Genomic DNA, 57,671 nt, shown 5'->3' with positions numbered 1-57,671 from the left:
CATGTGCGAGGCTGGCGCAGGTTGGCGATATCGTGATCATTATGTCTTATGGTTCCCTTCCAATGGACGAAGCAAGGAAGTATCAGCCAATTCTCGTTTTTCCAGATGATAACAATCATCTGATCAGGTAGACGTTGTACATTAACCTCTATATTGCTCCGGATTTTATATATGTTTGTGTAGATTGCACTCATTAAACAGGAGAGCCGCTAATGGATAAATTAGATGTTGTGAATAGCAAGGTAAGAAGTCTTGATCAGCTTCTGCCCATGGTGAACATCTGGAAGTTTCAGGGTAACAAGATTGTTTTTACAAATGGTTGTTTCGATCTGCTGCATCTGGGCCATATAGATTATCTTGCGAAAGCAGCCAGCATGGGAAATAAACTCATTATTGGCGTAAATACGGATCAGTCCGTATCCGAGTTGAAAGGGGCGGCACGGCCTATTACCGATCAGCATTCCAGAACTTTAATCCTTGCCTCACTTTTCTTTGTAGATGCAGTAGTATTGTTCGGAGAAGCTACTCCTCTGAATCTGATAACGGCCATTAAGCCAGACATCCTGGTAAAGGGTGCTGACTATACCATCGACACGATTGTAGGCGCTGATGTGGTAATGCAAAACGGCGGAGAAGTAAAAACTATTACATATATAGACGGTTATTCTACTACAGCGATCGAACGAAAAATACGCGAAGCAAAGTAATATTTATTTTTGCTGATGGCTGCTAGATTACACTATTCATGAAATTCACTGTGGATTAGACATTAAGAACATGCCTCATCAAATAAAACGTAAAGCAAATCATTTAAAAATCTACTCTTTTCTAATTGCTCTTTTGTGGTCGGCAACGCTTTTTTTCAGTTGCGGTAAATCATCAGAAGGTTTGGAAAATGGCACCTGGAGAGCTACCCTGAAGACTGAATCGGGAACCGAGATTCCTTTTAATTTTATTGTGAGCGATACCAGCGGCCGAAAGGTAATTTATATAACAAATGCCGGCGAGCGGTTCAGGGTAGACGATATCAGTGTAAGCAATGATTCTGTTACGATTAAGCTACCCTTGTTCGACTCAGAAATAAAAGCTGAGTTTAGCTCTTCGGGCCTGAACGGGAAGTGGATCAGGCATCTGCCTGGTAAAGAGGTAGCAATGGAGTTTGCTGCAGAACATGGTGTTACAAGCAGGTTCCTTGTTTCAGGTGACGGATCAGGGCAGAATGTTACCGGAAGATGGTCGTCCACATTTGTAAGTTCCGACGGAAAGGATACCACTATTGCTGTCGGTGAGTTTACTCAGGATTCTACAAAAGTTACAGGCACTTTTTTAACCACTACAGGCGACTACCGCTATCTGGAAGGGGCACTTTCGGGCGATAAGCTTTTCCTGTCTACGTTTGACGGATCACATGCATTCCTGTTCACCGGAAGGGTTAAAGGTAATACGATTATAGACGGGAAGTTCTATGCGGGTCTTTCATCAGTAGATAACTGGACTGCAAAAAAAGACCCTAACGCGATGCTTCCCGATGCTTACTCGCTGACGAGGCTTAAGCCGGGCTATTCAACAATAGATTTTAATTTCCCCGACCTGAATGGCAATAACGTTTCTCTCTCCAGTTCCCGGTTTAAAAACAAGGTAGTTATAGTTCAGTTCCTGGGTTCATGGTGCCCTAATTGCATGGATGAATCCGGATACCTCGCCCCCTTTTATAAAAAGAATAAAAGCAAAGGAGTGGAAGTAGTTGGACTGGCTTATGAAAGAACTACAGATACCGAACGCTCAAAAAAGAGTCTTCAGCAGCTGAGAGACCGGCTTGATATAACCTATCCGATTCTTCTCACCGGGTATACCAACAAAGAAGCTTTGAAAAGTATGCCGGCCCTGAATGAGTTTAAAGCCTTCCCCACCACGATTGTTATCGACAAGAGGGGGAAAGTCAGAAGTATTCACACCGGCTTCAGTGGCCCGGGTACCGGTAAACACTACACTGATTTTGTTATGGAATTCGAAAAACAGATAAACGATTTGCTTCGGGAGTCCTGATATATACCGGTAAAAGACAAGCTTTTTAATGAAAATACAGAATTATTGGTGCTGCATAGCACTGTGCATATTTTTTTCAATATCGTGTTCAACCACACAGAAGGTGGTGATGGATCCCGTTACTGTAAGTGCCAATGCTCCGGGCGCGAATATATATAGAGGCAGCTACCCCAGATTAACCGATATTATCCACACGAAGCTCGACCTTAAGTTCGACTGGGACAGTGCCTATGTTAAAGGTAAGGCTTTTATACAGGCGAAGCCATGGTTTTACTCCTCCGATTCGGTAATATTAAATGCCAAAGGATTTAAAGTAGAGCAGGTAGCATTGCTTCTCAAGGACGAAAGTCTCAAGCCCCTGAAGTATACTTATGATCGCAAGAAGCTCAGGATATCTCTTGATAAAGTGTATACCCGGGATGAAAAGTACACGCTGTATATCCAGTATGTAGCCATGCCCGATAAACTAAAGGTGGGCGAAGACATTAACTCATCGGGCGACCGCGGGTTTTACTTTATTAACCCCCGGGGGAAGGAAACCGATAAACCGAGGCAGTTCTGGACGCAGGGAGAAACAGAGTCGAACTCAGCCTGGTTTCCTACAATCGATGGGCCGCAAGAGAAGATGACCCAGGAAATCAGTCTCACTGTTCCCGACAGCATGGTCACTCTTTCAAACGGTATACTGGATTTCTCCTCAGACAATGGAGACGGTACACGCACCGACACATGGCGCCAGGAGCAACCGCATTCTACATACCTGACCATGGTTGCCGCAGGCAAATTCGACATTGTGAAGGACAGCTGGAAGGGTAAAGAAGTAAGCTATTACATGGAGCCAGCTTTCGCCAAAAACGCGAGGCTCATCTTTGGTAAAACTCCCGGGATGATAGAGTTCTTCTCAAATAAAACGGGCGTACCTTACCCATGGGAAAAATATTCCCAAATCGTTGTGCGCGACTTTCAGGGCGGCGCGATGGAAAATACTACAGCAACCGTTCTGTTTGAAAGGATGAATATGACGAAAGAACAGTATCTGGACGAGAGTTATGAAGATATCATCTCACACGAGCTGTTTCACCACTGGTTCGGCGACCTGGTAACTGCCGAATCATGGGCGAACCTTCCGCTTAATGAATCGTTTGCCACATACGGTGAGTATCTCTGGAATGAACATAAGTATGGGAGGGACCATGCCGACCAGTATGGCTGGAAGGATTTGCAAACTTACCTTACTTCTACACAGGGGAAAGATGCCGATGTGATCCGTTTTAATTACGCCGATCGCGATCAGATGTTTGATGCAGTGAGCTATCAGAAGGGTGGGCGCATTCTTCACATGTTACGTAAAACAGTGGGCGATGAAGCCTTTTTTAAATCCCTTCACCTCTATTTGACAAGGAACGCCTATAAGACTGCCGAAATAGATGATTTGAGGATGGCCTTTGAGGAAGTGACAGGCGAGGATCTTAACTGGTTTTTCAACCAATGGTTCCTGGCGTCCGGGCATCCAGTGTTGAAGATCGATACCCGGTACGATGCAGCAGCAAAGAAGGTAATCGTAAGCGTAGTTCAGCAGCAGGACCTTAGTAAAGTTCCATTATATCGCTTGCCTATGGCCATAGATATTTATGTATCCGGTAATACTGAGCGTAAGGAAGTTGTGGCAGACAAACAATCTCAGAATTTTAGCTTTGACGTACCAGCCGAACCAGAGCTGGTGAATGTAGATGCCGAAAAATATCTGCTTGCCACTAAGAAGGAAGCAAAGACTTTATCGCAGAATATTTTCCAGTATACCCATGCTCCCCTTTTTATGGACAGGTTGGAAGCTTTGCAGGCGCTTGAAAAAATGCCTGCCGAAAAAGCAGCCAGAGAAACTATGATAAAAGCACTGGACGATAAAAACTGGGAACTGCGGTTACGGGCTGTTAACTTTATCCCGAAATTAAACGACGAAGAAAAGGCCGGACTTTACGATAAAGTAAAAAGTATGGCAGTGAATGACGGGCGTTCATATGTTCGGGCGGGAGCTGTAGCTATATTAAAGAAAGTTTTTCAGAGCAGAGACAACAGGGCAGTGTTAGAAAAAGTACAAAGCGATAAAGCTCCAAGCGTGCAGAATGCATTGGCGGAAAAATAAAGTACTTATCTGTATAGACAGCGATCGAAATAATTGTTACTTCAACGCGCCAAACACCATTTTTATTAAAGACAGGACAGCAGCAAATATCAGGGCTGAAAGAAATCCCGATGTATTAAACCCTTTCATAAAGCTGTCGACCAGAAGCACCATCAACACAGAAATAATGAAAGACATTAGGCCTAAAGAAAGGATATTTATTGGCAGGGTGAAAAGCCGTAACAGGGTTCCGATAGTCGCATTGACCAAAGCGATAAGAAGGCCTGCAATAATAGCATTCAGAAAACCGTCAACATAAACACCTGGTACAAGAAAAGCAGCAACCGACACGGCTATGCCCGTTAAAAGTATTTCTATAATAATTCGCATAACACAAAGTTAAAAATATTATTCCTCCCTTCGCTGTTATTCAAGGATTATCGATCCAAGGTACTGACTGGTAGAAACGTCATTATTTGAAAAAGATTTAAACGCAATATAAACATAAGCAGTCTTGCCGATAAACTCCCTGGGGATTTTATATAAGTACGTACCCTTATCCCTGGTTGCCTGTCCAACTGTAAACGTAACATTTTCTGATTCAGGAGCCAACGCGAATACCAAAATGTCATTACAATGGCTTTTGCCCCGGTCGGCAACAATTTTATCCCAATTGATTTGAAGAATACCCGGCTCAGGTAACGACACCTTTGGATTGGTTACCCCGGCTAAACGTCCGCAGCTGATAAGGGCCGCAGGGTAATCAATTTCAAAATCAGGATACTCCCCTTTAACGGCATTTCTCATGGTGTAAGATTGGGCTGCCATTCTTCCTGTCATTTTGGGCGAATAGGTGTCAAAAGTTACTTTAATGAGGTCATTGATGCTTTCGAGCCAGTCATGAACGAACGCAAATTTAGCCCTGTTGGCAATCTGTGCCTGAGACGGTTCACTTTTTGTTTTGTTGGGAAGGCGTCTCATATAATCAATATCCCTCCAGGTGCAGAAAACGGAGGTGTCGAGCTTTCCATGTAATCTGAAAGAGCCCTTTCTGTCTAAACGAGCCATTGGCGAATTAAGTTTTAGTATAATAAAGTTAAGGACCGTTTCTGAAATAGACAGCTCATTTTTCGTATTTAGAAAGGTTCTTAATCGCGCTTTATTCGCTTACCGAGCGAACGATGTGCGAATAAAGTGCGCGAAAGGTGCGATAGAGGTGCGCGCTATTTTAAACGCGGGCCTTGTCTGTCCTATACTGGAATAAGTTTACAATAAGAAATGTTGTTACTACTCTGTGTTTACAGCAAAAGTTATTATAACTGTGTTGGGTTTACAATGTTAAGTTTTCTTTCTGTTATTTGTTTACATAACTTTAATTTAAGGTGATTTGATTTGTTTTTTCTTGATTATGGGTATGTTCCGGAGTCTGGTAGCTGCAACTTGCATGTAACCTCAGGTTGTTATAATTAAAGATGGCCTTATCCACTGCTGCGTTTGCCTGGCTATGAGATTTGAAGGTTTTATAAAGATCAAATTCTGTTTTAAGTATTCCGTTAATACGCTCTGCGATGGCATTGTCATAGGGGCTGCCGGTTTGTGTCATGCTGATCTGGATATCCCTTTGCCTGAGTTTGGACACATAATCATCACAACAATACTGCGTGCCCCTGTCCGAGTGATGTATTAATGTGTTTTCAGGATATATCCTTGCAGCTAGTGCCTGATCGAGTGCTTTTATACATCCTTCAGCTTTGAGGTTTACTGACAGAAAGTACCCTGTTATTTTTCTTGAGTACGCATCTGTTACTAAAGACAGGTAGTTGAATCCGGACATGGTGGTAATGTAAGTAATGTCACTCACCCATATTTCTTCAGCGTGCTGTGGATGCCTTCGTTGCACCAGATCAGGATGAATTCTATACCTGTGATAGGAATTGGTAGTACACACATGCCTTTTGCTGGATTTGACAAGCATCCCATTCTCTCTAACCAGGTCAAATACAGCATCTCTGCCCATTGCTATCCCTAAGTCCTGCAAAAAACCATTATTGAGCTCTTTGTAAAGTTTGATACAGCCGGTTTTAGGCAGTTCCTTTCTAATCTCTTTAATTTTCTGCAATACAATATGCTCCTGAAAAATCTGAAGTTCTGATCTTTTTAAATAGTTATACCAGGCCTGCCTGGTATAACCAAATGCCGCGCAAAGATTGGCTAAGCTATAATGTTTGCGTGTTCCCCGCAGTTCGGCCATCACCTGGTAACAGCTTTTTTTTTAAGATCTGTCCGGTATTCTTCGTTGGCCATAGCAATGACTTTTTCAAGGGCTGCGATCTTCATCTCTGCAAGGGATAGCTTCTTTTCAAGCGCAGCCAGTTCCTTTGAAGTAAACGAAGCTTCCTGTGCTTCTACCGGTTGGTCTTGCATAAGCTCTTTCTGGTTATCGTTATACCAATTTACAAAACGATAAACACTTCTTTCTGGTAATCCGTATTTTTTTTCAACCTGTGCCTGGCTATAGTCGCCATCTAAATATTCTAACGCCACCTGAATCCTGAAACTATCAGAATGATTCGATTCTTTTCCCAATTTTCCCTTCCGGGGTAATTCATTTTTAATACTCATTTTCTTGTTCTTTGAAAACTTTCTTATGTAAACTTTTTTTAGGAATGGACAGTCGGCTCTTTTCCGGATATTCCGATATACGCTGGCTCTGTCACCCTTATCTCAGTAGTGATTTTTATTTTTTTTTCACCCACGTTTGGATATATAATTTTCTTGTTTACATTTGTAGTGTACTATTTGACTAATACACTTATATATGGTAGAAATAGCGGACCTTACATTTTTCTACAGCAAAAAGAAAATGCTGTTTGAAAAACTGAATCTGAGCCTGAAGCCTGGTCATATTTATGGCCTTCTTGGTAAGAACGGTGCAGGGAAATCGACTTTATTAAAAAACATTACGGGGCTCGCCTTCCCTAAAGAAGGAAGTTGTAGGATTAAGGGGGTTGATTCATCAAAAAGGATGCCTTCTGTGTTGGAAGATCTCTATTTTGTTCCGGAAGAGATTTATGTTCCTGCTGTCAGTATTAAGCAATATGTAAAAGACACTGCACTTTTCTATCCTAAATTTGATTCCTGGCTTTTTGAGAAGTACCTCGAAGAGTTTGAAGTTCCTTTAAATGGTATTCTTACCAAGCTGTCTTTCGGTCAACAGAAAAAAGCATTGATTTCATTTGGTTTAGCCTGTTGTACCAGTCTTCTGATCATGGATGAACCTACCAATGGCCTGGATATTCCTTCGAAAGCCCAGTTCAGGAAGATAGTTGCTTCAGCTCTCGGTGAAGAGCAATGCATCATTATTTCGACCCACCAGGTGCGTGACCTCGATAATTTAATAGATGCTATCCTGGTTTTGCATAATGGAAGGATCATACTGAATAAAAACCTCGATGAAATTTCTGAAAGGGTTAGTTTCCGTGTTTTACGTGAGGAAGAAGCTGTAGAAGCGCTTTACTATGAGAACACTGTAAAAGGGCTGGAAGGAATTGTCCAAAATAAAAACGGGTGGAGCAGCAGGGTTGATATGGAACTTCTGTTTAATTCTGTCACAGCCGGGAATCATGATGTTTTAACCTTAATAAATAAGTCGGATGAACAGTTTATTTAACCTGCAGCGATTCGCGATGCTTTTTAAAAAGCATACCTTAGAAAATTTCCGGTATTATATAATGTATCTGGTCGTTCTTTTTGGGATTATGTCGCTTTTCTTTCTTTTTACTTCCATGAGCTTTAATGGTCGCCATATAAGTATTCCCGTGGAAACCCAGTTTTCTATGTTCACGGGCCTGTTTCTGTTAGGTGGAACAATATTTACGAGCACAGTTTTTTCTGATCTTGCAGGAAAGAAGCGGGCAATTTTTAGCCTGACTTTGCCGGTTACCTACACCGAACGGTTTTTAATTGGCTGGGTTTACAGTGCCATTGTATATCCGGTGATGTTTGCGGCCTGTTTTTATTTTGTTGACTGGTTGTTTTTGTTTGTGATCAATCAATGGCCGGGAGCGAACTTCGTGAATGTGTTTTCTGCTGAAAAGAAATTTTATCTTGTGTTTGTTATTTATGCTGCCCTTCAGGCAATCTCATTATGGGGGTCGGTTTTCTTTGACAAGTACCAGTTTATCAAGACCGCATTTGTATTCTTTGTCTTTGTTTTTGTGCTGAACCTGTTCAATAAAGGCCTGCTTAGTTTACTGATCAGAACAAAAGGATCAACAGGCCTCCCATTTAGCGATCTTAGTTTAGAGAATTTTAATTATGGCAGAGTTGCGCTGGACGCTCATGTACACAATATTTATCTGGTGAGTGTTGTTGCAAGCATTACAATATTGTTTTGGCTGGCAGCTCTTCTAAGAGTTAAAGAGAAGGAAGTGTAAAGAGGATAACTATGGAATTTAAAGAGAATGAGGCAATATATCTTCAGATTGCCAGGTACATCAATGAGAACATTCTGACGGGGAACTGGCGGACAGATGAAAAGATCCTTTCCGTCAGGGACCTGGCAATAAAACTACAGGTAAATCCGAATACAGTCATGCGTTCGTATGAGTATTTACAGAATAAAGAAATTATTTATAACAAACGGGGCATAGGCTTTTTTGTCGGCGGAAGTGCGGTAAAGAAGATTAAGGCTGAAAAAAGAGATCATTTTTTAAATGAGGAACTGCCGTTGTTTTTTAAGACAATGAATCTTTTGAATATAGGTATGGACGAAATAGCAAAACGCTTTGACGAATACCTGTCAGAAAATCCACCAATCTCAAATCAGTGAAAATGAAAACCAGTAATAAAATTATTCTGCTGGCAGTTGTCATCCTGCTCGGCTTGCTTGTTAGCTATGATTTGGCATTACAAGCGTCATTTAAGAAAGCGAATTATAAAGATCCTTTCTTTAATTACAGCAAACTGAAATACAGTAATTTTGATAAAGTAATCGTTAAGGCAGCGAATCAACTGAAAGTTGAGATCAGACAGTCAGATACCTTTGCCGTTCGTGTGAGCAATTTTATAAAAGATAATGTTGAAATAGGGCGCGTGGGAGATCAATTGCTGGTGTCGCTCACAGATAGGACGGATAGTTACGTTGCTTACGAGAAAGGCGTTGTTATTTTTATGCCCCGTTTAAGAGAAGTCATAGCTACCGACCTTAAGCGGATGAAAGAGGATGGTAAAGGAAAAGTTCAACTTCAGGCAGATTGGCGTGAGGGTAATTATACTCTTGTTTCGGGTTTTGATTTAAATAGTTTAAAAATTAACCAGGTTGATAACAGTATGGTCATTCTGCAAAATAACAGGATAGGGAAATTACGGGCAGTGGAAGCTAACGGCACACATCAATCGGAGTTGAGAATTGAGGGTTCGAACCGGATTGATAGTGCCCATATCTCCGTAAAAGGTACAAATATCCTGAACTTATTCTGGGTGGATATACCTCATCTTAAATATGATCTTTCCGAAGGCGCAACGATCAGCCTGACAGGTGGTGCCCTAAAGTTGATGAAAAAGTAAGGATTCTAGTAAGAAGTAATCAAGCCGGCATTGTGTTTACAGAGGCCCGGCTTGATTTTTTTATTTTTTTACGTAAACTGCGTATCTATTCTTATCGCCAAGTTTATTGACATACTTATGAGGGTCTAATCCGCTGTCTTTGAAGAATTTATCAGAAAGACTTTTGTTCATGACAATGATAATATCAGGTTTTTTATTTAAATCCTGATAAAGTTTACCTTTAAACCATGTCAACCACCCCTGGCGTAGATATTCTGAGAATTCTTTAAGGTCATTCCAAGAGCTTGTTGCGGCTATAGGGAATCCATAAAAAGAGATTTTTCTCACCCTCTCCAGATAGTAGATAACTGAATGCGTTGCTTCATAAGAGGCGACAGGATCAGCAGCGAGCAGAACCGTCGGGCCGTCGGAATAGTCAGCCAGAACGGCCTGAAAAAGGGCTTTATTGTCATTTCCTTCTGAAACAAATTCTTCAACGCGCCAGACTACTTCCCGATATTGAAATCTCTGGCAAAAGAATGCAATAAAGATGAGTGCGAGAGCCGCCCAGGATTTTCTGAACCGTATTTCCCTGGCAATAAAAATCAGCAGCAGCGCAAACCCCTGGGTTGCGGGCAGATAATACCTTTCATCCATTCCGCTTTTTGCGTACAGAATAATATTCGGAGCAACGACCAGGATAAATATTATGAAAGGGATAAGAAGCTTTTTGAATGCAGGACTTAATTCAGACTTTCTCAGAAATATAAATAAGGCTGCGATAAAAATGCCGGTGATCATAAAGTATATCCGCAGATTCTTAAAGACTCCCAGCACTTCGCTTATCTTATTGAAAATTGAACTGTCAACACCCGCATATCCAACCTTGTCGGTACCCACAAAAAATACGATGAAGGCCAGATTGAAAAGCATCACAGTAAGGGGGATTGCGAGAAGCCGGTTTTTATATAGTGAATCCTTAAATGTAATGTGAAAAACCGTCTTTTCATGCCATATCTTAAACAGTAGTATAGCAGGCATGATAATCGTGTAACTTTCCTTGCTTAAAGATGCCAGAATTAAAAAAATAGAAAACCAGAGCGTGTTTCTGTTATAGTGTTTTTGGCATTTGCCAATAAAAAAGAAACTGAGGGCAAGAAAAAGTGAGCCAAGAGTTTCATTTGGCCCAAGCCTCCACCAGACATTCATTTGACTCCCCAGAAAGCTTACGGAAAGAAAGAGAATCGATTCTGCTATGGAAAAGCCAAGTTTTCGTATCGCCAGATAAAATAAAGAGAAGGTAAGGATGCATAGGATCATCGTGTATACTGACCACTGATAGAAGTTTTCGCCGAAAACGTAGCACTGCGTAACCCTGTGGAGATAATATACCGGACGATACCGCCAGGAGAAGTCCGCACTGATCACATCCGCGGAAACTTCCGCAAATGGTTTCTTAGACAGGGAGTCGACAATGCTCAGAACTTCGTGATCGTCGCTGAAATGGTAACCGGAAGTTAGAGAACCGAACGAAAAGAAAAAAACTGTGATTATTATTGCTGTTATCGCAATGACAAGGGTATTCTTGGTTTTTAACATCTGTAATACGGGTTGTGCTTTTTAGAAGCTCCAAAGATAATCATCACAGCAACATCACACCATTATATGAGAGAAAATACAGCCGCGTCTGTAAATCAATCATTTGTATAAATTGATATTTTTTTCTTATCTTTGTATCAATTGAAAAAGAGGGGACCGATATGTCCCCTCTTTTCTTTTAGAGAAAAATTATGGATATAGAGCAAAAGGTAAGAGAACTGGCAGAGCAGAAAATTGCCGACCGGCCCGACCTGTTTGTAGTTGATGTTAAGATGCATCCCAATGGGAAGCTGATCATCCTGGTGGATGGTGATAAGGGAGTTGGGATTAGTGATTGTGTGGCTGTGAGCCGTCATGTTGGGTTTCATCTTGAAGAAGAAAATGTGATCGAACATGCGTACAATCTGGAAGTATCTTCGCCGGGACTGGATGCTCCGCTGAAACTGAGAAGGCAGTACGAAAAGAATATAGACCGTACCGTTGAAGTGAAACAGGCAGAGGGCAAAAAGAGGGAAGGCAAACTTCTGCTGGTGGCAGAAGATGGTATAACAATAGAAGAAAAGATTAAGGAGAAAGGGAAGAAAGCTGAGCTTGTTGAAAGCTTTATTCCTTTCAGTGAGATAACAGAAACAAAGGTTTTAATTTCATTTAAATAAAAATGAGCAATATAAATTTGATTGATTCCTTCCAGGAGTTCAAGGAATTCAAGAACATAGACCGTCCGACGGTGATTAGTGTGTTGGAAGAAGTATTTCGCAGTATGATCAGAAAGAAATACGGTACGGACGAAAATTGCGACGTGATTGTGAACCCTGATAATGGTGACCTTGAAATCTGGCGTACACGTACGGTGATGGAGGATGGTTTTTCTGAAGACGATGATCTCGAGATTGAACTGGCGGAAGCGCATAAGATTGATCCGGACCTGGAAGTGGGAGACGATTTTATAGAGCAGATAACATTAGAGAGTTTTGGTCGCCGTGCCATTCTGGCTGCACGTCAGACGCTGGTATCGAAGATCCTCGAACTGGAAAAAGATGAGATCTTTCGTAAATACAAGGATCGCGTAGGCGAAATCGTTACGGGTGAAGTATATCAGGTATGGAAGAAAGAAACACTGGTACTTGACGATGAAGGTAATGAGCTTCTTCTTCCTAAAACCGAGCAGATTCCGGCTGACTATTTCAAAAAGGGTGATACGGTAAGAGCGGTGGTGCTGAAGGTGGATATGATGAACAGTAATCCGAAGATCATTATCTCTCGTAATGCACCTGAGTTCCTGCAGCGTTTGTTTGAACTGGAAGTTCCGGAAATCTTCGACGGTTTGATTACGATCAAGAAGATTGTGCGCGAACCAGGCGAACGGGCTAAGGTAGCAGTTGAATCATATGATGACAGGATTGATCCGGTTGGAGCCTGTGTTGGTATGAAGGGATCACGTATTCATGGAATTGTACGCGAACTGAAAAATGAGAACATCGACGTGATTAATTTTACGAACAATGTATCACTTTATATACAGAGAGCGTTAAGTCCGGCAAAGATCACTACGATTAAACTGGATGATGCTGACAAGCGTGCCGCGGTGTATCTGAAACCTGATCAGGTTTCTCTGGCCATCGGACGTGGAGGGCATAATATCAAGCTTGCAGGTAAGCTCACAGGATATGAGATCGATGTTTACCGTGAGGCTGAAGAAGATGATGAGGATGTTGATCTGGAAGAATTTTCAGATGAGATCGACGGCTGGATCATCGATGAGTTCAAGCGTATTGGATTAGATACAGCAAAATCAGTTTTGGCACTATCTGTGGACGAACTGGTGAAACGTACCGATTTGGAAGATAGTACAGTTAAGGAAGTGATGGGAATATTGAGGGCAGAATTTGAATAAGTATGACTGATTCGGGTTCAGCTATTAGTTTACGGTATAAAAATCGTATTTTTGTTAAAATTTTTAGCGAGAGGTAATTTTTTTAGATGTCAGAAGGTAAAAGCATAAATTTACTAAAAGCAGCAAAGGAGCTGAATATTGGGTTGTCGACGGCCGTAGAGTCTTTGGGAAAGAAGGGCTTTAAGGTTGATCCTAAACCTAATACAAAGCTCACAGAAGAAATGTATAATGCTCTTTTGAAAGAGTATCAGGGTGACAAGATTGTACGTGAAGAAGCAAGACAGATTGTTATAGGGAAAATACGTCGTGACGACACCCAGCCTCTGGCAACCGAAAGACAAGAACCTCGTCGTAACAAAGACTTTGAACAGGATGAGATCCTGATAAAGAATACAGGATCTTTCGAACATCATCAGAGCACCGAAAAGGCTAAGTCCGTTTCTGCTCCTGCCGATGAGCCTGCCGAAGGTAATACAGAAGAAAAGCAGGAAGAAAATGCTCTTCCGGGAGTAAAAATAGTAGGGAAAATAGACCTCGACTCTCTTAACCGCAGGCCTCATACTGAACCGAAAACGGAGAAGACAGAGGAAGATAAGCCGGAGACTGCTCCTGAGCCAGAGGTACAGCAGAGCAAGGAGCCTGTTGCCGTTCCTGTTCCAGCTCCCGAACCAACCCCTGTTGAGGCACCCGTGCCTGTGCAGGAAGTAAAACCGGAGCCAGAACCTGAGAAGCAACCGGAAGTGTTGCCGGAGCCGGAACCTCAAAAACCCGAGCCCCAACAGCCGGAGCCGGAAGTGCCTTCTCTCCCAGAGCCCTCTCCCGAGATTCCGAAGGTTGAAGAAAAACCAGAGGTTGTGGAGCAACCTAAGGAGGAGCAGCCGGAAAAAGTAGAAGAAGCAGTGGAAGATGATGTAATACGTGCGAGAGCACAACGACTTACCGGTCCGAATGTAATTGGAAAGATAGATCTTTCTGCAACACAGCCGCAGCGACGTAAAGACCAGCCAGTGGCTTCTTCGTCTAATGCGGCCAATGATCATAAACGTAAAAGAAAACGTAAAGATGCCGGACAGCCGGGACATGGTCAGCATGGCGGTGGTCAGCAGGGACAAGGCGGCCAGCATACGCAGGGCGGAAACCCGCAACAACAGGGCGGACAGCAACGTACAGGTCAGGGTACGCCGGTACCGCCGCCACATCAGGGGCCACGTCCAGATTTCAGAGGCGGAGCTCGAAATCAAGGTGCCAGGCCAGATTTCCGCGGTGGAAACAGACATCATGCCGGAGCAAGGCATGACAATACTCCCAAAGAAGAACCAACAGAAAAGGAAATACAAGACCAGATCAAGGCCACTCTCGCACGCTTAAGCGGAGCTGGAAAATCAGGTAAATTTGCTCAACGGGCTAAGTTCAGACGTCAGAAACGCGACGACGTAGCTCATTCTGCAGAGGAGGCTGCACTTGAACAGGAACTTCAGTCTAAAGTACTGAAAGTAACAGAATTTGTTACGGCCAACGAACTGGCAAACATGATGGATGTTCCGGTAACACAGATCATATCCACATGTATGAGCCTCGGGATGTTTGTTTCAATCAACCAGCGTTTGGATGCTGAAACACTTACCATCGTTGCCGATGAGTTTGGTTATAATGTTGAATTCGTTAAACCCGAGGATGAAGAGGCAAGTCTTGAAGAACATGACGAGCCGGAAGATCTTATTCCACGTGCGCCAATTGTGACCGTTATGGGTCACGTTGACCATGGTAAAACATCGTTGCTCGACTTTGTAAGGAAAACGAATGTGATAGCCGGTGAAGCAGGTGGTATTACACAGCACATAGGTGCTTACGAGGTGAAACTCGAAGATGGCCGTAAGATCACCTTCCTGGATACACCTGGTCACGAGGCCTTTACTGCGATGCGTGCCCGCGGTGCCAAAATAACAGATATCGCCATCATCGTAATTGCGGCTGACGACAGTGTGATGCCTCAAACGCGTGAGGCGATAAATCACGCTCAGGCGGCCGGTGTCCCTATTGTTTTCGCCTTTAGTAAGGTGGATAAGCCGGGAGCCAATGCCGACAGGATTCGTGAGCAGTTGTCTGCTATGAATATCTTAGTCGAAGACTGGGGTGGTAAATATCAAAGTCAGGAAATATCCGGTAAAACGGGTATGAATGTCGACTTATTACTTGAGAAAGTATTGCTTGAAGCCGAATTACTCGAACTGAAAGCAAATCCTAATAAAAGAGCTACAGGAACTGTTATTGAAGCCGCCCTTGATAAAGGACGAGGTATCGTAACAACGGTTCTGATCCAGGCCGGAACATTACATGTCGGTGATCCAATCCTTGCTGGTAGTTATAGCGGCCGCGTTAAGGCGCTTACCAATGAGCGGGGACAGCGAGTTGATAAGGCTGGTCCTTCAACACCGGTGCAGGTGCTTGGTATGTCGGGCGCTCCGACGGCAGGCGATAAGTTTAATGCCATGGAAAGCGAACCACAAGCCCGCGAAATTGCGAACAAGCGTTTGCAGTTGCAGCGTGAGCAGGGTCTGCGTAGCCAGAAACATATCACTCTTGATGAAATCGGACGTCGTTTGGCAATTGGAAACTTCAGAGAACTGAACATCATTGTGAAAGGTGACGTGGATGGTTCTATCGAAGCGCTTTCAGATTCGTTGCTGAAGCTATCTACTGAGCAGATTCAGGTGAATATCATTCACAAATCTGTTGGGCAGATTTCTGAGTCAGACGTGTTGCTGGCTTCTGCTTCTGACGCCATCATCATCGGTTTCCAGGTAAGGCCATCGGGTGGAGCCCGTAAGCTGGCTGAGCAGGAAGCTATCGATATCCGCCTGTATTCTATCATCTACGATGCTATCAACGAAGTAAAAGCTGCTATGGAAGGTATGCTTGCCCCTGAGTTTGAAGAGAAGATTGTTGCTAACGTTGAAATTCGTGAGACCTTCAAGATTAGTAAAGTGGGTACTATCGCCGGATGTATGGTTCTTGACGGAAAGATCAACCGTAACAGCAAGGTGCGTATCATCCGCGACGGTGTGGTGGTTTATACCGGAGAGCTGGCTTCACTGAAACGATATAAGGATGATGTGAAAGAGGTTTCAGCAGGATATGAGTGTGGTTTGAATATCAATAACTTTAATAATATTGAGGTTGGTGATATTGTAGAGGCGTACGAGAATGTTGAAGTGAAGAGAAAGTTGTAAAGTGTGTGTACTTTTTTCTTTGATCGCAAAGAAAAAAGTACCAAAAAAGAAACTCGCGGCTGCTTTCATTGCTTTGAAAGATTGTGCTTTTACGAAGTTTAGTGCTGCTGCAATGAAAAAGGCCGCAGATTGCGGTTACGGTAGATTAGTGGTGAACATGATATACAAGGGTTGGAATGATTAGGTTATTCCAGCCCTTTTTTGTTTTCTGGCTTGGTGGTGTGTGTATGTACTTTTTTCTTTGACCGCAAAGAAAAAAGCTACAAAAAAAAACTCGCGGCTGCTTTCATTGCTTTGGGAGAGTGTGCTGTTACGAAGTTTAGCGCTGCCGCAATGAAAAAGGCCGCAGATTGCGGTTACGGCGGTTAATGGTGAACTAATATATTGAGAAAGGATATACAATTTTGTTAGTTGTCTTTATGACCTTTTCTATTATCCCTTTTCCACTGTCCATTTTCCACTGTCAATTGTCCCCTGTCAACTGTCCATTTTCCGTTACTTATAACTTATAACCTAAAACTTACTACTTCTAAGAAAGTTCCCGCTTTGCTTTAACAAGTGCCGAACCGATCACCTGGTGCATGTCGTAATAACGGTACTCGGCTAGTCTTCCGCCAAAGATTACATTCTTCTCTGCCGAAGCAAGCTCCTGATACCTTTTTAAAATTGCACCGTTGTTATCGTTATTGACGGGATAATAAGGTTCTGCGCCTTTCTCGCTTGTCAAAGGATATTCTTTTGTGATCACTGTCTTGGGTTGAGTTCCGAACTCGAAGTGCTTATGCTCGATAATCCGGGTATAGGCTGGTTCTGAGTCAGTATAATTTACTACGGCGTTGCCCTGATAGTTTTCCGTGTCGACAACCTCAGTTTCAAAGCGCAGGCTTCGGTATTCGAGTTCGCCGAACCTGAACCCGTAATACTCGTCTATTTTGCCGGTAAATACAATTTTGTCGGCTATGCTTTCAAATTCTTCACGCCGACTGATAAAGTCGGTGTTAAGCTGAACTTCAATGTCTTTTAACAAGCCCTCGACTATCTTATTATATCCTCCCACAGGGATACCCTGGTATTTGTCGTTGAAGTAGTTGTTATCGTAAGTAAAGCGCACTGGCAGACGTCTAATAATGAAGGCGGGAAGTTCTGTAGCTTTCCGGCCCCATTGTTTTTCAGTATAATGTTTGATCAGCTTTTCGTAAATATCGGGTCCAACAAGTTTTAAGGCTTGTTCTTCAAGGTTTTTCGGTTCGGTAATGTTCAGCCCTTTTATCTGTTCTTCTATCTTTTGTTTTGCTTCCTGCGGAGTTTTCGTTCCCCAGAGGCGATAGAAGGTGTTCATGTTGAAAGGAAGGTTGTAAAGCTCTCCTTTATAATTTGCAATTGGAGAGTTGGTGTAGCGGTTGAACTCAGCGAACTGATTCACATAATCCCATATGTCTTTATCGTTTGTATGAAAAATATGAGCGCCATACCAATGAACGTTGATGCCTTCCATTTCTTTACAGAAGATGTTGCCGCCGGCATGATCACGCTTGTCGATTACCAGGCATTTTTTTCCGGCTTTGGTCGCTTCGTGCGCAAAAACGGCTCCGAACAATCCGGAGCCGACAACGAGATAGTCGTATTTCTTTGTCATTCAATAGGTGATGTCTGTAGATTTTTTATTCTAAACGCGGACTGTGGGGTTTTGTTTGGTATTGCACTCCTTTCGTAATTATAAGGATAAATGCTATTTTTGGATTCATTATTATCGAGGTTTGACTGATATAAAACCCGAGATCAACAATAGCCTTATGAGTAAAGACCAGGAGCGGGGTGTAAAGAAGCCCTTGCTAGCAATTGTATTACCATGTTATAATGAGGAAGAAATAATTCTTCAAAGCGCTAATGTTTTAAAAGAGTTTTTAACAGATTTAAAACTATCAGGATCTATACATCCCGACAGTTTCATAGTAATTGTGGATGATGGAAGTTCGGATAAAACTCTTGACCTGCTTATTTCTCAAGCAGACGAAGCTCTGAAAGTTGTTAAGTTAGCTTCTAATGTTGGTCATCAAAATGCATTATTGGCGGGAATGCAGGTGGTAACCGGACACGTCGATTGCGCTATTACAATGGATGTCGATTTGCAGGATGATCTTAGTGCTATTAGTAAGATGATAGCGGCTTACAACCGCGGTGCTCATATTGTATATGGAGTGAGAAACGACCGGGAAACAGACACTGTGTATAAAAGCACAACAGCCCGGGTGTTTTACAAGTTGATGGGAGCAATGGGAGTAAAACTGATTGAAGATCACGCAGACTTTCGTTTACTTTCCGGTTTTGCCTTGTCCGAATTTGCAAAATACAAGGAGGTAAATCTTTTCATCAGGGGTATTATACCGATGATCGGGCTGAAGTCTGAAATTGTGTATTACAAACGACTGTCACGGATCGGTGGGGATACGAAATATTCTCTAATAAAGATGCTTTCACTGGCTCTTGACGGGGTCACCTCTTTTAGCAACCGTCCGGTTAGACTTATTTCGTTTCTCGGTATTTTTATGTTTGTAACCAGCGTATTCCTGGCTATATGGATTGTTCTGGTAGTTCTTAGGGGAGACAATATTCCCGGCTGGGCTTCAACCGCTTTGGTGATGGATATGCTTGGAGGTATCCAACTCTTAGCACTGGGAATTATGGGAGAATATATCTCGAAAATTTACCTTGAAACGAAGGGGAGACCTCATTATCATATCGAAGCGGTTATAGAAAAGAAAGATCAGGAATGATAAACACCGTATAAGAATAACCAACATAGACAGTTGTTCTTATTCGGTATATTTGGCTTTTTGTAATCATGCTTAATTATTGCACGTTATTCAATTCTGCATATCTCTCGAGAGGTTTGGCTATGTATAATTCTTTAGAAAGATACAGCAACAACTTTCATCTCTATATTTTTGCTTTTGACGACGATTGCTATAACTGTCTGAAGGAGCTGCGGCTTATACATGCCACGATTATTTCTTTAAACGAATTTGAGGATGAAGAATTATTAAGTGTGAAACCGGGACGAACCGCCGGTGAGTATTGCTGGACTTGCACTTCATCTACTATCTGGTATTGTATTAATACATTTTCACTCGACCATTGTACTTACCTGGACGCCGACCTGTTTTTTTTCAGCGATCCGAAGGTGTTGACGGACGAAATGGGCGAAAGCTCCGTGCTTATTACCGAACACAGATACAGTCCGGAACATGACCAGTCGGCTCTTAGTGGAATCTATTGTGTTCAGTTTATTACCTTTAAGAACACAGAGGAAGGGATGAAAGTATTAGACTGGTGGCGTAAGGCCTGCCTGGAATGGTGTTACAAAAGATTTGAAGATGGGAAGTTCGGTGATCAGAAATATCTGGATGACTGGACAACCAGGTTTGAAGGGGTTCACGTACTGCAGCACCAGGGCGGTGGCGTTGCACCATGGAATAATCTCCAATACGAGTTTGCCGGGAAAGGTACGGGGGTTACTGTTTCTACGGCTGTCTCCGGTGGGGAATCTGATTTGATTTTTTACCATTGTCACGATTTTAGATATTGTTTGAATAATACGTTGCGCCTTACAGCAGAACAGTACGCGCTTAAAAAGGAAGTTATAAGTTTGGTCTACAAGCCATATGCTAAGGGATTGGCAGAAGCTGAGAAACAGATTAGAGCAGTGAATGGTACCCTGACCTTTCATGAGCCGCTTCTAAATCTCGACTGGGTGATGACGAATATCGGCCGAAAAGCGACATTCACACTAACAGGGCATTATAAGAACTACTACAAGAAAAGAAAACTGGAATCGTAAATACGGTATGGCTGAATTAATCAATTTAAAAACGTTTACTGACAAAAGAGGGAATCTTACCGTTATAGAAAAGGTGATTCCCTTTGACATCAGGAGGATCTTCTATATTTACGGAGTAGACGATTCTGTGAGAGGAGGACACAGGCACAAGACGACGGTTCAGGCAGCCATTTGTCTTGTTGGTAAGTGCACTATTCACAACGATAATAGTAAAGTACAGCAGGAGTTTATCCTGGATTCTCCTGATAAGTGTTTGTTGATAGCGCCTGAGGACTGGCACAAGATGTACGATTTTAGTGAAGATGCCATACTGATGGTGCTGGCTTCCGAGTTTTTTGATCCGGACGATTATATATACGAGCCCTACCATGATAGAATATGAAAATCTGAGATTGCTCAATGAGCCATTTTTTGAAGAGTATAAAAGGACTTTTTCGGATACTCTGGAAAGAGGCTGGTTTATACTCGGTAACAATGTGTCGGCTTTCGAAAAGGACTTTGCTTCTTATTGCAGCTCTGGTTATTGTGCAGGACTAGCTTCTGGACTCGATGCTTTAATTCTTGCGCTACGTTGTTTTGAATTCCCCGAAGGGAGTGAGGTGATCGTTCCCTCTAATACCTACATTGCTACTATTCTTGCGGTTTATCACAACGGACTGGTACCGGTATTGGTTGAACCGGATATCAATACGTACAATATCGATCCGTTAAGGATTGAAGAAAGCATTACTTCTAAAACCCGTGCTATTTTGGTTGTCCATCTCTATGGGAAGTCATGTGATATGGACCCGATTACCGCCATTGCGCGGAAATATGGACTGAAAGTGATCGAGGATTGTGCACAGTCGCACGGGGCGAAATATAAAGGAAAGAAGACTGGCACCTTTGGTGATTTCGGAGCTTTTAGCTTCTACCCTACGAAGAATCTTGGAGCACTGGGTGATGCAGGGGCTATAACAACAGATAATGAGACGCTTTACGAAAAGATAAAGGCCCTGCGTAATTATGGTTCCCGGGTAAAGTATCATAACGAGTATATCGGCACTAATTCACGGCTTGATGAAGTACAGGCCGGATTTCTTTCCATTAAGCTAAACAGATTGGATGAAATCAACGCTCATAAGAGAAGGCTCGCAGAGATGTATCATAACGGGCTAAAATCTGATTTTATAAAGCCGGTGGTGGAACCCGATTATTTTGATGTATATCACATCTACAATATCAGACATCCCGAGCGTGACCGGCTAAGAGAGTACTTGCTACAGAACGGAGTAAAGACAGAAATTCATTACCCGGTGCCTCCTCATCAGCAGAAAGCTCTTGAAGAAAAGTTCAGGAAATCGTACCCTATTTCGGAAGAGATACACCGTACCACGTTGAGCTTACCCGTATCCTATTGCCATAAAGAAGATGAAATAGAAAGAGTAATTGAAGTGTTGAATGACTTTTAGCTATTAAAGAGCTATAAGCCGTTAGTTCCTATCTATAAAAAACGATTATGAGCCTGTTTGGAAAACTAAAGAAAAAGCCTAAAGAAAAATATGGCTGGTTTGGCGATTATGCTACCTGGGAGGAAGCTGCTGCTCATGGAGAGGGGTTTGCAAAGAGCAACATCCTTGAGAAGACGAAGGCCGCACTTTTAAAAGTGAAAAATGGAGAAGCGGTTTATGAAAGAGACTCGGTGCTTTTCGATAAGAAGGAATACCCGTTCCCTCTAATATCGTTTCTGCTTCATAGCGCTTTTGAGAACGGTGCTCCTTTGAATATACTTGATTTTGGAGGGTCTCTTGGCAGTACCTATTTCCAGGTAAAGGAATTTTTAAGTAATCAGGTTTGCTCAAGCTGGAATGTTGTGGAACAAGCCCATTACGTGGAGTGCGGCAAGGAGTATTTTGAAGACGGACTGCTGCGTTTTTTTCATTCAATTGAGGAATGTAACGCGAAGTATAAGACTGATTTGATGATATTGTCGGGTGTAATTCAGTATTTACCCGAGCCGCATACTTTTCTTGAGGAGTTAGTCGGCTTAGGATACAAGTATATTATCATTGACCGAACTGCCTTTATCGATAGAGGGAAAGACCGTTTAACCATTCAGAACGTATGGCCCTCCGTATATGAAGCGTCCTATCCTGCATGGTTCTTTAACGAATATGATTTCCTGAAGCATTTTAACGAAAGGTATACACTCGAAGCGGAGTTCAGCACTTATGTGCAGGGCGAATCCATCATTCAGATTGATGGCGTGCCTGCTGGATATGATAAGGGTTTTTACTTAAAAAAGCACTAGTAAGCTTATGCTGGCATCTGCACTTTTTATCGTTTAAACAGCCATCGTTTGATTCTGCGGCTGATACGCTTTTCCTTCTGTTTCTTCTTTTCGATGGAGAACTCAACATCCAATATCGCAAGGTCGGCCATTTTAGACGGCAATATGACGTGAGGATGCCGCAGGACTTTCTCCGGCTTACCGTGAGGCAGGTTAGCGACCCGGCCATCGAGATCTACTGTGTGCGTTGCATCTTCACGAAAGCCAATGTTTGAAACCAGGTTGTCATTCGGTATGGCGCAAAGTCCGTTGTTGAAGAAATTGATAAACTTTAGCTGATAATCCCAGGTGTCTATTTCGTTGGCCTTAAGTCGTTTAAATATATCCGCATATTCCTTAGTTACAAGTGGTTCGTTAAATAGGACATCGAGACTTGTTATAATATCTCTTTCATCAAACTGAAGCAGATCAGGATCGTATAACTGCCATACCCGTCTCCAGCTTGCCCACCCCCAAACTTCCAGGAGGTTCGAAAAGTAATAGCTCGCATCTCCCCACTTCCTGCCTTGCTGAAAATTACAACCTGCTATCTGGAAAATGCGGGTATCATACCGATATTTCTCCAGGAGTACGTCGCAAAATCTGAAAAAGTCTTCAGATGGCAGGCAGTCATCCTCGAGTATGATGCCTTCTTCTTCTTGTTTAAAAAACCAGTCGAGCGATTCTGAAACAGCATATTTGCAACCCAGATTCTCTTCGCGAAATAGGGTCTTAACTTCGCAGGACCAATCGATATTATCTATTACACTGCGCGCCTGTGCACACAAAGTTCTATCATCAGGCCGGCTGTCTCTCGGACCGTCAGCTGCAATATATAGCCTCGAAGGCTGTGCATTACGTATCTGATTAAAAACGAGTTGAGTGGTATCGGGCCTGTTGAATATAAGGAAAAGAACCGGCGAAGACGTATGGTATGCGGACATTTATTATTTCTTTCTAGACTTTAACTGTTTCCACTTGTATCTGAGATATACGGGAAAGCTGCAGTGTTTTTTTACAATCCCCGGGAAATCCTCATCAAAAAGCGGATCGGGAGTAAATTGAGAAACTCCTCCCTGCGCAAAGTTAGCAATTAGAATCGGATGATACTCCTTCTGGAATTCAGGATCATTCCAGCACTGGATATTGAGCAAATGATCTCCCCCGGTTGGATATTTTTCACTGTACTGATATTTTTCGAAAACCCTTTTGGGATAAATTACGCTGTGGTGGCAAATGCAGTCTTTTGTAAGTCGATACCGAGTAAACTCACCTCCCAGGATCATGTCGCCCCACGAGCATTGACCGTAATAGATCGTTTTTGAGTCCTTCAGAAGAACAGCAAGCTGGGAAAATTCGGGATAGAGACTGTCATCAGCTCCAAGGAAATAGATCCAGTCGCCTTTCACATGTTCCAGACCTTTATTCATAGCATTAAAGATGCCGTTGTCAGGTTCGCTTTTCCAGAATGCTATGCTATCGTTGTTCCGTTCAAGGATTTCGAGAGTGTCATCCGTACTCCCGCCATCAATAATAATATGCTCTATCGCAGGATAAGATTGCGACTGAATGCTATCGATGCATTGTTGAAGGTGTCTGCCTGCGTTAAATGTAACCGTGATGATGCTGATCAGAGGAGAATCGTTTTTATCCAAGCCGTTTCGTTTTATCATGAGCAAGCATTTTATCAAGCGAAGATAAAAATGTTTTAAGTACGTTTTGAGGAAAACGGATGGAAATGATTTATAACTCAATTCCTAGGGGGAAGAAAGCATAAATAATAGGAGTCTAGAAGGGAGTTATATCTATCATTTGATAAATTTGCCGATATTCATCTTAAATGCGCCATACTTCTGTTACACCATCTATGGAGATCCAAAGGAGAAAGCCTGAGAACTACGTTGAGGGAGAGCTGGATTTTTGTAAAAGGGAATTTTCATACCCAACCTATGATGTTCAGATCCTCACTCTGAAAAATAGGCTAGTAAGCTTTCAAGGGTTTGTATATGATGATTATTTTAAAGTAAATAAGAAATCGCTTTTAAATCCAGAGCATTATAGAGGCTTTTTCAATGCAAAACATTTTATAAAGAAGGTTTGGTTGCGGGGAAAAAGAGAGGCGAATCGAGACGAGAAATATCTTTTAGCTTTTGATGAATGGACCGATGCTCATTATCATTGGTTCACTGATTTTCTATCAAGGGTTTACGCTGCAAAGGAGATTATTAAAGATCATATATTATTATTGCCAGATCATTCTGCTTATATAAAAGAGACGGGCATTCGCTCACTGCAGCTTTTAGGTTTAAAGCCTAAAGGAATTGAATTTATAAAGTTTCGCGAACTTCTGAAGGTACAGCAATTAACGCTGGTCACTCACGCCTGTATGCCGGGTTATATTAATGATCCTTTGATGAAACAGATTCGTGATGAATTGAGGAAGAATCTTGATCTTGATTCAATAGTCCCTAAAAGAAAGCTCTATATTTCCAGAGATAAAGCCGGGTACAGAAAAATATTGAATGAGCAGGACGTATGGGATGTACTAAAGTCATTCGGCTATGAAATTGTCCGATTTGAAGATATGGATCTTTTTCATCAGATAAGGCTCTCTGCATCGTGTAAGTCCTTAGTCTCAATACATGGCGCCGGTCTTACTAACATGTTGTTTATGAAGCCTGGTAGTTCCGTCCTTGAATTTAGAAGAGACAGGATCTATCACAACCAGTATTACTGGCATCTAGCAGATTCACTCGATTTGAAATATCACTATCTCTTTGGTAAACCCGATATGGAAGATCAGTATATTGAAGGCGAAGGTTGTAATATTACGATCGACATTCATAAATTGAAGGGAGTATTACAAAAGATGGAAGACGGATCGCCGATTTCATAACAATAGATCAATCCTTTTCTTCAACTCGCTGATTGTGTCAAGCACAAACTCTGCTGCCGTCGGCAGAAATCGTTCCTGGGATATAAATTCCCTGTATAGTTTTTCGTTAGAATGGAGTTCCGCGACCTGCTTCTTCAATGATTCAAGGCTCTCAGGACCTGAGTAAAAGAGAACAGCATCTTTGTTAATTACATTAGGCTCGGGGTTGTTGTTGCTTCCCATATATATTGGTATGCATCCAGAATTAATAGCTTCGAAAAGCTTTTCAGTAACATAACCGTCGCCGTCGGAATTCTCCGGACAGATATTGAATTTATAACGAGTTAGGAACAGTCGTTTGTCATCCGCGCAGAGTTCTTTAAGATCGTTCGTGTTGTTTAAATAAGATCCGCCGCTGTCAACCTTTTCGATTTCGCTCAAGCTATGGTAGATCGCAGGCCTGGCACCATCTCCATCGTGACTGCATACCATGCAACAGAACTTACGGGAAGAAATGTCGTCATGATTAAAATGCGACATATTATAGACTGCCTTTCTGATCATTTGCGGATTCAAAGCAGATGGTATAAAGTAGAGAATCCATAGCGGAAAACGCAGGTAGTTCTGTTCCTGTAAATGTTCAAATCCCAATACCAGATCAACCTCTGCAAGACAATGATCGCTATATTCGGAATAGTTGTCGATGTTTTCGCTCGTAAAAAATAGCTTTACAGGACTTCTATTCAATTTAATCTTCGAACGGGTACCATATACTGAGAATACCGCAATCTCTTTCTTTGAAGAGAGTTTGTCTGGAAATTCACTGTGAATGAAATTGTAGAACCATACATCTTCAGGCTTTTTTATATTGCAAAAATTAAATAATTTCACCGGAGACCCTTTGCATAGCTCTTTGTCCTTGCTGTATCCCCTTAAAAGATGTATGGTTTCTTTTATTTTTCTCATTTGACTTAGTTCCTAAAGTTGCAGACAAAGATGATGTTTTCAGACAGATCTTTATTCACTACCTCTCTGCGATACTAGGAAGAAAACATAAATCGATGGGGAAACAATCTGTTCCTGTTCCCCAATTCACATTATTACAAACGAAAATTATGCGCTATATAAACTGGCGCCGGCGTTTTCGTGTCGCTTGTTGTTTCTTATACTGACCGAATCTATATTTTAGAAAGTCTTTCATCGTTAAATGTTTCTTAAGAATCTCGTTGAAATCCTTTTTAAATATTTCATCTGTGCGTTTCTCCGAAAGGCCGCCCTGAGAAAAGTTGGCAACTAAATACGGATAGTAATTTTTGTCAAACTCATCATCTGTCCAACACTGGATATTCAGGAAATAGTCAGCTGAGATTTGATATTTCTCTTCATAACGATATTTTTCAAATACTTTCCTGGGATAGAATATACCGTGGTGGCAAATACACTCTGTCGACAGTCTGAGCGGAGTAAATACTCCTCCAAGGATCGTATTACCCCAAAGACAGCTGCCGTAATAGATCGTTTTATCTCCCTGCGAGACAGTGGCCATCTCACTAAACCCTTCGTACAGGAAATCGTCTGACCCAAGGAAATGGATCCAATCGCCCTGTGCGCGGTCCAGAGCTTTATTCATGGCATGGTAAATGCCTTTATCTGGCTCGCTTATCCAATACGCTAGTTCTTTATCGTATTTTTTTAGTATTTCTACAGTTCCGTCTTTGCTTCCACCATCAATGATAATATGTTCAATATTAGGGTAAGGTTGAGATAGAACGCTTTTAATACACCTTTCAATATGGCTGCTCGCGTTTAGCGAGACGGTAATAACGCTAATTAAAGGGGGAGAGTTAAATGCAAAATTGTTCGTTGCCATAGTAGTTATCTAATGTATTATATCTAGTGTTTAAAAAATTGCTTAACACGGTTCCTCAGCTTTCTTTTGTTTTTTTCTACAAGTCTTGCTTCCTCTTTTTCCTGAGCACGCCGTTCTTCAATATTGAAGTCATGGTTAAGGGTATAGACGTCCGCTTCTTTTTCCGGAAGAAAATAAACCGGGTGAACCAATGCTTTTAATTCGCCAAGCGGGATGTTTGCATTTGGGTTGTCTGGAGAAAGTGTATGAGTTGCGTCTTCTCGAAAACCAATATTTGAGATTAAATTAGTGTTTGGAATGATAGTCAAACCATTGTTGAAGAAGTTAATGAAGCCAAGTTGATAATCCCATGTATCAATCTCGCCTTCTTTTACCATTCTAAATATTTCTGTCCAGGTTTCTACTATCAGGGGATCGCTAAAAATCTTCCCAAGTTGTATCGCTACATCCTTTTGTTCGTATTTCATAAGATTTTTGTCATAATCAATCCACGCTCTTTTCCAAGATGCCCAGCCCCACACATGGGTCATATTCGCGAAATAATAGCTTGCATCTCCCCTGGTATTTCCATATTGTAGATTACTCCCTCCTATATGGCGAATCCTTGTATCAAACCTGTATTTTTCCAGCAGTTCATCGCAGAAAAAAAAGAAGTCATTAGCAGGCAGGCAATCATCTTCAAGAATTATACCATCATCCTCCTGGCTGAAGAACCAGTCTAAGGCAGAGCTAACTGCATTTTTGCAACCAAGATTGTGGTTTCTGAAGAGGATTTTTACATCACAATCCCAATCAACCAGCTTTGAAACTGCTCGCGTTTCGGTACATAAAGATTCTTCTTCAATTCGATCTTTCCTCGGGCCGTCGGCTGCAATATATAGTCGGGTTGGTTTTGCTTCCCTTATCTTTTCAAATACCTTGTAGGTTGTATCCGGCCGGTTAAAGATAAGGAAGAGAATAGGGGACTTAGTGAGATAGGGTGTTCCTGTCATTTGGGTAATAGTTGAATTTGGATATATTAATAGAGGAGGTCGTTATCTATATCAATCCCTCTTTTTTTATTCTTATAGCACCTGTATTTATATCGAAGAAAACAAATAACTCCAAGGTGCTTTCGGATCAAATAGGGTTTATCCTCGTAATACAGGAAATCTCTGTTTTGAGCAGAAAAACCTCCTTCCGAATAATCCGAAATTACAATAGGATAATACCGCTTCCTGAACCTGTTATCACCCCAGCATTGCATATTTAGTACATGATCTGCTCTGGATCGATACTTCTCGTTATATTGATACTTATCAAATACTGCCCTTGGATAGAAAATGCTCTGATGACAGACATTTTCTTTCGTAAGTTGATAAGAATCAAATTTCTGTCCATTGAAAGAGTTTCTCCATTTGTGATTTCCATAATAGATAGTGTTTTCATCTTTAAGCTTATAAGCCATCTCGCTAAAGCCTGGAAAAAGGATATCATCAGCTCCAATGAATAGAATCCAGTCTCCGGTAGCATACGTCACCGCCTTGTTCATAGCATTATAAACGCCATTATCCAGCTCGCTTTTCCAGAAAGCAATCTTATTTGTGTATCTTTTGAGAATAGCAGGTGTATTATCCTTACTGTTCCCATCCAGAATGACATGTTCTATGTTCGGATAGGATTGAGACAACACCGTATTTATGCATCGTTCTATATATTTTTCAGCATTGAGTGTTACGGTTATGATACTCACTTTAGGTAGATCGCTGTTCTGAGCAAATGACATTATTAATTTAAAGTATGATTACTGATAATAGTAACGAGTTTTTTATTGAATTCGATACAGTGTTATTTCTATAAGGGTAGATGTTTAGAGGGTACCTTCAAATCTCTTGCAGGGCCTTGACTATCGAATTCCACACTCTTTCAGTGTTAATTCTTGATATACAAGGATATGGATTGCCGTTGTCTTCATAGAATTTACAGTTCCAACTGCAGTTATAACAAGGTATTTCATCGAAAATGCAGACGGGCTTGAATGACATTTTCTTTGAATAAGGCATGAATCTTCCAAAGTGTCCGCCACCAAGGATGCAGATTACGGGAGTGTGGGTGGCTGCCGCTATATGAACGGTATTTGTGTCATTGGATATTACCAGTCTGGAGGAGGCTACTATTTGAATCAGTTCGGGAAGGCTGCTCTTACCTGTGGTATCAATAATCCTCGAGGTGTCACTTAAATTACCCAGCAAATAGGATGTTATAGGAATTTCTGCCGGCCCTCCTGCCAGAATGATAGTGTCGGAAGTGTGGAGTAACAGTCGTTCTATTATTTCAAGGAATTTCTCCTTTTCCCAGTTCTTTTTTATCCAGCTGGATCCTGCAAAAATAAGAATGCCACTTTTTTCTGATTTTCTAAAGGGGAGAGAGAGAGGTGTCATCTGACTCTCTTCTTGGTTTGTGACTTCCTGAAAGAAAAAATGGTTTCTTTCATATTCATGATGAACATGTAGGGGAAGCTTCAGCAGTTGTGTATACAGTTTATCAGTTTGTTTTTTATACCGTGGGTGATGCTCGTTATCGCTGTTATAAGCAATTGACTCTTTTCCAGAAGCCAGTGCCGCAAGGCCATTTCCCATCAATGTTCGTGAGTAAGTAGATTGTAGAACTACTTCGTATTTGCGCTTGAAGAGCATCCAACCAAGCTTAAATACTTCTTGTGGTTTTTCGTACAATGGATCTTCATTAATGAAATAGAAGTTGGAAACTACATCTTTGTCGTATTCCAGAGCAATGTCTTTCCAGCTGTTATTTCCTAGAAGCTCAATTTGGTAATCTTTATACTTCTCCGAATTTTTAAGGACTTCGAGGAAATTGCGGAATAGAATATAATCGCCGATAGCGTCAATCTTTACAAGCAATATCCTTTTCTCTGGTTTTCTAAACCTTGCGAGGACGTGTAATAGCCGGGAAATTTTGAGCAGAATGAAGCGAACGAGCCTGAATTTCTTCTTGTTTTTAATGTACATAGCGATCTTCTGCTACTTATACGGTAAATCTACCAGGTATGCGACATCATTCACTGAATGTCTGCATTTCTACCAGCCTTTTATATACACCGTCATCTGTCATCAGTTCAGAATGTGTACCCTTTTCAATGATCCGTCCCGACTCCAGCACGAGGATTAGGTCGGCATCCTGGATGGTGCTTAGCCGGTGAGCGATAACAAGGGTAGTCCTGTTTTTCATGAGTCTGTTCAGAGCATCCTGGACAAGTCTTTCTGATTCGGTATCTAAGGCTGACGTTGCTTCATCCAGCAGCATAAGCGGAGGATTCTTTAAGACTGCACGGGCGATATTAATACGCTGTTTTTGACCGCCCGACAACTTAATCCCTCTGTCGCCAATGTTGGTTTGGTAACCATTATCAGTGTTAATAATAAAGCTGTGAGCATTGGCTATCCTGGCAGCAGCTTCAACTTCTTCCTGTGTAGCATCAGGTTTGCCAAAAGCTATATTATTAAAAATAGTGTCGTTGAAGAGAATAGATTCCTGATTTACAAATCCCATTTGTGCACGAAGGGAGTCCATTTTGATCTTTTTAATGTCAATTCCGTCAAAATAGATCGTTCCGCTTTTTGGCTCTATAAATCTCGGTATTAAGTCCATCAAGGTCGATTTACCTCCCCCCGACGGGCCCACAAGGGCAATCGTTTTGCCCCTGGGTATTTTAACGGAAACGTTATCGAGAATGGTCTTTTCACCATACGCAAAAGTAACGCTATCAAGAAGGATGGAATCTTTAAAATCATTCACATCTATCGCATCAGGCGCATCCTGAATATCTGGTTTCATGTCGACCAGCTCGAGTATACGTTCGCCTGCCGCAAGTCCTAAGTTGATACCTGTAAAAGAGTCAGATAACGCTTTGGCCGGGCGGGTCAATTGCGAGAAAATCGCAATGTAACCAATAAATGCCTGGGCTGACAGCTCTCCGCTTCCACTTAGTACAAGATTACCGCCGTATAATACAATGAAGGCTACCATGAGTACTCCCAGGAATTCGGAAATAGGTGAGGCTAGTTGTTGTTTCTTCGCCATCTGCCGACCGATCTCAGAGAAGTTTTCGTTCTCTCTGTTAAACTTTTGTTTAATGAAGCTGGCAGCGTTGAACGCCTTGATTATTTTAACACCCGAGAGCGCTTCTTCGAGATTGCTCACCATCATCCCGAAAGATGCCTGAGAGCCCGTAGCTTGATTCTTAAGGCTCTTTACCAGCCGTGCAATAAATATGGCAGAGATGGGAATGAAAAGAATAGATACAAAGCTTAGTTTATAAGAGATAGAGAACAGAGTAAATAAGTAGGCCAGTAATTGAAAAGGCTCCCTGAAGATTACCTGCAGGGTTCCGCTTACAGTGAATTGAACAACCTGAACGTCATTAGTTATTTTAGAAAGAATATCTCCTTTTCGCTCATTGTTGAAATAACCCAGATGCATATTCATCACGTTGTCGAAAACGGTTCTTCGTATGTTAAGCAAGGTATGGATACGAAGGTTTTCCATGATTCTCTGAGAGAGGTATTTAAACAGATTGCTCAATAATACCGATATGATGATAACTACGCAGATGAACTGCAGTGCACCGTAAGTGCCGTAAGCCCTGTTAATCTCCTGGGAGTAATATCGAAAGTTGCCCATCATATTAAAGATGCTTTCAGGCTTTGTATAAACGGTGGTTCCGGCGGCAGTATCGAAAAGAAAGGTTAACAGAGGAACTATAAGAGCCAGGTTCAGCGTATTAAATAATACAGACAGCATCGTCGTCACGACATAGGGTATCGCAAACTTTTGAATCGGTTTTGCAAAAGATAATAATCTGAAATATGTCTTCATTCAATGAGTTAATCTGCAAAAGTATTAAAAAACCTCAGATAGTCGGCGAAATCTAAATCAGTTCAGATGAATATGACCTTAGCTTTAATATTTATCTTTGGCAGCTACTAAAATAAATGCGGCACATGTTACCCAAAATATCCATTGTAACACCATCCTATAATCAGGGCCAGTTTTTGGAGGATACAATACGTTCCGTTTTAAGCCAGGGTTATCCCAACCTTGAATATATTATCATTGACGGGGGAAGTACTGATAATTCGGTTGAGATAATTAAGAAATATGAGGAGCATCTGACTTATTGGATCAGTGAAGCTGATGGGGGACTGTATCATGCCCTACAGAAGGGGTTTGAGCGGTCAACAGGGGATATAATGGCATGGATCAATTCCGACGACATGTATCACAAGGTCGCTTTGTTTACAGCAGCCAAGATTTTTCTTCAATTTCCTGACGTAAAATGGATCATGGGCAATAATACCTTCTATAATGAAGACGGGCACCCCTTCACGTTTGATAAGGAGCCTTATGAGCAGCGTTGGTCGAAATGGAGAATGTATCTTTATAAAGGAAAATTCATACAGCAGGAATCGGTATTCTGGCGGCGTGATTTGTGGAACAAGGCAGGCGCTTTCATAGACTGCAATTATTCTTTAGCTGCTGATTTTGATTTATGGCTGAGGTTTTTCAGGCATGAAAAACTATATACCACTTCTTTTATGCTTGGAGGCTTTCGCTTCAGAAGGGAGAATCAAAAAAGCAATCAGCAGCGGGGAGAATATCTGGATGAGGTACGGGTCTTACTGAGACGGGAGAAGGAAGCAAACGGTGACAGCGCCCGTATTATGTATTGCTCCGTTCTATTGTATCTGGTACGGTTGATACCTATAGAAAGTTTAAGAGCAAAGGCGACCTTGAAGGTTCTTAAGCTACCGCGTAAAATCGTATTCAGTCTTACCCATGGTTTTGCTTTCAGCAAAAGGTAGTAAGTTCTCAAGAAGATGAAAGACGGGCTTTAAGTTTTTTGAACAGAAATCGCAGCCAGATGGCTACTCCATAGTTTTTTAGTATCAGGTTTGCTTTCCTTTTTTCAAAAAGCAAATCCTTTTTTAGAGACGAAACACCAGTGTGATTGAATATCGCAATAATATAGTCCCTGAATTCAAATCTGAAATCTTTGTCTTTCCAACACCACATGTTTAAGATATGATCGGCGGAAATGGGATACGTAGTGTCAAATTTATACTTCCTGAATACTGACACAGGGTAAAACATAGCCTGATGGTTAATTCCGGTCTTCGCATGGTGGTATGGGGATAATTGGCCGAGGTATTTTTTTCCGTCTTTCAACACACTGCCATAATAAATTGCCGATGCGTCTTTCAGTTCATAGGCCAGCGCTGAAAAGTCGGGGGTCAGCTCATCGTCTGCTCCAATGAAGTATACCCATTCACCTGAAATGTGGTCCAGCGCTTTGTTCATGGCGTCATAAATGCCACTGTCCTTTTCGCTTTTCCAGAATTTGATCCTGCTGCTGTTAGCCTTTAAGATATCGATAGTGCCATCAGTGCTGGCACCATCTATTACAATGGTTTCAAGAGAAGGATATTCCTGCCGAAAGATACTATTCAGACAATTTTGTAATAGTTTTTCTACGTTATATGTAACAAGAATAACTGATATAAGTGGCGTAGCAGACATCTCTTTAGATGCTTATCCCTGTCCTTAAGTTATAATACTGACTTATTCCCCTTTGGCAATACGTGATCTTGTGTTTGATCGCATTTGCAAGCCTGGTTTCATTTTCATGGCTTTGGGCGCGGCAGTTCTCTGAATGATAAATATGAAAGACGATACCTCCGAATTTTATAGCCCGTTTCTTAATTCCTGAGTTGATCAGTCGCACGGCTATTTCATTATCTTCTTTTCCCCAGCCCTTAAATTCTTCATTATATCCGTTCACCTTGATAATATCGTCCCTCCAGAAAGCCATATTGCACCCGCGGAGATAAAGCATGTCTTTCTGTTTATACCTATCTGCAAAGTAATCCCGCAAGAACTTTATTCTGAGAATATTAAAATGGTTTTTAACTCCTGAGCTAAACACAGAAGCGTTGGTTACCCGCGTGCTCAATAATTCTTCTGAAAGGCTCTTGTTCATCAATACTCTGCTGCCGGTAATAAATGTTCCGGGCTTGCTAAGCTCGATATGGTCTTTAATGAAGTGTTTGTGCAGTACCAGGTCGCCATCAATTTGTATAATATACTCATGACGGGCATGAGCGATTGCTTTATTCCTGATCTTCGCTAACTGGAAGCCTTCATCTTCCTGCCAGACGTGGATTAAAGGCACCGGAAAAGAAAGTCGTATTTTATCTATGAGCTCAGCTGTTTCAAATGTCGAGCCATCGTCGGCAATAATTACTTCATCCGGAAGCACAGATTGTCTGGTAACACTTAACAGGCACAGATTGAGAGCTTCGGGCCAGTTATAAGTGGAGATAATTAAAGATGTCTTTATTCCTCGCTTCATATCAATTGTAACTATATCCATTAACACAGGTTTTTGTTTTGTTTTTTATAGTTGTTTGTATTATTTGAGAATGAAATGGTTCATTTTCTTTAGATGTCTCTGCATGATGCAAATGAAACTGGATTGCGCACAGTTTAACGATCTTTTTCATAATACCATTGTTGATGAACCGGGTTGCCAGTTCTTCGTCTTCATGGCCCCAGCCATTGAGATCAGTGTTATAGCCATTTACAGCAACAAAATCATCTTTCCAAAATGCAAGGTTGCTGCCCCTGACACTTCTGCCTGAATTCTCTTTCCGAATTCCCAGTGCTTTAAGAAGAGGCAGATGCAGGGCATTCAACCGGTGATATACTCCTCTGGAAAAAGCATTTACATTGATTTTGCCCTTGTTCAGCATCTCATTTGTTTTTTCTTCTGTTAACCTTGCCCTTGTTCCGCGAACGAATGTGCCGTTCTCAGAAACATCTAAATGATCTTTTATAAAGAACGGATGAAGGATTACGTCCCCGTCCACCTGGATGATGTATTTTCCTACACTTTGTCTTACTGCCGTATTAAGGATCCTCGTCTTTCTGAACCCTCTATCTTCATGCCACACATGGATTAAAGGGACTGGAAACTCTTTTTTAAATGAATCAATCAATTGCTTCGTCTCTATACCCGAGCCGTCGTCGGCAATCAGTACCTCATCGGGCAGCACCTTTTGAGCCGCCACGCTTAAAAGACATAGTCTTAAAGCCCCGGGCCAATTATAGGTGGAAATAAGCAGAGAAGACGAAATAACTGACATTCATTAAAAAAATTAACCTGATTATAAGCAGCGTATAGTCATCATACGATGATACCCCCAAAAACGCTACAGCTGTTTTGACCAATAATCGAGCCGGTCATAAACCATGTCGGCAGTAATGGAATCCATATCCGCATTTGTACATTCAATATACTCGGCTTTTTTGCCTATCGGAGCCCACCGCCCTGCATGTATAGGTCTTACATTGGGAAAAAGTCCCAGTGCATTCAATCCTAAAGCAGCGGCAATATGCAGCGGACCAGTGCCAGAGGCTACCAGACCATCGCATTTGCTTATGAAAGCTATAAACTGCTCGAGCGTTAAGAGTCCTGTTATATCCGTTACGTCGTCTTTATGCTGGGAGAGCCAGCTGTCAAGAAGAGCCTTTTCAGTGGTCGATCCGCTGACAAACAACTTGAATTTAGATTTGTCAAGCTTTTTAATCAGCTCCGAATAGCGTTCAAGGCTCCATTCTTTCCCGCTTCCCTTTGATTTAGGGTGTAATATCAGGTTAAAGCGTTCGTTTGAAAGAAGCGAACAATATTCTTCCTGTAAATCGGGTAGCTTACTCAGACCATAGTATTCTGATATTTCTTCTTTACTATGTGCGGTTGGGATATTTATCCCCTTTAATAACTTGATGTTTAACTGCGACTCGTGGAAGTTAGAATGTTTCCTGCTTAGGCGGATCAGGCAGTTACAGGTAAACCAGTGATAAATACGGTTAGTAGTACCTATCCGTAATGGAATTCCTGTTTGCCGGGCGATTAAGGCTATCCTTTTCTTAGGAAATACGTGGATGATCGTATCGATCCTTTTAAGTCTGAGGAAATGGACGGCATCCTTATCTGAAATGGACTTCCATTCGTCGTAATCAATAAATTCATCCACATGAGTACTCAGCTGCACCACCTCTTTCGTGTACAGCCGGCCTAAAAAAGAAATTTTGCAGTCGGGATAATGGGCTTTTATGAGACCGCATACCGGCAAAGTAAGAATTACGTCGCCAATTGCATCGGTCCTGCTTATTAGAATATGTTCGGGTTTCTTAATTTTCATAAAAGCTTTATAGCTGCATTTAAACTACGAATATATGAACGCTCATTATATCCACTTTGTAACTTTTTCATATACCATATCAACGGTAATCGTGTCCATATCCGCATGCTTGCACTGCAGATGCTCTGCCTTTTCTCCTATGGGGCCCCAGCGTCCCGCATCCTTGGTCTTTATATCGGTGTAAAGTCCTAACGCGTGAATTCCCGATGCCGCTGCGATATGAAGCGGGCCGGTACTTGCGGCTATCAGGCCGTCGCTCGAATTAATAAATGAAATAAACTGTGTTAAAGATAATTTCCCGCAAATATTGATCACTCTGTCACCCTGTTCTTCGATCCAGGGCTTTAGAATCTCATTTTCTTTACGGGACCCACTGATAAAGATTCTGAATTTCGCTGGGTCGAGCTTTTGTATCAGCCCGGTAAAGTTCTGAAGTCGCCACTCGAGACTGTTACCATGCGATTTTGGATGAAGGATCAGATTAAACTTGTCTTCAGAAAGCATTTGCCGGTACTCATCCATTAAGGGCTCAATCCTCTTTAGCCCATAGTATGCCGGAATTTCGGACAGCGTCAGCTTCTTCTTTATATTAACTCCCTTTAGAAGCTTTACATTTAACTGGGCTTCGTGAAGCGGTGAATTCTTTCTGCTAAGCCTGACAAGCTTATTACAGGTATACCAATGATAGACCCTGTGAGCAGTGCCAATTCGTAGTTTGATGCCCGCCTTTTTGGCGATTCTGGCAAGACTTTTATCGGGCCTTAAGAAAATCACCGTATCTATATTTAATTTAGAGAGTTGAGCGACACCTTCATCTTCGCTCTGATGGGTTAACTCATCCTGATTTACGAAGTTGTCAACGAAAGTACTTGACAGTGCAATCTCCCTTGTATAGGTTCTGCCAAGAAACGATACTTTACAATCAGGAAAATATTCTTTTATCAGTCCGCAAACAGGAAAAGCAAGGATTACATCACCAACAGCGTCATTTCGGGAAACCAATATATGTTTTGGTGTATCATTCATATGAAGAGCTGCAATAATATCAGATAAAAATAATGAAGGTTATCTTTTGTATAAATGGCATATATATATTCTGTTCTAAAGACAAATGTGCGAAAAAATTAACCAAGCCACGAGACTGTCATTTGAATTGCTTCTTTTTCTGGTCACTATTGAGATTTTGAAGAGGATATTTATTAAAAGGCAAGTTTCTGTTACCTAGGTGAATTAAATCGTTTTATTGTTAACTTTTCCGACAATATGTAGTAAAAACAGTACTTTATGGTGTATAGGAATTATACAACTGTAACTTTTTTACTAGCCAGGCTGCCACTGTCAGGTGTGTCATGTTCACTAATCTGTAAAATTTGCAAGAAGCTTTCAAAAAACGGTGATTGCTGATATCTGAATCGCATTTCTGTCTTATCAGGTTAACATTCAATGTCTTGTATTAGGACGGAGCAATGCCGATAACTGCTTTTATACGAAAGATTCTTTAATTTGTTACCTTATTTAACTTATTCAACAAACCTTTTCTGAAGATAATTTGTTTATGGTAAAGAAAATGGTACAAAGTTTGATTATTTGGCGATATCAAAGTTATGATTAAATTTGTGACAAATTACGCAATTAAAAATTTGTTTAACCTTAAAACAAACAGAACATGAATTATTCTACAATTAAGAAAGTTGTAGCTGGTTCCCTGTTAATGATGGCAGCTACTGCAGCCTCAGCTCAGGATACCACTATGACTTCGACCTCTACTGCCACGGTGTTTGGCGGAAGAGCACAGTACAGAACCTGGTCTATTGGTGTAACTGGTGGGGTTTTAACTCCTATCGTTGGCTTTGGATCAAATGATTACAATGACTGGGATGCTAACTTAGGTTATGGCCTGTTCATTAAAAAACAACTTGCTCCTTCCTTCGCTTTAAAGCTGGATGGTACAATGGGCAAGCTTTCTGGTACTCGCGATGATTATCAGGGAGGTGTTGGTGATTTCGAAACAGATCTTAACTACGCAGTATCTTTAAAAGGTGTTGTTAATGTTGGAACTGTATCTTTCCTTAGCAGAACCAAGAATGTTGGTTTCTTCATTAACGCAGGTGCTGGTTTAACCGGATACGATCCAGGTGATGCTGCTGGCAGCAGAACTGAACTGTTCATCCCGGTTGGTGCAGGTATCAGCTTTAAATTAGGAGAAGTAGTTGCATTAAACTTAGGTTACGATGCTAACTTCCTTGATGCTGATAACCTTGACGGAACCTGGACTGGTGGTACTTCTAACAAAGACAAATGGTCTTATGGATACGCTGGTCTTGAATTCACTCTGGGTAACTCTAGCAAACCAAGTTTACAGTGGTCAAACCCTGTGGCTTTAATGTATGATGAATTAAAAGATCCTACATTACGTCAGGAAGTTGAAGCTCTTAAAACTCGCGTAAGCACTTTGGAAAATACTGTTAACCAGCTTTCTGCTGATGCTGATGGCGATGGTGTTTCTGACAGATTCGACAAATGCCCTGGTACTCCTGCTGGAACTGTTGTAGATGGCGCTGGTTGCCCTCTTCAGTTACCTACTGCTGACAGTGCTTCTGCAAGCTACTCTAACATTCAGTTTGAATTCGATAGCTCAGTATTGAGAACTTCTTCTTATCCTACTTTAGATAAGGTTTCTTCTGACTTAAGAGCTAACTCTTCTTCTACTTTAACTTTAGAAGGACATGCTTCTGCTGAAGGTACTGAAGCTTACAACATGAACCTGTCAAGAGACAGAGCTAATTCTGTAAAGACTTACCTTGTTAACTCAGGTGTTGACGCAAACCGCGTTACAGTTAAAGCTTTCGGTGAAAGCCGTCCACTTGCTTCAAATTCAACTGAAGAAGGACGTGTTCAGAACCGTCGTGTTGAAATCAAAAAATAAGATAATATAGTATTTAAGCATATTATCAAAGAGGGCTCCCGTCAGGAGCCCTCTCTTTTTTTGCTCTCTTTTTGAATTCTGTGCACGAAAGAGAGCGATGTTGCTTAATAAGCTTTTAAACTTGCATATAAAACAAGTTTATCTTAGTTTGCATCTAAATAATTCATCCTAATGGCTATGTATTTTTTCAGGAGAAGAAACCCCGACAGGCCTCAGAGCTTTAACCTGAAGGTGATGCACATTATTAACGCAATAGCAATACTCATATTCCTCGCAGGAATTATTTATAAACTCATAGACTGGCTTTCTTAAAATATGAAGCAGATTATCAAAACCCCGAATGCTCCAGCGCCAATTGGCCCTTACAATCAAGCTATTGTTGCAAATGGTTTTTTATACGTTTCAGGACAGATAGCGATCAATCCTCAAAACAATGAATTGGTGCTTTCCTCTGTAGAGGATGAAACAAAACAAGTGATGGATAACTTATCGGCTATACTGGCGGAAGCAGAATTTAGCTTTGAAGATATTGTGAAAACCACCATTTTCCTTTCTGATATGAGCCTGTTTCCTGTCGTTAACGAGATTTACGGTTCGTATTTTACAGGCGCTTTTCCTGCACGCGAAACTATTGCCGTTGCAGGGTTGCCTAAAAATGTGAATGTGGAGATCTCTGTAGTGGCAACTAAAGCGTAAGCAAAAAAGCGAAGGTTTGAACTTAGACACGCCTATTGAGTACCTGAAAGGAGTAGGACAGCAAAAAGCTGAACTGCTGAAGAAGGAGCTGGGTGTTTATACGTTTAACGATTTATTACAGCATTTTCCTTTCCGCTACGTAGACCGTACAAGGTTTTACAAAATCAGGGAGGTATCTGCAGATATGCCCTCGGTTCAGGTAATAGGGAGGGTCTTATCAAAGGAAATTATTGGTGAGAAGCAGTCGCGGCGGCTGGTGGCTCAGCTGAAGGATGATACCGGCGTACTTGAGCTCGTGTGGTTCCAGGGTATTCGCTGGGCCGACAAATTAGTCCAGCCGGGTGCCGTGTTTATTGTGTTCGGGAAGCCGACGGAATTTAATGGCAGGTTCTCCATTTCTCACCCGGAGCTGGAGTTATATAATCCATCTGCAGTAAAACAGGGAAACCTCACCTTGCAGCCCGTCTACAACTCTACCGAAAAGCTGAAACAGTCGTTTCTGGATACTAAGAGTTTACAACGTCTCCAGGCATCGGCTTTGGAAATTGTTGGAAGATCCATCCAGGAAACCATTCCCGATTATCTTCGTTCAAAGCACAGGCTGCTTAATAAGGCTGACGCTATTCAGCAAATTCACTTTCCTCAGAACCCGAATAGTCTGGAAGCGGCGCGACATCGCCTGAAATTTGAGGAACTGTTCTTTATCCAGTTAAAGCTTCTCAGAAATAAGCTTCTACGTACCGGCAAGTTTCGCGGGCTATTGTTCGGGCAGGTGGGAGAGAAATTTAATGCCTTTTATTCGGATAAATTACCCTTCGATCTTACCAATGCTCAAAAGAAGGTGCTAAAGGAAATCAGACAGGACACTCAAAAAGGTATCCAGATGAACCGGCTGCTTCAGGGGGATGTAGGTAGTGGCAAAACCGTGGTAGCCTTAATGAGTATGCTCTTGGCCATTGATAATGGTTTCCAAACTTGTATGATGGCTCCTACCGAAATCCTGGCAAAGCAGCACTATGCTTCTCTTGAAAAGATGATGGGCCAGGGATTTATTAACATGGCCTTATTGTGCGGCTCTACGCCTAAGAAGGAACGCAGGATAATACACCAGGCTCTGCAGGATGGATCACTCAATATACTGGTAGGCACCCATGCACTCATTGAGGATGAGGTACAGTTCAAGAATCTGGGACTTGCTGTTATCGATGAGCAGCATCGTTTTGGAGTAGAACAGCGGGCGAAGTTATGGCGAAAGAACAGTGTTCCGCCTCATGTGCTGGTGATGACGGCGACGCCTATACCCCGCACCCTCGCGATGACCCTTTACGGCGACCTTGACATCTCCGTTATTAACGAACTTCCTGCCGGCCGGAAGCCTATTAAGACTATCCACTTGTTTGAAAGCCAGCGCTTGCGGATGTTTGGGTTTATGCGGCAGGAGATCGCAAAGGGACGTCAGGTCTATATCGTTTATCCATTAATAAAAGAGAGTGAAAAACTGGACCTCTTGTATCTTGAAGCCGGAATTGAAGCCATATCACGTGAGTTTCCCCTTCCGCAATACAGGATCAGTATCGTCCACGGTAAGTTGAAGGCTGCAGATAAGGATTTTGAGATGCAGCGGTTCGTGAAGGGCGAGACGCAGATTATGGTGGCAACGACGGTTATCGAAGTTGGCGTAAATGTTCCGAATGCCAGTGTGATGATTATAGAGAATGCCGAACGTTTTGGCTTGTCGCAGCTGCATCAGCTGAGAGGCCGTGTGGGGCGCGGAGCGGAACAGTCGTATTGTGTGCTGATGAGCGGGAATAAATTAAGCAGGGAGGCTAGAATACGGCTTCAGACGATGGTTAAAACGAACGACGGTTTTGAAATATCCGAAACCGACCTGCAACTACGCGGACCTGGTAATATTGAAGGTACACAGCAAAGTGGTGTGCTCGACCTGAAACTGGCCGACCTTGCCCATGATCAGCACATCCTCCAGGAAGCAAGAGATGCCGTCATCCGGATCTTTGAGGATGACCCTGAACTGAACACAGATAAAAATGTTCTCTTAAAAGAATACTTTCTCCGGAAAACTCCTGCGATTAGCTGGAATAAGATATCGTGAGGATAGTATCAAGTGTCTAGTATCAAGAATCAAGATACAGGAATCAAGTACCAAGATACAGGTATCAGAATACAGGAATCAAGATGGATTATGTATATTTGTTCATTCTGAAAGCTTTTTGCCGACACCCGACTGCCTATAGCTACTAATAAAATGGATACAGATAGTTCACAGCCTCCCCGAAAAGATGCTTATGCCGCTCTGCGGTTTCCCGAATTCCGTGCTTATTTAATAATGAGGTTTTTCCTGACATTTGGTTATCAGATTCAGGCGGTGGTAATTGGGTGGTATATCTATCATTTGACGAAAGATCCCCTTTCCCTTGGCATGATTGGTCTTTCGGAGGCTATTCCAGCTATCGGCATTGCACTCTATGGAGGTTATGTAGCTGACAAATCGGAGAAGACCGGCTTACTTAAGATCATTATTGGCGGCATGTTCACCTGTTCTGCCATCTTATACCTCATAACTCTTCCGGCATTGACCGCTAAACTGGGAGCCGGGCATATTGTCGGAATTGTATACGTCATGATTTTCTGTATAGGTATCTGTCGCGGTTTTATGGGGCCTGCCACGTTTTCGATCATGGCACAGGTGGTTCCACGCGAGCACTATCCCAATTCCTCTACCTGGAACAGTACCGGCTATCAGGTTGCTTCCATCGCCGGACCGGCAGCAGGGGGACTGATTTACGCGTATGGGGGTGTTTCGCTAACTTTCCTAATTATACTAGTGTTTATGATTGCAGCTTTCAGCTGTCTTTTTTTTCTAAGGAAGATGCCGCCGCAGTTCGTCCCCCGGGAAAATATATTTCAGAACCTTTCGGTGGGTATAAAATTTGTGTTCAGTAACAGGATGATGCTCGGCGCGATGAGTCTCGACATGTTCTCCGTGTTTTTCGGAGGGGCCGTTGCCCTGATCCCGGTAATTGCCAGTGAGGTGCTGCACGTAGGAGCAGAGCAGTTCGGACTTATGCGTGCGGCACCAGCCGTTGGTGCAGTAATTACGATGTTGATTATGGCCCGCCATTCCCCTATGAATAAACCCTGGCGGAACCTTTTAATTGCCGTCACCGGCTTCGGCGTTTCCATCATTTGTTACGGACTGTCTACCAGCTTTTATCTTACTTTAATATTCCTCTTCTTTGAAGGAGTGTTCGATAGTGTAAGCGTGGTGATCCGCTCCACCATTATGCAGCTGCTAACTCCCGACGATATGCGTGGCCGGGTTTCAGCGGTGAACTCTATGTTTATAGGCTCTTCCAATGAAATCGGGGCATTCGAATCCGGGCTCACAGCTAAGCTAATGGGGACTGTTCCTGCCGTAATTTTTGGAGGAACCATGACGCTTATAGTAGTGAGCTTAACGTATCTGAAAACGAAGGCTCTGGTACCGTTGGGGTTGAAGGAGATCCACGAAAAATAACAAGAATGTAGTCAGTGGCCGGCCATTAGGCTTGCCCTTAAGCTGGCTTCTGTATCAAACTGAAGCCTTTCTGGCAATAAAGTGTAACACTTTTACCCCCTAAGGCAATTGGTCTAGTGTTAATTTATACGTAATAAGTACTAAGCTTAAAGCATAACGACCGATAGTAAGAAACAAGTCATGTTTGACTTAACATAACACTAGTAGTATGCTAAAACCATGGAGTAACCTGCGGCTAACGATGGTATTGAATCTTCTGGTTTCTCACTGCCAATAGGTAGATAAGGGATCCGAAAAAAGGCGCTAATATTATTACAAGGCACCATAAAGGTTTTATGCTACGATCTTTGAAATCTGAGCGTAAGACATCCACAAGGCAAAAAATCATAAGGATCAGCGGCAATAAAGCGACTATTAAAAGTTCTGATGCTCCGATGTTAAGGAATAGTAATGTGTTCATTGTTGGTTTTTTTATAAATATAGAAAAACTTTTTTCACTATTTAACGCTAGCTAAAGCTGATTGCTAATCTCTGCCAGCTAATTGCGTTCACCATTTCATGCCAGTCAAATCTGATTGCTGATTTCTGACAGCTGACAACCTTCCCGAAAGAAAACTTCGTTTTCTTTCGGGAACTACTACACCTCTTCCCGCTCCCCGATTTGTTGTCTCCACATGGCGTAATACAAGCCTCTTTCTTCGAGGAGCTCGTGATGACGCCCCGATTCGGCAATATCCCCTTTCTCAAGCACATAAATACGATCAGCATGCATGATGGTAGAAAGTCTGTGAGCGATGAGGATAGTGATTCGTTCGTCCATTACCGATACATCGCGAATCGTTTTGGTAATTTCTTCTTCGGTCAGCGAATCGAGGGCTGAAGTAGCTTCGTCGAATACGAGAATATCCGGCCGGCGTAGCAGAGAACGCGCAATGGAAAGACGTTGTTTCTCTCCACCCGAAACCTTCACACCTCCTTCTCCGATCATCGTATCAAGACCTTTATCGGCCCTGGCTAGCAGAGTTTGACACGCCGCTTTCTGAAGAACTTCCATGCACTCTGCATCTGTAGCTTCGGGACGGACAAAAAGAAGGTTTTCGCGAATCGTTCCTGAAAACAACTGCGTATCCTGAGTCACAAAACCAATTTGTTCTCTAAGCTGGTCGAGATTGATATCAGAATAAGGGACATGATTATAAAGGATCTGACCCTCTTTCGGAAGATAGAGTCCAACCAGCAGCTTTACCAAAGTAGTTTTACCCGATCCCGAAGGGCCAACAAAGGCGATAGTCTGCCCTTTCTTTGTGCTAAAGCTGATATGATTCAAAGCATTCCGGTTGGCCGTAAGATGTTTAAAGCTGACGTTCTGGAAGCTCAGATCGGTAATATGATCAATCCTAACCGGGTTAGATGGCCTGACCTCCTTTGGAGTGCTCATAATGCTTTTAAAATTTGCCAGCGAGACTTCAGTTTCGCGATAGGTATTAATAATGTTGCCCAGCTCCTGAAGCGGGCCGAAGATGAAAAAGGAATAGAGGAACAACGAAAAGAATTCACCAATGGTGATCTGCCCGTCGTAGATCAGGAACATCATCAGAAAGATGATACCATTTCGCAGGAGGTTAACAAGCGTGCCCTGGACGAAGCTAAGACTGCGAACATATTTTACCTTCTTTAGCTCGAGGCCAAGGATTTTGTCGGTAGTGCTGTTTAATCTTTTTATCTCCTGCGAGGAAAGTCCCAAACTTTTCACCAGTTCGATATTGCGGAGAGATTCTGTGGTAGAGCCCGCCAGCGCTGTAGTTTCTGAAACAATGTTCTTTTGAACCACCTTAATCTTCTTGCTCAATACAGAGCTTACGGTCCCCAAGACCGGTATCACGGCAATATAAAAAACGGCAATCAGCCAATGAATATTAACCGCATAGATGAAAACGAAAATGATGCCGATAATGCTCGTAAAGAGTATGTTTATGGTAGCGATGATCAGCTTTTCGGTATCAATGCGAACTTTCTGTAGGATGCCCAGTGTTTCGCCGCTCCGCTGGTCTTCAAAAACCTGGTATGGAAGCTCGAGCGAATGGGCAAGGCCATCAGAATATATCCGGGCGCCCAGGCGCTGAGTGATCACATTGACATAATAGTCCTGGAAGTTTTTAGCAATCCTCGACACCATCGCCACGCCCATTGCTGCCAGGATAAGCATCCCCGCCCCCTTAAAGAATTCCTCAGTGGTGTAGTTTTGGTAATGTGTTACGTATTTATCGATGATCTTCCTGAAGATCCAGGGATCCAGGAAAGAGAAGATCTGGTTGATTGCCGCAAGGAGCAGGGCGAAAGCTATCAGCCCCTTGTAATTTTTCAGGTAATTGTAAAGCAGCTTCATTCTTACAAAAGTAATAAAGGGAATGACGTTCAAACACCATTCCCCTTATTATTACTTTATTCAGATGAATTTTTTGAGCTGTCAGCTTCGTCAGACGGTCATAATATCTTTTTCCTTCACTTCAGCCAGCTTGTCGACTTTCACGATATAGCTATCTGTGAGTTTCTGTACTTCGGCTTCGCCGCCTTTTATTTCGTCTTCCGACACACCTTCAGCTTTTAGGCGCTGAATTTTTCCATTTGTATCTTTACGGATATTCCGTATGGCAATTCTTCCTTTTTCTGCTTCTTCTTTCACTTTCTTCACAAGATCGCGACGGCGTTCTTCGGTAAGAGGAGGAACATTTAGGCGGATCACCAATCCATCGTTCTGAGGATTGAGGCCAACATTTGAGTCAACAATCGCTTTTTCAATTTTAGGGAGCAAAGCTTTCTCCCAGGGCTGAACTACCAATGTGCGTGCATCGGGAGTATTGACGCTTGCCACCTGTGTAAGCGGTGTTGGATTGCCATAATATTCAACCATTACACTGTCGAGCATGGATGGCATTGCCTTACCTGCACGGATCTTGGTCAGTTCACTATCGGCGTGATCGACGGCTTTATCCATCAGTGTTTTTGCATCGTTAAGCTGTTTCTTTATAAGGTCATTCATAAAAATCTTTATATCAGGCTATAAAATTACTTATTTTTTTATCCTCTTACTAAAGTTCCGATAGTATCTCCGTTTGCAATACGCATAAAGTTACCCGGTTTATTCATGTCAAACACGATGATCGGAAGCTTGTTTTCCTGGCAAAGTGTAAAAGCAGTCATATCCATAACATTCAGTCCCCTGTCGTAGACTTCCTGGAAGGTGATCTCATCATATTTTACAGCTTCAGGGAATTTCTCCGGATCGGCCGTGTAAATGCCATCAACGCGGGTGCCTTTCAATACAACGTCGGCCTGAACTTCTATTGCACGCAGGGAAGCGCAGGTGTCGGTAGTAAAATAGGGATTACCTGTGCCCGCTCCGAAAATCACAATACGTCTTTTTTCGAGGTGACGTACAGCCCGTCGGCGGATAAAAGGTTCGCAGATCTGCTCCATTTTAATAGCTGTCATAAGCCGTGTTTTAACGCTCAGCTTTTCAAGTGCATCCTGCAGGGCCATGCTGTTAATTACCGTTGCAAGCATACCCATATAGTCGGCCTGAACGCGGTCCATTCCTGATTTCTCAGCACTTAAACCACGGAAGATGTTTCCTCCTCCAATAACAATAGCAATTTCGATTCCTTTATCAAAAACAGCTTTAATGTCGCGTGCATATTGCAGCACCCGGTCGCTGTCAATGCCATACTGTTTATCGCCCATTAACGATTCGCCGCTCAGTTTTAAGAGGATACGCTTATATTTCATACGAGATTTAAGAAATGAGAAATGAGATTTGAGATCAGTTTACTTTTAATATTTTTTTGTATTTGATCCATTTGAACTTAATAGAAGAGTGGCTTTAGATGCCGGGCAAAGGTACAATTTTTAGTTGAAAGTCGAGAGTTTAAAGTTGAAAGCAAGGACCATGCGCTCTTTAAGGAAAGAACGACGCAAAAAAAGGGGTTCTTCTGCATTGCAAAAGAACCCCTTTGTAAATATGTTTAGTCGTTAAGCCAGTCGTTCAACTTTAGGCTTTGAACCTTAAACTTTCAACCTTCAACTCGACTACGCGCCTAATTGTACTCTCTTAAACGCAGTAACAGTTAAACCGTTAGAAACACCGTTTAAGAACTGGGCGATAGTTTTAGAAGAATCCTTAACAAATTCCTGGTTCAACAGAGTTGAATCCTTATAGAACTTATTCAGTTTACCCTGAGCGATCTTTTCAACCATTGCTTCTGGTTTACCTTCAGCACGGATCTGCTCTTTAGCGATATCCAGTTCGCGTTCGATAGTACGCGAATCAACATCGTCCTTGTCAATAGCAACCGGGTTCATAGCAGCAATCTGCATCGCTACGTCTTTTCCAGCTTCTTCAACACCAGCAGCATCAGCGCTCAGAGCAACCAATACACCTAAACGGTAGTTACCGTGGATGTAAGCGATCACTTTTTCGCCAGATACAATTTCATATTTATTCACACCGATCTTTTCACCAATCTTTCCAGTCTGGTCAAGAATCTGATCTGCAACTTTCGAACCGTTAAGCTCAAGAGCGGTTAGTTCTTCAAGAGAAGCAGGAGTTTTTTCTACAGCAAGATCAGCAATGCTGTTAGCAAATGCGATAAAATCAGCATTCTTGGCAACAAAGTCGGTTTCGCAGTTAACTTCAACAATAACACCACGTTTGCCATCGGCAGTAGTCTTGGCAATTACCACACCTTCGTTCGATTCGCGGTCCTGACGGCTTGCAGCAACTTTAGCACCTTTCTTGCGAAGGTAGTCGATAGCAGCTTCGAAATCACCGTTTGATTCGATCAAAGCTTTCTTGCAATCCATCATTCCTGCACCGGTTTGCTGGCGCAGTTTATTTACGTCTGAGGCAGAAATTTGTACAGTTGACATTTCTTTTTCCTTTATTAAAATTTATGTATAAAAGTTGTGGGTTGCAGGTTGTAAGTTGCGGGAGGCCCACAACGCGCAACCCGCAACCCACAGCAAATTTTATTCAGCGCTTTCGCTCTTTGGCTGATCAGCAGCAGCTTCCGAAGGAGCTTCAGCTTCAGCTGTAGCCGTTTCAGCGGCAGCAGTTTCAGCAGCAGGCTCAGCTGTAGCAGCAGTTACCACTCTCTCGCGACGAGGAGCAGCAGCTTCTTCTTTAGCAGCTTCACCACTATCTATTTTAGCTTTAGCAGCAGCAGCTTCTTTTTCAGCTTCGTCTTCTTTCTCACGTTTGCGTTCGTCTAAACCTTCCTGGATCGCTTTGATAATAATATCAGTGATCAGGGAAATTGATTTAGTAGCATCATCATTTGCCGGGATCGGGAAATCGATGCTTGAAGGATCTGAGTTAGTATCTACCATTGCAAAGGTAGGGATGTTTAACTTCAGAGCTTCAGTAACAGCAATGTGTTCTTTCTTAACATCAATAAGGAAAAGCGCTGCAGGTAAACGGTTAAGGTCAGAAATACCACCTAAAAGGGTTTCAAGCTTAATACGTTCACGCTGAATCATCAGCTTTTCTTTCTTTGAAAGAACATCGTAAGTACCGTCTTTAGTCATCTTGTCGATGTTAGACATCTTCTTGATCGACTTACGTACAGTAGCGAAGTTGGTTAACATCCCACCTAACCAGCGTTCGGTTACGAAAGGCATGTTAACTGATTTTGCCTGCTCGGCAACTATATCCTTAGCCTGTTTTTTAGTAGCAACGAATAATACTTTACGGCCAGATTTAACGATCTGTTTGATTGCTGCCGAAGCCTCTTCGAGCTTGGTTAAGGTTTTATTTAAATCTATAATGTGGATACCATTACGTTCCATGAAAATGTACTGCGACATTTTCGGATCCCATTTACGGGTAAGGTGACCAAAATGTACACCTGCATCAAGTAAGTCCTGATATGTTGTTCTTGCCATTGTCTGATCCTCCTGAAATTAACGTTTACTAAATTGAAATCTTTTACGGGCCTTCTTACGTCCTGGTTTTTTACGTTCAACCATTCTGTCATCGCGGGTCATGATACCTTTAGCGCGAAGTCCTGATTTCGTTTCCGGATCTAATTCAACAATAGCTTTAGCAATTGCTAAACGTACAGCTTCTGCCTGTCCTTTAACGCCACCACCAGCTACGTTAACAGTAACATCGAATTTTCCGGTAGAGCCCGAAACTTCTAATGACTGGTTAACAATATATTGTAATGGTAAAGTAGGGAAGTACTCGGTGTGATTTTTACCGTTCACGGTAATGATGCCGCTGCCTTCGGTTAAATAGATGCGGGCAACTGCAGTTTTTCTTCTTCCTGAAGTGTTTGTGATCGCCATTTCTTTTTCTCTTTAATTAAAGTTTAACTTCTTTCGGGTTTTGTGCGCTGTGTGGATGTTCGCCGCCTGCATATACATACAGGTTTCCGAATAATGCACGGCCCAAACGATTTTTAGGTAGCATGCCGCGTACTGCTTTTTCAACAATACGTTCGGGATGCTTCGCCAATAACTCTTTAGGAGAAACGAAACGCTGACCGCCTGGATAGCCTGTGTAACGAACATAAGTCTTGTCGCTTAGTTTGTTACCGGTCAGTTTTACCTTGTCTGCATTAATAACGATCACGTTATCTCCGCAGTCTACGTTTGGGGTGAAAGTAGGCTTGTGCTTACCACGGATCATCATCGCGATCTTAGTAGACAAGCGCCCCAAAATCTCGCCTTGTGCGTCAACAACTACCCATTCCTTGTTAACGGTCTTTTTGTTGGCTGAGACAGTTTTGTAACTTAACGTATTCACTTGCTTGATATTAAATTAATTAAACAATTATAGTATACCCCATAAATTGGGACTGCAAAGATAGAGCAAAATGTTTAATTTTCAAATGGTTGATTGTATTTATCAGGAAAATGCTTTCGTCTGGCATTTTTTGCTGAAAGAAATAATATGAAACTGATACCCCGAAGGGACAGAAATAGGGATAATCTCTGACGAGTGCCTGATAAAACCCTTACCAATGCCGCATCTCGTCAGCATAATCTCAGCATCTCGTCAGCATCATGTCAGACTAAAGTCTGACGAGAGTCTGACATGATGCTGACGAGAGTCTAATGAGATGCTGACAAGATCAGGGTTTGGTCAGGCACTTGTCTGGGTTTTGTAAGGCAGCTAACAAGCTCAGGTATCTTTTTTGTCCTTTATTTGATCAGATCAATGTTATGTATCGCATTATTAATGATGATTTAAAATCACATATGCCGGGAAAAAGGATGTTAAGAAAAAATAATTCTTTTCGTAGTTCCAGGAAGTACTATCTTTACCCAAATTTTAGTGGACCCCCGTAGCCTATAAGGGGTTAGATATTAGTAACAGTGAGACCTATTAAACATATTAGAGTACTTGTAATACTCACAACCTTATTTTTCGCACTCAGTGTAAGTGCACAAACAAACCAGAATTTCAGTAATATCAGGGTGGATGAGTTATCGGATACCCAGATCAGGCAGTTTATAGCCCAGGTAGAAGCAACCGGTTTAAGCGAAGCACAGCTAGAGCAAGTAGCGCAGGCCAGGGGAATGAGCCCTGTCGAAATACAGAAGCTGCGGCAACGCGTAGACAGGCTCAAGGCGACGGAGAAACAAAATAACGGGAGTCAGGGATTAAAAAACAGCGGTAATAACCGTCAAGCTCAGTCTGGGAGAGAATATAATTTCGAGCCAGCTTCTGCCGATTCAGTACAAGCCTCCGGAGCTTCCGCAGCAGAAAAGGCCCTGAGTGAATTGAGATCAAAAATTTTTGGAGCAGACCTTTTCCGGAACCGTCAGCTTACATTCGAGCCCAACCTTCGTTTGGCAACCCCACGCAACTATCAGATTGGTCCCGATGATGAGCTTCTGATCGATATTTACGGATATTCAGAAGCCAGCTATCAGCTGAAGGTTTCTCCGGAAGGAACTATCAATATTCCTTATATAGGAGTGATCCCGGTAAGCGGCATGACCATTGAGCAAGCTACTTCCCGGATTAAATCAAGGCTGTCAACCATTTATTCAGGTTTAAAGTCGGGCAATACATCTGTAAGTATAGCCATTGGAAATATCCGCAGTATTAAGGTCATTCTCACCGGCGAAGTGGTAAAACCGGGCACCTATAGTTTACCCTCGCTGGCAACAGTTTTCAACGCCCTCTATTCTTCGGGCGGTCCAACCGAAAACGGGTCGTTCCGGCAGATCGAGCTAATCAGGGCAGGCAAAAGAATCGCAACGCTTGATATTTACGATTTTCTGTTAAATGGAGAATTCAAAAATAATTACAGATTGCAGGATCAGGACGTGATCAGAGTACCAACTTATCACACCCGCACAGAGATTACCGGAGAAGTAAAAAGACCAGGAATCTTTGAAATGAAGTCCGGCGAAAAGCTAGCAGACCTCTTGCGGTTTGCCGGCGGTTTCAATGAAAGAGCTTATCAGGCAAGGGTGAAGGTGCTGAAGAATACAGAAACAGAACGCCGGATAGACGACGTAACTTCTGACGCGTTTGCTTCGTATAACCCTTCAAGTGGGGATAAATATTTTGTCGATCAGATCCTCGATAGGTTTGAGAATAGGGTGAAAATAGAAGGAGCAGTTTTCAGGCCTGGACAGTTTGAGCTTGAACCGGGATTAACAGTAAAACAGCTGATCGAAAGAGCCGAAGGGCTCCGCGAAGACGCTTTCCGTAACCGGGCATATATTACAAGGCTGAAAGACGATCTTCAAACCGAGCTGGTATCTTTTGATATAGCAAAAGTTCTTTCAGGCGAAGCTGCCGATATTCCGTTAAAGCGGGAAGACGTAATCACGATATCTTCCATCTTTGATCTTAAAGAAGAATATAATGTTCGGGTAGAAGGAGAAGTGCTGAAACCTGGCAGGCTCAATTTCGCCGAAGGAATGACATTGGAGGATGCAATTATCCAGGCAGGAGGCTTAAGAGAAGGCGCTACTCCTAAAAGAGTGGAAATATCGAGAAGGATAAAAAATAGCGATGTCTTATCCGAATCTGCGCGTACAGCCCAGGTATTCCAGGTCGACATCAATCAAAATTTGAAAAGTGCCACGGCAGGATTTGTACTTCAGCCCTTTGATATCGTAGTGGTAAGGCCATCGTCAGGTTACTCAGTACAGCAGCAGGTAAAAGTACAGGGAGAAGTATTGTACCCAGGCATTTATACCATCACCCATAAAGATGAGCGCATTTCCGACTTATTGAAACGTACCGGCGGATTTACAGCTTACGCATATGTTGAAGGGGCTTCTCTGCAGCGTCCAGGGGCGAAAGTGAAGGACAGTACCGACGTTGAAAAGAAAATGGAGTTCGACCGAATGAAACAATTTCAACGTCTTCAGCAGAAAGTCAGCGATACGCTAAAGATTGAAGAGGAGGCAGCTATACGAAATGATTATGTGGGAATCAATCTTCCCCGCATTCTGAAAAAGCCTGGCGGTAAAGACGACCTGTTTTTAGAAGAAGGAGATATTTTAAATATCCCGCGACAGCTTCAGACAGTTAAAGTAAGCGGTGAAGTATTATCGCCGGTAACCGTGGTTTATTCCCGAGGGAAAGGATTTAAGCAATACATATCGAATGCCGGAGGCTTTAGCGACCGGGCGAAGAAGAAAAGTGCATACATTATATATGCTAATGGTTCTGTCGAGAGCGCTGGAAAGTTTTTATTTTTTAACAACTATCCGGTGGTGAAGCCAGGAGCTGAGATTTTTGTGCCGAAGAAACCGGAGGCAAGAAGGATGAGTACGGGCGAATTAGTGGGAATAACCAGCGGGTTGGCATCATTGGCAGCAATTATTGTAGCATTGTTTAGGTAGAAAGTGTATTTATTAAACGAAAGAATTGAATACTACAGTTAATAAACCAGACCGGCAGGCTCAGGATGATGAGATTTCTTTAAAGGAGTTGATTCTAAAACTCAAGGAGTGGTATAGATATCTGCTGTCTAGGTGGAGAGTTATTGTCCTTGCAGGTGCGATAGGCGGGCTTTTAGGTTTTTTATATGCCTATCTTAAAAAGCCGGTTTATACCGCTGAATGTACATTTGTTCTGGAAGAGCAAGGAAACGGCGGTGGTTTAGGGCAATATGCGGGGATAGCATCTATGGTTGGCATTGATCTGGGCGGCGCCGGCAGTAGCGGTATATTCCAGGGGGACAACATTATAGAGTTGTATAAATCCCGCTCAATGATTCAGAAGACACTCTTGTCTAAAGGTAATTTCAACGACAAGCAGGGGTTATTAATTAACCGATATATTGAAGCTAACGGCCTGAAGCAAGAATGGGCTGAAAAGCGCGAACTCATGGAAATTTCATTTGATATTCCTAAAGATCAATTTAATTTACAGAATGATAGCGTCATGGGCATTATTGTCAATGACATAAAAAAAAACTATTTAACCGTCAGTAAACCTGATAAGAAGCTGAGTATAATTAGTGTAAAGGTGAAATCCAAGGATGAATTATTTGCTAAGGAGTTTACCGATAAGATTGTTGAAAACGTCAATGACTTTTATATTCAGACAAAAACTAAACGATCTTTGGAAAACCTGCAAATTCTCCAGAAACAGGCGGATAGTGTGCGCCATGTATTAAACTTGTCTATCGGAGGTGCAGCAGCAGCTATCGACGCCAACCCCAATGCAAATGCTGCGATGCAAATTCTAAGAGCACCGTCTCAGAGGAGGCAGGTTGATGTACAGGCAAGTTCAGCTGTTTATGGAGAAGTGGTCAAGAATTTGGAGATTGCAAAAATTTCTTTAAGAAAGGAAACGCCTTTGATTCAGGTTGTTGATCGCGCTGTTTTGCCACTGGAGAAAGATAGAACGGGAAAGGCGAAAGGAATCGCGCTGGGTGGATTTTTATTTAGTTTTCTCACAGTTATAGGCTTTTTGTTCAATAAAGCCTATCGAAAGATATTAGAATAATGGAACTAAAAGGGAAGAGAGTATTGGTAACGGGCGCTGATGGGTTCATTGGAAGCCATTTGGTTGAAGGTTTACTTCAAGAAGGCGCTTTTGTTAAGGCGTTTGTATATTACAATTCTTTTAATAGTTGGGGATGGCTAGACTCTTTATCGAAAAAGTCTACAGATCAAATGGAAATATTTGCTGGAGATATTCGTGATCCTAATGGGGTGAGAAGGGCAGTTAAAGATGTTGACGTTGTGTTTCATCTCGCTGCCTTGATTGCTATTCCTTTTAGCTATCATTCCCCTGACTCATACATTGACACTAATGTAAAGGGAACGTTAAATATACTTCAAGCTTCTAGAGAGCTTAACGTCGAAAGAGTTATAGTAACATCAACGTCTGAGGTTTATGGTACAGCTTGCTATGTTCCAATAGACGAGAGACACCCTAGACAAGCTCAATCCCCTTATTCTGCCTCAAAAATTGCAGCAGATTGTCTCGCCGAGTCTTTTTATCGTAGCTTTGACTTGCCCGTTACTATAGTAAGACCTTTTAATACATACGGACCTCGCCAGTCAGCGCGAGCTGTAATACCTACTATTATCACGCAGTTATTAAGTGGGAAGACTGAAATTAAGTTAGGTGACTTAAACCCGACAAGAGATTTATTGTTCGTCAAAGATACTGTATCTGGTTTTGTTGAGATTGCCAAGTCGGCTGGTTTAATAGGGCGTGACTGCAATATTGCCACTGAGTCAGAAATTTCTATTGGTGATTTAGCCGATAAAATCATTTTACAAATTAATCCGGATGCAAGAATAATCACTGATATACAAAGAAGTAGACCGGAGAAATCGGAGGTGTTTAGGCTTTATGGTTCAAATAAGAATATTGTAGATAATACCAACTGGAAGCCATTATATACGTTGTCGAAAGGTTTGCTTGAAACCATAGAATGGTTTAAGGTTGATGAAAACTTGAGGCAGTATAAGACAGATATATATAATATTTAGAGTTAAAATGTTTTTCTTTAAGTTTTTTTTAAAGAGTGCAAATAGCTCATATAGAACATATTCTATAAAGAGGGAAATAGTATTATCTTTTTTTATAAAGATCGTTAGTGTGATCGTCGGAATTTTGCTTGTTCCTCTTTTAATTGATTATGTAGATAAAGAGCGGTATGGAGTTTGGCTGACATTATCTTCTATTTTTGCATGGTTTAGCTTTTTTGATATTGGTATAGGTAACGGTATGAGAAACAAGCTGACTCGGGCTCTATCGGAAAGTAATAGAGAGCTTGCCAGAGAATATGTCAGTACAACTTATGCAATAATTTCGGTAATTTTTTGTGTTATAATTCTTCTATTTCAGGTAATTAATCCATACATAAATTGGCAATATATTTTAAATGCAAATATTATTAATCAAGACGAGTTGTATAGCTTGACAAGCGTGGTATTGAGCTTGTTTCTTTTGCGATTTATCTTCCAACTTACTGGGGTTATTTATATAGCGGATCAAAGACCGTCAGTCAATAATGCTCTTACGACATTCGGCAGTGTTCTATCCTTTATAATAGTCGCTTTATTATACAAATTTACAATTAAGAGTGATCTATTGACACTCGGAATAATATTAGTAGGAGCCCCGTTGGTGGTTCTTATTGCAGCTACAATTTATGCTTTTTCTGGCAAATACAAATTTTTAAAACCTAATTGGCAGTTTATTAGTCTCCGTAGGGCCAGGAGTCTTTTAAACTTAGGCTTAAAGTTTTTTATTCTTCAAGTTGCTGCTATTTTACTGTTTTCAAGCGGGAATATAATTATTTCACATCTATTTGAGCCATCGGAAGTTGTAATTTATAATACAGCACTAACGTATTATCAACTACCGATTATTACATATGGCATTGTTATAGCGCCGATTTGGAGCGCAGTTACTGATGCGTATATTAAGCAGGATTTCGTATGGTTAAGAAGTACACTTAAGAGGCTGAATCAACTGTCAATATTATTTTCAATAGCAATTGTCATTATGATATTGTTAGGGCCGTATGTGTTCAGACTATGGGTGGGAGATCGAATAGAGCTTCCCCTTCCGCTGTCTCTATCAATGGCCTGTTTCGCAATGATAAGTGTTTGTCTATCTCCATATACCAGCTTTATAAATGGAATAGGAAAGATAAAATTGAGCATCTATATCGTCTTTTTGACATTGGTTTTTTTTATACCTATTGCGTATTTTTTTGCTAAGTGGCTGAATAATAGCGCAGGAATTATTCTTGCTACATGCGCGTTGAATGCAGTTTCTCTTTATTTTCAGCCGATGCAGGTGAAAAAAATTATAAATGAAAGAGCAGAGGGAATTTGGAATGAATAATAAGATAAAGGTCGTAGTTATTTGCCATTTCAGCAGCCCAGAGGTTCAGAGTAAGTTAACACTATGGAAGAAGACCGACTTTTATGCAGCTTGGATTCCGAACCTATTAGAGGGGTTGAAAAACTATACCGAATATGAGATTCATGTAATTTCGCCTCATCTGTATCTGAAGAGAGACGCTAACTTTGAGATCGATGGCATTTTTTATCATTTTTTTTCAATTGGTATTCCCGTAGTAAACAGAAATTGGCCAGCTTTCTTTAACCTGGATTTATACACGAATTTTTATTTTAATAGAAGAAAGATTAAAAAGCTGATAGATCGGATTAAGCCTCGCTTAATTAATTTACAAGGTGCGGAAAATTCCTATTATAGCTCTTCTGTACTGGATGTTTGTCAAAAGTACCCGGTCCTTGTTACAATACAGGGATTCGTAAGTCTGGAATGCGAAAAAAAGGGTCGTTATAAAAAGCACCGTATTAACACTGAAGCGAAAATTATAAACGAGTGCCGATATTTTGGAGGCGACCCGGATTCAATGCGCTTAATTGAAAAGATCAAGACTGAGGCATTC

The 57,671-nt window shown here is 41.9% G+C and carries 55 protein-coding genes (2 of these 55 cut by a window edge); 28 read left to right on the top strand and 27 right to left on the bottom strand.

Features of this window, described 5'->3' with window-relative positions; translation table 11 throughout:
- The 4 genes from panD to BDE36_RS23455 all read left to right on the top strand — a co-directional run.
- Positions 1–131, top strand: the 3' portion of a protein-coding gene (panD, locus tag BDE36_RS23470) for an aspartate 1-decarboxylase (protein ID WP_128769875.1). It extends 220 nt beyond the left edge of the window; only the last 131 of its 351 coding nucleotides appear in the window; its start codon lies beyond the left edge, outside the window; its stop codon occupies positions 129–131.
- Positions 132–212: 81 nt separating this feature from the next.
- Positions 213–707: a D-glycero-beta-D-manno-heptose 1-phosphate adenylyltransferase gene (rfaE2, locus tag BDE36_RS23465; RefSeq protein WP_141813267.1), complete on the top strand. Its 495-nt coding sequence runs from the start codon at positions 213–215 to the stop codon at positions 705–707.
- A gap of 70 nt (positions 708–777) precedes the next feature.
- A complete protein-coding gene (locus tag BDE36_RS23460) occupies positions 778–2,046 on the top strand; it encodes a peroxiredoxin family protein (protein ID WP_141813266.1) in 1,269 nt (422 codons plus the stop codon).
- Positions 2,047–2,074: 28 nt separating this feature from the next.
- On the top strand, positions 2,075–4,189 hold the full coding sequence (locus BDE36_RS23455) for a M1 family aminopeptidase (RefSeq protein WP_141816935.1): 2,115 nt from the start codon (positions 2,075–2,077) through the stop codon (positions 4,187–4,189).
- A gap of 36 nt (positions 4,190–4,225) precedes the next feature.
- Here BDE36_RS23455 and BDE36_RS23450 read toward each other — a convergent pair whose 3' ends face one another.
- The 4 genes from BDE36_RS23450 to BDE36_RS23435 form a co-directional block, all read right to left on the bottom strand.
- Entirely contained in the window at positions 4,226–4,558 is a 333-nt protein-coding gene (locus tag BDE36_RS23450) for a phage holin family protein (RefSeq protein WP_141813265.1), read from the bottom strand.
- 36 nt (positions 4,559–4,594) lie between these two features.
- Positions 4,595–5,236: a DUF6266 family protein gene (locus BDE36_RS23445; RefSeq protein WP_141813264.1), complete on the bottom strand. Its 642-nt coding sequence runs from the start codon at positions 5,234–5,236 to the stop codon at positions 4,595–4,597.
- Positions 5,237–5,540: 304 nt separating this feature from the next.
- Positions 5,541–6,419 (bottom strand): IS3 family transposase, encoded by an 879-nt coding sequence (locus BDE36_RS23440; protein WP_141813263.1) that lies wholly within the window; start codon positions 6,417–6,419, stop codon positions 5,541–5,543.
- Positions 6,419–6,790 carry a helix-turn-helix domain-containing protein gene (locus tag BDE36_RS23435; protein ID WP_141813454.1) on the bottom strand — a complete coding sequence of 124 codons (372 nt, stop codon included), beginning with the start codon at positions 6,788–6,790 and terminating at the stop codon, positions 6,419–6,421. The genes BDE36_RS23440 and BDE36_RS23435 overlap by 1 nt, the downstream gene beginning before the upstream one ends.
- A 196-nt stretch (positions 6,791–6,986) precedes the next feature.
- Here BDE36_RS23435 and BDE36_RS23430 point away from each other — a divergent pair, with 196 nt between their 5' ends.
- The 4 genes from BDE36_RS23430 to BDE36_RS23415 are packed head-to-tail and all read left to right on the top strand — an operon-like array spanning position 6,987 to position 9,736.
- Entirely contained in the window at positions 6,987–7,838 is an 852-nt protein-coding gene (locus BDE36_RS23430; protein WP_141816934.1) for an ABC transporter ATP-binding protein, read from the top strand.
- On the top strand, positions 7,822–8,604 hold the full coding sequence (locus tag BDE36_RS23425) for a hypothetical protein (protein ID WP_141816933.1): 783 nt from the start codon (positions 7,822–7,824) through the stop codon (positions 8,602–8,604). The genes BDE36_RS23430 and BDE36_RS23425 overlap by 17 nt, the downstream gene beginning before the upstream one ends.
- An 11-nt stretch (positions 8,605–8,615) precedes the next feature.
- Positions 8,616–8,999: a GntR family transcriptional regulator gene (locus BDE36_RS23420; RefSeq protein ID WP_141816932.1), complete on the top strand. Its 384-nt coding sequence runs from the start codon at positions 8,616–8,618 to the stop codon at positions 8,997–8,999.
- Positions 9,000–9,001: 2 nt separating this feature from the next.
- Complete coding sequence (locus BDE36_RS23415) at positions 9,002–9,736, top strand: hypothetical protein (RefSeq protein ID WP_141816931.1); 735 nt, start codon at positions 9,002–9,004, stop codon at positions 9,734–9,736.
- A 60-nt stretch (positions 9,737–9,796) separates the two neighbouring features.
- On the opposite strand, the gene BDE36_RS23410 is transcribed toward BDE36_RS23415, so the two are convergent.
- A complete protein-coding gene (locus tag BDE36_RS23410) occupies positions 9,797–11,314 on the bottom strand; it encodes a hypothetical protein (RefSeq protein ID WP_141816930.1) in 1,518 nt (505 codons plus the stop codon).
- Between the two features lie 191 nt (positions 11,315–11,505).
- On the opposite strand from BDE36_RS23410, the gene rimP reads away from it, so the two are divergent.
- The 3 genes from rimP to infB all read left to right on the top strand — a co-directional run bounded on the left by rimP (position 11,506) and on the right by infB (position 16,438).
- Positions 11,506–11,970, top strand: coding sequence for a ribosome assembly cofactor RimP (gene rimP / locus BDE36_RS23405; protein WP_128769886.1), 465 nt, complete (start codon positions 11,506–11,508; stop codon positions 11,968–11,970).
- A gap of 2 nt (positions 11,971–11,972) precedes the next feature.
- Positions 11,973–13,208 (top strand): transcription termination factor NusA, encoded by a 1,236-nt coding sequence (nusA, locus tag BDE36_RS23400; protein ID WP_128769887.1) that lies wholly within the window; start codon positions 11,973–11,975, stop codon positions 13,206–13,208.
- 86 nt (positions 13,209–13,294) lie between these two features.
- On the top strand, positions 13,295–16,438 hold the full coding sequence (gene infB, locus BDE36_RS23395; protein WP_141816929.1) for a translation initiation factor IF-2: 3,144 nt from the start codon (positions 13,295–13,297) through the stop codon (positions 16,436–16,438).
- A gap of 529 nt (positions 16,439–16,967) precedes the next feature.
- Here infB and glf read toward each other — a convergent pair.
- Positions 16,968–18,074 (bottom strand): UDP-galactopyranose mutase, encoded by a 1,107-nt coding sequence (glf, locus tag BDE36_RS23390; protein ID WP_141816928.1) that lies wholly within the window; start codon positions 18,072–18,074, stop codon positions 16,968–16,970.
- Between the two features lie 157 nt (positions 18,075–18,231).
- Between glf and BDE36_RS23385 the strand changes: the two genes are divergently transcribed.
- The 5 genes from BDE36_RS23385 (at position 18,232) to BDE36_RS23365 (ending at position 22,566) form a co-directional block, all read left to right on the top strand.
- Positions 18,232–19,212 (top strand): glycosyltransferase family 2 protein, encoded by a 981-nt coding sequence (locus tag BDE36_RS23385; RefSeq protein WP_141816927.1) that lies wholly within the window; start codon positions 18,232–18,234, stop codon positions 19,210–19,212.
- Positions 19,213–19,334: 122 nt separating this feature from the next.
- Positions 19,335–20,276, top strand: coding sequence for a glycosyl transferase (locus BDE36_RS23380; protein WP_235904248.1), 942 nt, complete (start codon positions 19,335–19,337; stop codon positions 20,274–20,276).
- Between the two features lie 7 nt (positions 20,277–20,283).
- A complete protein-coding gene (locus BDE36_RS23375) occupies positions 20,284–20,658 on the top strand; it encodes a sugar 3,4-ketoisomerase (protein WP_141816925.1) in 375 nt (124 codons plus the stop codon).
- Positions 20,645–21,727, top strand: a complete 1,083-nt coding sequence (locus tag BDE36_RS23370) for a DegT/DnrJ/EryC1/StrS family aminotransferase (protein WP_141816924.1) — start codon at positions 20,645–20,647, stop codon at positions 21,725–21,727. Before BDE36_RS23375 ends, BDE36_RS23370 begins: the two co-directional genes overlap by 14 nt.
- 47 nt (positions 21,728–21,774) lie before the next feature.
- On the top strand, positions 21,775–22,566 hold the full coding sequence (locus tag BDE36_RS23365; protein ID WP_141816923.1) for a methyltransferase, TIGR04325 family: 792 nt from the start codon (positions 21,775–21,777) through the stop codon (positions 22,564–22,566).
- Between the two features lie 26 nt (positions 22,567–22,592).
- On the opposite strand, the gene BDE36_RS23360 is transcribed toward BDE36_RS23365, so the two are convergent.
- Entirely contained in the window at positions 22,593–23,528 is a 936-nt protein-coding gene (locus BDE36_RS23360; protein ID WP_141816922.1) for a nucleotide-diphospho-sugar transferase, read from the bottom strand.
- Positions 23,529–23,531: 3 nt separating this feature from the next.
- Complete coding sequence (locus BDE36_RS23355; RefSeq protein WP_141816921.1) at positions 23,532–24,257, bottom strand: glycosyltransferase family 2 protein; 726 nt, start codon at positions 24,255–24,257, stop codon at positions 23,532–23,534.
- Positions 24,258–24,424: 167 nt separating this feature from the next.
- Between BDE36_RS23355 and BDE36_RS23350 the strand changes: the two genes are divergently transcribed.
- Complete coding sequence (locus BDE36_RS23350; protein WP_141816920.1) at positions 24,425–25,480, top strand: glycosyltransferase family 61 protein; 1,056 nt, start codon at positions 24,425–24,427, stop codon at positions 25,478–25,480.
- Here BDE36_RS23350 and BDE36_RS23345 read toward each other — a convergent pair.
- From BDE36_RS23345 to BDE36_RS23320, 6 genes are all read right to left on the bottom strand, one after another.
- The gene (locus tag BDE36_RS23345) at positions 25,475–26,425 is read right to left on the bottom strand and encodes a glycosyltransferase family 10 domain-containing protein (RefSeq protein WP_141816919.1); all 951 of its coding nucleotides are present in this window, start codon (positions 26,423–26,425) and stop codon (positions 25,475–25,477) included. The genes BDE36_RS23350 and BDE36_RS23345 overlap by 6 nt on opposite strands.
- A 154-nt stretch (positions 26,426–26,579) precedes the next feature.
- Positions 26,580–27,329: a glycosyltransferase family 2 protein gene (locus tag BDE36_RS23340; protein WP_141816918.1), complete on the bottom strand. Its 750-nt coding sequence runs from the start codon at positions 27,327–27,329 to the stop codon at positions 26,580–26,582.
- A gap of 23 nt (positions 27,330–27,352) precedes the next feature.
- Positions 27,353–28,321 carry a nucleotide-diphospho-sugar transferase gene (locus BDE36_RS23335; protein ID WP_202618113.1) on the bottom strand — a complete coding sequence of 323 codons (969 nt, stop codon included), beginning with the start codon at positions 28,319–28,321 and terminating at the stop codon, positions 27,353–27,355.
- Positions 28,322–28,347: 26 nt separating this feature from the next.
- Positions 28,348–29,094, bottom strand: coding sequence for a glycosyltransferase family 2 protein (locus BDE36_RS23330; RefSeq protein ID WP_141816917.1), 747 nt, complete (start codon positions 29,092–29,094; stop codon positions 28,348–28,350).
- Between the two features lie 97 nt (positions 29,095–29,191).
- Positions 29,192–30,337, bottom strand: a complete 1,146-nt coding sequence (locus BDE36_RS23325) for a glycosyltransferase family 9 protein (protein ID WP_141816916.1) — start codon at positions 30,335–30,337, stop codon at positions 29,192–29,194.
- A 46-nt stretch (positions 30,338–30,383) separates the two neighbouring features.
- Positions 30,384–32,204: an ABC transporter ATP-binding protein gene (locus BDE36_RS23320; protein WP_141816915.1), complete on the bottom strand. Its 1,821-nt coding sequence runs from the start codon at positions 32,202–32,204 to the stop codon at positions 30,384–30,386.
- A 125-nt stretch (positions 32,205–32,329) separates the two neighbouring features.
- Here BDE36_RS23320 and BDE36_RS23315 point away from each other — a divergent pair, with 125 nt between their 5' ends.
- Positions 32,330–33,190: a glycosyltransferase family 2 protein gene (locus tag BDE36_RS23315; RefSeq protein WP_141816914.1), complete on the top strand. Its 861-nt coding sequence runs from the start codon at positions 32,330–32,332 to the stop codon at positions 33,188–33,190.
- A gap of 7 nt (positions 33,191–33,197) precedes the next feature.
- Here BDE36_RS23315 and BDE36_RS23310 read toward each other — a convergent pair whose 3' ends face one another.
- From BDE36_RS23310 to BDE36_RS23290, 5 genes are all read right to left on the bottom strand, one after another.
- Entirely contained in the window at positions 33,198–33,905 is a 708-nt protein-coding gene (locus BDE36_RS23310; RefSeq protein ID WP_141816913.1) for a glycosyltransferase family 2 protein, read from the bottom strand.
- A 4-nt stretch (positions 33,906–33,909) separates the two neighbouring features.
- Positions 33,910–34,758 carry a glycosyltransferase family 2 protein gene (locus BDE36_RS23305; protein WP_244939643.1) on the bottom strand — a complete coding sequence of 283 codons (849 nt, stop codon included), beginning with the start codon at positions 34,756–34,758 and terminating at the stop codon, positions 33,910–33,912.
- Positions 34,739–35,530, bottom strand: coding sequence for a glycosyltransferase family 2 protein (locus tag BDE36_RS23300; protein WP_141816912.1), 792 nt, complete (start codon positions 35,528–35,530; stop codon positions 34,739–34,741). The genes BDE36_RS23305 and BDE36_RS23300 overlap by 20 nt, the downstream gene beginning before the upstream one ends.
- A gap of 66 nt (positions 35,531–35,596) precedes the next feature.
- Positions 35,597–36,589, bottom strand: a complete 993-nt coding sequence (locus BDE36_RS23295) for a glycosyltransferase family 9 protein (protein WP_141816911.1) — start codon at positions 36,587–36,589, stop codon at positions 35,597–35,599.
- Between the two features lie 45 nt (positions 36,590–36,634).
- Positions 36,635–37,615 (bottom strand): glycosyltransferase family 9 protein, encoded by a 981-nt coding sequence (locus tag BDE36_RS23290; protein ID WP_141816910.1) that lies wholly within the window; start codon positions 37,613–37,615, stop codon positions 36,635–36,637.
- Between the two features lie 640 nt (positions 37,616–38,255).
- Here BDE36_RS23290 and BDE36_RS23285 point away from each other — a divergent pair.
- From BDE36_RS23285 to BDE36_RS23270, 5 genes are all read left to right on the top strand, one after another.
- Positions 38,256–39,515 carry an OmpA family protein gene (locus BDE36_RS23285; protein ID WP_128769912.1) on the top strand — a complete coding sequence of 420 codons (1,260 nt, stop codon included), beginning with the start codon at positions 38,256–38,258 and terminating at the stop codon, positions 39,513–39,515.
- Positions 39,516–39,686: 171 nt separating this feature from the next.
- Positions 39,687–39,827, top strand: a complete 141-nt coding sequence (locus tag BDE36_RS23930; protein WP_170205944.1) for a DUF6728 family protein — start codon at positions 39,687–39,689, stop codon at positions 39,825–39,827.
- 3 nt (positions 39,828–39,830) lie between these two features.
- On the top strand, positions 39,831–40,211 hold the full coding sequence (locus tag BDE36_RS23280; protein ID WP_141816909.1) for a RidA family protein: 381 nt from the start codon (positions 39,831–39,833) through the stop codon (positions 40,209–40,211).
- Between the two features lie 16 nt (positions 40,212–40,227).
- On the top strand, positions 40,228–42,324 hold the full coding sequence (recG, locus tag BDE36_RS23275) for an ATP-dependent DNA helicase RecG (protein WP_141816908.1): 2,097 nt from the start codon (positions 40,228–40,230) through the stop codon (positions 42,322–42,324).
- Positions 42,325–42,477: 153 nt separating this feature from the next.
- A complete protein-coding gene (locus BDE36_RS23270; protein WP_141816907.1) occupies positions 42,478–43,749 on the top strand; it encodes an MFS transporter in 1,272 nt (423 codons plus the stop codon).
- Positions 43,750–43,984: 235 nt separating this feature from the next.
- On the opposite strand, the gene BDE36_RS24390 is transcribed toward BDE36_RS23270, so the two are convergent.
- The 8 genes from BDE36_RS24390 to rplM form a co-directional block, all read right to left on the bottom strand.
- Entirely contained in the window at positions 43,985–44,137 is a 153-nt protein-coding gene (locus BDE36_RS24390; RefSeq protein WP_420837442.1) for a PLD nuclease N-terminal domain-containing protein, read from the bottom strand.
- 249 nt (positions 44,138–44,386) lie between these two features.
- Positions 44,387–46,135: an ABC transporter ATP-binding protein gene (locus tag BDE36_RS23260; protein ID WP_141816905.1), complete on the bottom strand. Its 1,749-nt coding sequence runs from the start codon at positions 46,133–46,135 to the stop codon at positions 44,387–44,389.
- A gap of 90 nt (positions 46,136–46,225) precedes the next feature.
- The gene (frr, locus tag BDE36_RS23255; RefSeq protein WP_141816904.1) at positions 46,226–46,789 is read right to left on the bottom strand and encodes a ribosome recycling factor; all 564 of its coding nucleotides are present in this window, start codon (positions 46,787–46,789) and stop codon (positions 46,226–46,228) included.
- A gap of 38 nt (positions 46,790–46,827) precedes the next feature.
- A complete protein-coding gene (gene pyrH / locus BDE36_RS23250; RefSeq protein ID WP_141816903.1) occupies positions 46,828–47,535 on the bottom strand; it encodes a UMP kinase in 708 nt (235 codons plus the stop codon).
- A 300-nt stretch (positions 47,536–47,835) separates the two neighbouring features.
- On the bottom strand, positions 47,836–48,675 hold the full coding sequence (tsf, locus tag BDE36_RS23245) for a translation elongation factor Ts (protein ID WP_141816902.1): 840 nt from the start codon (positions 48,673–48,675) through the stop codon (positions 47,836–47,838).
- Between the two features lie 99 nt (positions 48,676–48,774).
- Positions 48,775–49,689: a 30S ribosomal protein S2 gene (rpsB, locus tag BDE36_RS23240; RefSeq protein ID WP_128769921.1), complete on the bottom strand. Its 915-nt coding sequence runs from the start codon at positions 49,687–49,689 to the stop codon at positions 48,775–48,777.
- Between the two features lie 18 nt (positions 49,690–49,707).
- Positions 49,708–50,094, bottom strand: a complete 387-nt coding sequence (gene rpsI / locus BDE36_RS23235; protein WP_128769922.1) for a 30S ribosomal protein S9 — start codon at positions 50,092–50,094, stop codon at positions 49,708–49,710.
- A 16-nt stretch (positions 50,095–50,110) separates the two neighbouring features.
- Positions 50,111–50,554 (bottom strand): 50S ribosomal protein L13, encoded by a 444-nt coding sequence (gene rplM, locus BDE36_RS23230; protein ID WP_128769923.1) that lies wholly within the window; start codon positions 50,552–50,554, stop codon positions 50,111–50,113.
- A 581-nt stretch (positions 50,555–51,135) separates the two neighbouring features.
- Between rplM and BDE36_RS23225 the strand changes: the two genes are divergently transcribed.
- The 5 genes in view from BDE36_RS23225 to BDE36_RS23205 are tightly spaced (at most 25 nt apart) and all read left to right on the top strand, a layout consistent with a single transcriptional unit that may run on beyond the window.
- Positions 51,136–53,622 carry an SLBB domain-containing protein gene (locus tag BDE36_RS23225; RefSeq protein ID WP_202618119.1) on the top strand — a complete coding sequence of 829 codons (2,487 nt, stop codon included), beginning with the start codon at positions 51,136–51,138 and terminating at the stop codon, positions 53,620–53,622.
- 25 nt (positions 53,623–53,647) lie between these two features.
- Positions 53,648–54,733, top strand: a complete 1,086-nt coding sequence (locus tag BDE36_RS23220; protein WP_141816900.1) for a Wzz/FepE/Etk N-terminal domain-containing protein — start codon at positions 53,648–53,650, stop codon at positions 54,731–54,733.
- On the top strand, positions 54,733–55,731 hold the full coding sequence (locus BDE36_RS23215; protein WP_141816899.1) for an NAD-dependent 4,6-dehydratase LegB: 999 nt from the start codon (positions 54,733–54,735) through the stop codon (positions 55,729–55,731). Before BDE36_RS23220 ends, BDE36_RS23215 begins: the two co-directional genes overlap by 1 nt.
- A gap of 7 nt (positions 55,732–55,738) precedes the next feature.
- Positions 55,739–57,097, top strand: coding sequence for a lipopolysaccharide biosynthesis protein (locus BDE36_RS23210; protein ID WP_141816898.1), 1,359 nt, complete (start codon positions 55,739–55,741; stop codon positions 57,095–57,097).
- On the top strand, positions 57,066–57,671 hold the start of the coding sequence (locus BDE36_RS23205; protein WP_141816897.1) for a glycosyltransferase family 4 protein. Its footprint extends 648 nt past the window's final position; the window shows 606 of its 1,254 coding nt (coding positions 1–606); the start codon lies at positions 57,066–57,068; its stop codon lies off the right edge, out of view. The genes BDE36_RS23210 and BDE36_RS23205 overlap by 32 nt, the downstream gene beginning before the upstream one ends.

This window comes from Arcticibacter tournemirensis, from assembly GCF_006716645.1.
Lineage (GTDB): Bacteria > Bacteroidota > Bacteroidia > Sphingobacteriales > Sphingobacteriaceae > Arcticibacter > Arcticibacter tournemirensis.
The sequence above is the reverse complement of the archived record's forward strand: the minus strand, read 5'-3'. Positions and strand labels throughout refer to the sequence as shown.

Bases quoted from the DNA above. Each gene is read 5' to 3' on its own strand.
- BDE36_RS23330 (WP_141816917.1), bottom strand. From the start codon at position 29,094: ATGTCATTTGCTCAGAACAGCGATCTACCTAAAGTGAGTATCATAACC.
- BDE36_RS23360 (WP_141816922.1), bottom strand. From the start codon at position 23,528: ATGTCCGCATACCATACGTCTTCGCCGGTTCTTTTCCTTATATTCAAC.
- rpsB (WP_128769921.1), bottom strand. From the start codon at position 49,689: ATGGCAAGAACAACATATCAGGACTTACTTGATGCAGGTGTACATTTT.
- BDE36_RS23425 (WP_141816933.1), top strand. From the start codon at position 7,822: ATGAACAGTTTATTTAACCTGCAGCGATTCGCGATGCTTTTTAAAAAG.
- BDE36_RS23335 (WP_202618113.1), bottom strand. From the start codon at position 28,321: ATGACAGGAACACCCTATCTCACTAAGTCCCCTATTCTCTTCCTTATC.
- BDE36_RS23380 (WP_235904248.1), top strand. From the start codon at position 19,335: ATGTATAATTCTTTAGAAAGATACAGCAACAACTTTCATCTCTATATT.
- frr (WP_141816904.1), bottom strand. From the start codon at position 46,789: ATGAATGACCTTATAAAGAAACAGCTTAACGATGCAAAAACACTGATG.
- BDE36_RS23210 (WP_141816898.1), top strand. From the start codon at position 55,739: ATGTTTTTCTTTAAGTTTTTTTTAAAGAGTGCAAATAGCTCATATAGA.
- BDE36_RS23305 (WP_244939643.1), bottom strand. From the start codon at position 34,758: ATGGATATAGTTACAATTGATATGAAGCGAGGAATAAAGACATCTTTA.
- BDE36_RS23315 (WP_141816914.1), top strand. From the start codon at position 32,330: ATGTTACCCAAAATATCCATTGTAACACCATCCTATAATCAGGGCCAG.
- rimP (WP_128769886.1), top strand. From the start codon at position 11,506: ATGGATATAGAGCAAAAGGTAAGAGAACTGGCAGAGCAGAAAATTGCC.
- BDE36_RS23350 (WP_141816920.1), top strand. From the start codon at position 24,425: ATGCGCCATACTTCTGTTACACCATCTATGGAGATCCAAAGGAGAAAG.
- BDE36_RS23375 (WP_141816925.1), top strand. From the start codon at position 20,284: ATGGCTGAATTAATCAATTTAAAAACGTTTACTGACAAAAGAGGGAAT.
- BDE36_RS23385 (WP_141816927.1), top strand. From the start codon at position 18,232: ATGAGTAAAGACCAGGAGCGGGGTGTAAAGAAGCCCTTGCTAGCAATT.
- BDE36_RS23300 (WP_141816912.1), bottom strand. From the start codon at position 35,530: ATGTCAGTTATTTCGTCTTCTCTGCTTATTTCCACCTATAATTGGCCC.
- BDE36_RS23270 (WP_141816907.1), top strand. From the start codon at position 42,478: ATGGATACAGATAGTTCACAGCCTCCCCGAAAAGATGCTTATGCCGCT.
- BDE36_RS23365 (WP_141816923.1), top strand. From the start codon at position 21,775: ATGAGCCTGTTTGGAAAACTAAAGAAAAAGCCTAAAGAAAAATATGGC.
- BDE36_RS23440 (WP_141813263.1), bottom strand. From the start codon at position 6,419: ATGGCCGAACTGCGGGGAACACGCAAACATTATAGCTTAGCCAATCTT.
- tsf (WP_141816902.1), bottom strand. From the start codon at position 48,675: ATGTCAACTGTACAAATTTCTGCCTCAGACGTAAATAAACTGCGCCAG.
- BDE36_RS23340 (WP_141816918.1), bottom strand. From the start codon at position 27,329: ATGGCAACGAACAATTTTGCATTTAACTCTCCCCCTTTAATTAGCGTT.
- rpsI (WP_128769922.1), bottom strand. From the start codon at position 50,094: ATGGCGATCACAAACACTTCAGGAAGAAGAAAAACTGCAGTTGCCCGC.
- BDE36_RS23215 (WP_141816899.1), top strand. From the start codon at position 54,733: ATGGAACTAAAAGGGAAGAGAGTATTGGTAACGGGCGCTGATGGGTTC.
- BDE36_RS23410 (WP_141816930.1), bottom strand. From the start codon at position 11,314: ATGTTAAAAACCAAGAATACCCTTGTCATTGCGATAACAGCAATAATA.
- BDE36_RS23310 (WP_141816913.1), bottom strand. From the start codon at position 33,905: ATGTCTGCTACGCCACTTATATCAGTTATTCTTGTTACATATAACGTA.
- BDE36_RS23455 (WP_141816935.1), top strand. From the start codon at position 2,075: ATGAAAATACAGAATTATTGGTGCTGCATAGCACTGTGCATATTTTTT.
- BDE36_RS23355 (WP_141816921.1), bottom strand. From the start codon at position 24,257: ATGATAAAACGAAACGGCTTGGATAAAAACGATTCTCCTCTGATCAGC.
- BDE36_RS23415 (WP_141816931.1), top strand. From the start codon at position 9,002: ATGAAAACCAGTAATAAAATTATTCTGCTGGCAGTTGTCATCCTGCTC.
- pyrH (WP_141816903.1), bottom strand. From the start codon at position 47,535: ATGAAATATAAGCGTATCCTCTTAAAACTGAGCGGCGAATCGTTAATG.
- BDE36_RS23435 (WP_141813454.1), bottom strand. From the start codon at position 6,790: ATGAGTATTAAAAATGAATTACCCCGGAAGGGAAAATTGGGAAAAGAA.
- BDE36_RS23460 (WP_141813266.1), top strand. From the start codon at position 778: ATGCCTCATCAAATAAAACGTAAAGCAAATCATTTAAAAATCTACTCT.
- BDE36_RS23285 (WP_128769912.1), top strand. From the start codon at position 38,256: ATGAATTATTCTACAATTAAGAAAGTTGTAGCTGGTTCCCTGTTAATG.
- BDE36_RS23280 (WP_141816909.1), top strand. From the start codon at position 39,831: ATGAAGCAGATTATCAAAACCCCGAATGCTCCAGCGCCAATTGGCCCT.
- glf (WP_141816928.1), bottom strand. From the start codon at position 18,074: ATGACAAAGAAATACGACTATCTCGTTGTCGGCTCCGGATTGTTCGGA.
- BDE36_RS23445 (WP_141813264.1), bottom strand. From the start codon at position 5,236: ATGGCTCGTTTAGACAGAAAGGGCTCTTTCAGATTACATGGAAAGCTC.
- BDE36_RS23430 (WP_141816934.1), top strand. From the start codon at position 6,987: ATGGTAGAAATAGCGGACCTTACATTTTTCTACAGCAAAAAGAAAATG.
- BDE36_RS23420 (WP_141816932.1), top strand. From the start codon at position 8,616: ATGGAATTTAAAGAGAATGAGGCAATATATCTTCAGATTGCCAGGTAC.
- BDE36_RS23450 (WP_141813265.1), bottom strand. From the start codon at position 4,558: ATGCGAATTATTATAGAAATACTTTTAACGGGCATAGCCGTGTCGGTT.
- nusA (WP_128769887.1), top strand. From the start codon at position 11,973: ATGAGCAATATAAATTTGATTGATTCCTTCCAGGAGTTCAAGGAATTC.
- BDE36_RS23290 (WP_141816910.1), bottom strand. From the start codon at position 37,615: ATGAATGATACACCAAAACATATATTGGTTTCCCGAAATGACGCTGTT.
- BDE36_RS23320 (WP_141816915.1), bottom strand. From the start codon at position 32,204: ATGAAGACATATTTCAGATTATTATCTTTTGCAAAACCGATTCAAAAG.
- BDE36_RS24390 (WP_420837442.1), bottom strand. From the start codon at position 44,137: ATGATTTTTTGCCTTGTGGATGTCTTACGCTCAGATTTCAAAGATCGT.
- BDE36_RS23345 (WP_141816919.1), bottom strand. From the start codon at position 26,425: ATGAGAAAAATAAAAGAAACCATACATCTTTTAAGGGGATACAGCAAG.
- infB (WP_141816929.1), top strand. From the start codon at position 13,295: ATGTCAGAAGGTAAAAGCATAAATTTACTAAAAGCAGCAAAGGAGCTG.
- BDE36_RS23325 (WP_141816916.1), bottom strand. From the start codon at position 30,337: ATGTACATTAAAAACAAGAAGAAATTCAGGCTCGTTCGCTTCATTCTG.
- BDE36_RS23295 (WP_141816911.1), bottom strand. From the start codon at position 36,589: ATGAAAATTAAGAAACCCGAACATATTCTAATAAGCAGGACCGATGCA.
- BDE36_RS23260 (WP_141816905.1), bottom strand. From the start codon at position 46,135: ATGAAGCTGCTTTACAATTACCTGAAAAATTACAAGGGGCTGATAGCT.
- rfaE2 (WP_141813267.1), top strand. From the start codon at position 213: ATGGATAAATTAGATGTTGTGAATAGCAAGGTAAGAAGTCTTGATCAG.
- BDE36_RS23930 (WP_170205944.1), top strand. From the start codon at position 39,687: ATGGCTATGTATTTTTTCAGGAGAAGAAACCCCGACAGGCCTCAGAGC.
- BDE36_RS23370 (WP_141816924.1), top strand. From the start codon at position 20,645: ATGATAGAATATGAAAATCTGAGATTGCTCAATGAGCCATTTTTTGAA.